Annotated in this window: 35 protein-coding genes (1 of these 35 running past the window's edge); 18 read left to right on the forward strand and 17 right to left on the reverse strand. The window is 42.7% G+C overall.

The window, feature by feature from the left end; genetic code table 11:
• The first annotated feature begins 345 nt into the window (after window positions 1-345).
• From NBH15_RS15975 to NBH15_RS16035, 13 genes are all read left to right on the forward strand, one after another.
• Window positions 346-669, forward strand: coding sequence for a hypothetical protein (locus NBH15_RS15975; protein WP_128133127.1), 324 nt, complete (start codon window positions 346-348; stop codon window positions 667-669).
• A 172-nt stretch (window positions 670-841) separates the two neighbouring features.
• Window positions 842-1,780: a FecR family protein gene (locus NBH15_RS15980; protein WP_250823039.1), complete on the forward strand. Its 939-nt coding sequence runs from the start codon at window positions 842-844 to the stop codon at window positions 1,778-1,780.
• A 223-nt stretch (window positions 1,781-2,003) separates the two neighbouring features.
• Window positions 2,004-5,498, forward strand: a complete 3,495-nt coding sequence (locus NBH15_RS15985) for a TonB-dependent receptor (RefSeq protein WP_250823040.1) — start codon at window positions 2,004-2,006, stop codon at window positions 5,496-5,498.
• A gap of 21 nt (window positions 5,499-5,519) precedes the next feature.
• A complete protein-coding gene (locus tag NBH15_RS15990) occupies window positions 5,520-7,427 on the forward strand; it encodes a RagB/SusD family nutrient uptake outer membrane protein (protein WP_128133130.1) in 1,908 nt (635 codons plus the stop codon).
• Window positions 7,428-7,506: 79 nt separating this feature from the next.
• The gene (locus tag NBH15_RS15995; RefSeq protein ID WP_250823041.1) at window positions 7,507-8,931 is read left to right on the forward strand and encodes an arylsulfatase; all 1,425 of its coding nucleotides are present in this window, start codon (window positions 7,507-7,509) and stop codon (window positions 8,929-8,931) included.
• A gap of 195 nt (window positions 8,932-9,126) precedes the next feature.
• Window positions 9,127-9,672, forward strand: a complete 546-nt coding sequence (locus NBH15_RS16000; RefSeq protein ID WP_128133132.1) for an RNA polymerase sigma factor — start codon at window positions 9,127-9,129, stop codon at window positions 9,670-9,672.
• Window positions 9,673-9,744: 72 nt separating this feature from the next.
• Window positions 9,745-10,812: a FecR family protein gene (locus tag NBH15_RS16005; RefSeq protein ID WP_250823042.1), complete on the forward strand. Its 1,068-nt coding sequence runs from the start codon at window positions 9,745-9,747 to the stop codon at window positions 10,810-10,812.
• A 184-nt stretch (window positions 10,813-10,996) separates the two neighbouring features.
• A complete protein-coding gene (locus tag NBH15_RS16010) occupies window positions 10,997-11,416 on the forward strand; it encodes an STN domain-containing protein (RefSeq protein WP_250823043.1) in 420 nt (139 codons plus the stop codon).
• A 133-nt stretch (window positions 11,417-11,549) separates the two neighbouring features.
• Window positions 11,550-14,411, forward strand: coding sequence for a SusC/RagA family TonB-linked outer membrane protein (locus tag NBH15_RS16015; RefSeq protein WP_250823044.1), 2,862 nt, complete (start codon window positions 11,550-11,552; stop codon window positions 14,409-14,411).
• An 11-nt stretch (window positions 14,412-14,422) separates the two neighbouring features.
• The gene (locus NBH15_RS16020) at window positions 14,423-16,360 is read left to right on the forward strand and encodes a RagB/SusD family nutrient uptake outer membrane protein (RefSeq protein ID WP_250823045.1); all 1,938 of its coding nucleotides are present in this window, start codon (window positions 14,423-14,425) and stop codon (window positions 16,358-16,360) included.
• 83 nt (window positions 16,361-16,443) lie between these two features.
• Window positions 16,444-18,042, forward strand: a complete 1,599-nt coding sequence (locus tag NBH15_RS16025; RefSeq protein WP_250823046.1) for a DUF4874 domain-containing protein — start codon at window positions 16,444-16,446, stop codon at window positions 18,040-18,042.
• Window positions 18,043-18,608: 566 nt separating this feature from the next.
• Window positions 18,609-19,793: a glycoside hydrolase family 76 protein gene (locus tag NBH15_RS16030; RefSeq protein ID WP_250823047.1), complete on the forward strand. Its 1,185-nt coding sequence runs from the start codon at window positions 18,609-18,611 to the stop codon at window positions 19,791-19,793.
• A gap of 17 nt (window positions 19,794-19,810) precedes the next feature.
• Window positions 19,811-21,280: a glycoside hydrolase family 125 protein gene (locus tag NBH15_RS16035; protein WP_128133137.1), complete on the forward strand. Its 1,470-nt coding sequence runs from the start codon at window positions 19,811-19,813 to the stop codon at window positions 21,278-21,280.
• A 1,252-nt stretch (window positions 21,281-22,532) separates the two neighbouring features.
• Here the strand turns inward: NBH15_RS16035 and NBH15_RS16040 are convergent.
• Both NBH15_RS16040 and NBH15_RS16045 read right to left on the reverse strand, forming a co-directional pair.
• The gene (locus NBH15_RS16040) at window positions 22,533-24,584 is read right to left on the reverse strand and encodes a RagB/SusD family nutrient uptake outer membrane protein (protein WP_250823048.1); all 2,052 of its coding nucleotides are present in this window, start codon (window positions 24,582-24,584) and stop codon (window positions 22,533-22,535) included.
• Between the two features lie 14 nt (window positions 24,585-24,598).
• The gene (locus NBH15_RS16045; RefSeq protein WP_250823049.1) at window positions 24,599-27,766 is read right to left on the reverse strand and encodes a SusC/RagA family TonB-linked outer membrane protein; all 3,168 of its coding nucleotides are present in this window, start codon (window positions 27,764-27,766) and stop codon (window positions 24,599-24,601) included.
• 588 nt (window positions 27,767-28,354) lie between these two features.
• Between NBH15_RS16045 and NBH15_RS16050 the strand changes: the two genes are divergently transcribed.
• Together NBH15_RS16050 and NBH15_RS16055 are read left to right on the forward strand one after the other, a co-directional pair.
• Complete coding sequence (locus NBH15_RS16050; RefSeq protein WP_250823050.1) at window positions 28,355-29,053, forward strand: SIR2 family NAD-dependent protein deacylase; 699 nt, start codon at window positions 28,355-28,357, stop codon at window positions 29,051-29,053.
• 60 nt (window positions 29,054-29,113) lie between these two features.
• Complete coding sequence (locus NBH15_RS16055; protein ID WP_250823051.1) at window positions 29,114-29,305, forward strand: hypothetical protein; 192 nt, start codon at window positions 29,114-29,116, stop codon at window positions 29,303-29,305.
• Window positions 29,306-29,394: 89 nt separating this feature from the next.
• On the opposite strand, the gene NBH15_RS16060 is transcribed toward NBH15_RS16055, so the two are convergent.
• From NBH15_RS16060 to NBH15_RS16115, 12 genes are all read right to left on the reverse strand, one after another.
• The gene (locus tag NBH15_RS16060; protein WP_250823052.1) at window positions 29,395-30,396 is read right to left on the reverse strand and encodes a metallophosphoesterase family protein; all 1,002 of its coding nucleotides are present in this window, start codon (window positions 30,394-30,396) and stop codon (window positions 29,395-29,397) included.
• 26 nt (window positions 30,397-30,422) lie between these two features.
• Complete coding sequence (locus NBH15_RS16065) at window positions 30,423-31,325, reverse strand: endonuclease/exonuclease/phosphatase family protein (protein ID WP_250823066.1); 903 nt, start codon at window positions 31,323-31,325, stop codon at window positions 30,423-30,425.
• Between the two features lie 112 nt (window positions 31,326-31,437).
• Window positions 31,438-33,234, reverse strand: a complete 1,797-nt coding sequence (locus tag NBH15_RS16070) for a RagB/SusD family nutrient uptake outer membrane protein (RefSeq protein ID WP_250823053.1) — start codon at window positions 33,232-33,234, stop codon at window positions 31,438-31,440.
• A 12-nt stretch (window positions 33,235-33,246) separates the two neighbouring features.
• The gene (locus tag NBH15_RS16075; protein ID WP_250823054.1) at window positions 33,247-36,411 is read right to left on the reverse strand and encodes a SusC/RagA family TonB-linked outer membrane protein; all 3,165 of its coding nucleotides are present in this window, start codon (window positions 36,409-36,411) and stop codon (window positions 33,247-33,249) included.
• Between the two features lie 495 nt (window positions 36,412-36,906).
• Complete coding sequence (locus tag NBH15_RS16080) at window positions 36,907-37,872, reverse strand: FecR family protein (RefSeq protein WP_186958500.1); 966 nt, start codon at window positions 37,870-37,872, stop codon at window positions 36,907-36,909.
• 48 nt (window positions 37,873-37,920) lie between these two features.
• Window positions 37,921-38,475, reverse strand: a complete 555-nt coding sequence (locus NBH15_RS16085) for an RNA polymerase sigma factor (protein WP_250823055.1) — start codon at window positions 38,473-38,475, stop codon at window positions 37,921-37,923.
• Window positions 38,476-38,630: 155 nt separating this feature from the next.
• Window positions 38,631-42,092: an SUMF1/EgtB/PvdO family nonheme iron enzyme gene (locus NBH15_RS16090; RefSeq protein ID WP_250823056.1), complete on the reverse strand. Its 3,462-nt coding sequence runs from the start codon at window positions 42,090-42,092 to the stop codon at window positions 38,631-38,633.
• A gap of 6 nt (window positions 42,093-42,098) precedes the next feature.
• A complete protein-coding gene (locus tag NBH15_RS16095) occupies window positions 42,099-44,984 on the reverse strand; it encodes a sugar phosphate isomerase/epimerase family protein (protein ID WP_250823057.1) in 2,886 nt (961 codons plus the stop codon).
• A 176-nt stretch (window positions 44,985-45,160) separates the two neighbouring features.
• Window positions 45,161-45,724, reverse strand: coding sequence for an RNA polymerase sigma-70 factor (locus NBH15_RS16100; RefSeq protein WP_250823058.1), 564 nt, complete (start codon window positions 45,722-45,724; stop codon window positions 45,161-45,163).
• A 368-nt stretch (window positions 45,725-46,092) separates the two neighbouring features.
• The gene (locus NBH15_RS16105) at window positions 46,093-47,715 is read right to left on the reverse strand and encodes a RagB/SusD family nutrient uptake outer membrane protein (protein WP_250823059.1); all 1,623 of its coding nucleotides are present in this window, start codon (window positions 47,713-47,715) and stop codon (window positions 46,093-46,095) included.
• Between the two features lie 12 nt (window positions 47,716-47,727).
• On the reverse strand, window positions 47,728-51,123 hold the full coding sequence (locus tag NBH15_RS16110) for a TonB-dependent receptor (RefSeq protein ID WP_128133988.1): 3,396 nt from the start codon (window positions 51,121-51,123) through the stop codon (window positions 47,728-47,730).
• A gap of 121 nt (window positions 51,124-51,244) precedes the next feature.
• The gene (locus tag NBH15_RS16115) at window positions 51,245-52,243 is read right to left on the reverse strand and encodes a FecR family protein (protein ID WP_250823060.1); all 999 of its coding nucleotides are present in this window, start codon (window positions 52,241-52,243) and stop codon (window positions 51,245-51,247) included.
• Between the two features lie 273 nt (window positions 52,244-52,516).
• On the opposite strand from NBH15_RS16115, the gene nhaC reads away from it, so the two are divergent.
• The gene (gene nhaC / locus NBH15_RS16120) at window positions 52,517-53,983 is read left to right on the forward strand and encodes a Na+/H+ antiporter NhaC (RefSeq protein WP_128133990.1); all 1,467 of its coding nucleotides are present in this window, start codon (window positions 52,517-52,519) and stop codon (window positions 53,981-53,983) included.
• Complete coding sequence (locus tag NBH15_RS16125; protein ID WP_244050357.1) at window positions 53,952-55,142, forward strand: dicarboxylate/amino acid:cation symporter; 1,191 nt, start codon at window positions 53,952-53,954, stop codon at window positions 55,140-55,142. The genes nhaC and NBH15_RS16125 overlap by 32 nt, the downstream gene beginning before the upstream one ends.
• Before the next feature lie 146 nt (window positions 55,143-55,288).
• On the opposite strand, the gene NBH15_RS16130 is transcribed toward NBH15_RS16125, so the two are convergent.
• Window positions 55,289-55,816 (reverse strand): 3'-5' exonuclease, encoded by a 528-nt coding sequence (locus NBH15_RS16130; protein ID WP_048315730.1) that lies wholly within the window; start codon window positions 55,814-55,816, stop codon window positions 55,289-55,291.
• A gap of 99 nt (window positions 55,817-55,915) precedes the next feature.
• Between NBH15_RS16130 and NBH15_RS16135 the strand changes: the two genes are divergently transcribed.
• Window positions 55,916-56,287, forward strand: a complete 372-nt coding sequence (locus tag NBH15_RS16135; protein ID WP_007655847.1) for a hypothetical protein — start codon at window positions 55,916-55,918, stop codon at window positions 56,285-56,287.
• A gap of 98 nt (window positions 56,288-56,385) precedes the next feature.
• Here the strand turns inward: NBH15_RS16135 and NBH15_RS16140 are convergent, their stop codons facing one another.
• On the reverse strand, window positions 56,386-57,060 hold the full coding sequence (locus NBH15_RS16140) for an SGNH/GDSL hydrolase family protein (RefSeq protein ID WP_250823061.1): 675 nt from the start codon (window positions 57,058-57,060) through the stop codon (window positions 56,386-56,388).
• Between the two features lie 57 nt (window positions 57,061-57,117).
• Window positions 57,118-57,671 carry the 3' portion of a nucleoside hydrolase gene (locus NBH15_RS16145; RefSeq protein ID WP_010801427.1) on the reverse strand. It continues 457 nt past the right edge of the window, so 554 of the gene's 1,011 nt are visible here — the last part of the coding sequence; its start codon lies beyond the right edge, outside the window; the stop codon is at window positions 57,118-57,120.

Consider the following 57,671-nt stretch of genomic DNA (forward strand, 5'->3'; position numbering starts at 1 on the left):
TATCTGACAACAAATGTAGACAGCGACCTGTTACACGAGGATCTGTCACTTCTGAAAAATAATTAGAGGTATTCATTTTGCAATGATAAACTTTTTAGAGGAATTTTGGTGCGGTCGCCCTGCAGAAGGTACTTCTTCTTGTAGAAAAATCCACACAAGTATGGAGAAATTCCCCACCTGACGGATTTACTTCTTTTTACCCCGGTTAATCAATAAAAAATTAACCTGCCCATTTAGAACATGTTACCTGAAAGAATAGTTCATATCATCTTTTTGGCACGGAAATTGAAGAATATGGGGCAATAGGTAAATTTAGGTTTTTAGTTTTAAGGCAAAAAAGAAAGTATGAAAAAGATTATTTTAATGACAGCGATTGCCATGTGCACCGCTTTTACGTCACAGCTTCAGGCACAAAACGCACCGGACAACAAAACACAGGTAGAAAAACAGGATAAGTTTTATGAAATAGACGTTACGAATATCCCCCAGATACTTCAGGAGGGTGTAAACAATGTCTATCAAGATTGTCTGATAAAATCCGTTTACGTGTCGAATAACAGCACTTATGTTAAATACAAAGTTATCCTGGTGACACGCGAAGGAAAAGAAATGAAAGTTTATTTCGATGACAAAGGAGCCGTAGTCAAGGAACATAGTTATTTCAAATAAGACATTGATTCCCAAGTTAAACACACATATATTTTGCATGCTTTCGCCGATCTGTGATCAGCGCAGATCTGAAAAGATGTAATTTTTTTTCTTTTTTCGTTAGGGTAATCCGGGAATGGGGTGTTATTAGTATGAAAGGACCCTGAACGGGAACCTGAATCAATACGAAAGAATGGAAAAAGAATTACTACATAAATATTTCAGAGGCGAAACTTCCCCCCAGGAAGAAAAACTGATCATGGATTGGGCGGAAGCTTCCGGTGACAATTACCGGGAGTATCTGGAAGAGCGCAAAATCTGGAATGCGCTATTAATACATTATACAAAGCCTACTGAGAACGCGACAGCATTCTCAGTTCAGAATAAATCATTTATTCTTTGGAAAGTAGCGAGCATCGCCGCTTCTGTCGCTCTACTGTTTGCTCTCTCCTGGATCTGGATTATCTCCGGCAATAAAGAAGCCGGGGGATTACAAGCCGTTATGGTTCCCGCCGGCCAGCGTGTAGAGTTGGTGCTTGAAGACGGCACACGGGTCTGGCTCAACTCCAAATCAAAACTAACCTATCCCACTTCATTCGGGAAAAAGAAGCGCGAAGTCATACTGGATGGTGAAGGCTATTTTGAGGTAACGAAAAATGAAAAGGCACCCTTTATCGTAAAAACACACAAGTATGATATCAAAGTATTAGGAACAACTTTCAATATCTCCGCCTATCAGAATAAACTGAGTGCATTCGAAACCTCCCTGCTGGAAGGTGCAGTCGAAGTTTTCTCATCCAACAATACTGAGCATGTTTCACTCACTCCCCATGAGAAAGTAACAGAAATAAACGGTACGTTGCGAAAAGATACGATCAATAATATGGAACATCTGCGCTGGAGAGAAGGATTGATCTGCCTGGATGACGAACCATTCGACAGTCTGATGAAAAAATTCTCTGTTTATTACGGCATCGACATCTTCATAAAAAATAACAGCGTATCGAAATACCGCTGCACCGGAAAGTTCAGGCAAACCGACGGTATAGAATATGCATTGAGAGTTCTTCAGAAAGACGTCTCATTCAAATATATAAGAGACGATGACTTGAATACAATTACAATCATATAAATATGTTACATCTTAAAATCAATACACCATGAACAGAGACCCATAAGAAAAAAAAGCAAAGCCGGAAGATGTCCCCACATCCCCCGGCCGAAAGCTAATCAGAGACAACATCGATTAATTATCTCATTATTAACATTTAAATCCACACAAAGTTATGATAAATTTTCTTTGTCAAACCCTTTTTGTACCTAAAAAGTATAAATCAAACCATTTGGGACGGATTATGAAATTATCAACATTCCTTCTGCTGAGTTGCGCATTCACTGGTATTGCAGGAAATGTAAGTTCTCAGAACGCCAGGGTAACTCTGAACGAGAATAACGTGGCAGTCAGTAAAATTTTAAATTCAATCGAATCACAGACCGATTATTTGTTCATTTACAACAAGAATAATGTAAATGTCAGCCGTACGGCTTCTGTTAAAGCGAAAGAAAAGACAGTTGACAAAGTATTGTCGGAACTCTTCAACGGCACAAACATTACCTACGAAATGGAAGGTAAGCACATTGTGCTTTCTATGAAAAAAAACACTTCCGAAATAAATTCGACCGCTCAATCCCAACAGACAGGAAAGACTGTAACCGGAGTTATCAAAGATAAAAGCGGACTGGAAGTTATTGGTGCCAACATTGTCGAAAAAGGGACTACCAACGGAACGATCACCGATGTGAACGGCCAATTTTCACTGACCGTACAACCCGGAGCTATCCTTCAGGTTTCTTTTATCGGTTACAATACGAAAGAAATTAAAGTAGGTAACGAATCGACCCTCAACGTAATCCTGGAAGAAGACAGCCAGGCATTGGACGAAGTGGTGGTGGTAGGTTACGGTGCCCAGAAAAAGGTAAACCTGACCGGCGCGATCACAACCGTTAAAATGGAAGACGTAGTGGGTAACCGCCCCGTCGGCAACACGGCACAGGCACTGGAAGGAGCAATCCCAGGTTTGCAGGTAAGCCGCAACAACGGTAAACCCGGTACGACTATCAATATGAACGTACGTGGTGCAACCAGTATCAACGACGATACAAACGGCGCACCGCTGGTATTGGTCGATAACGTTCCGATGGACATCGACTTGCTGGACCCGAATGATATCGAAAGCGTAACCACCCTGAAAGATGCTGCTGCTTCTGCTATCTACGGAGCCCGTGCTGCATTCGGTGTAATCCTGATTACCACCAAACAAGGAAAAAAAGATACGCCGATGCGTGTAAGTTATAATAATAACTTCTCCTTTTCCACCCCTGCTACCATGCCTAATAAAGTTGACCCGTACACGACCGTACAAACGTATGCCAATATGGGACTGAAACGTTACTACGGGGGACAGGACACCGAACAATGGTTGGGATACCTGAATGAATACAGGAACGGACAACACAAGGACGGTTATGTTTATGCAGACGGCGTACGTTACAACCTGGCTGAAACAGATGTGATTGACGATATGGTGGATAACTTCGGTTTCCAGCAACAGCACAATGTCTCTGTAACAGGCGGTAGCAGTAAAGCGACTTACCGCGTATCATTCGGTATGGTGGATGAAGACGGTATACTGGTTACAGACAAAGACTCATATAAACGTTATAACGCATCTGCTTTCGTTAGTATGGATGCAAACAAATGGCTGACATTGCAGGCTGATTTCCGTTATACGGACTCCAAGACATCGACAGCACAATCCGGTACTTCTGAACATGGAGAAAACGCTATCTGGTCGTTTGCCAGCAGCATGCCGAGTATGTGTCCGCTGGGATACGGCTATGCAACCGAAGATGACGACGAATTACTTCCTTACGGAACACCATCCAATCTGCTGAGACTGGCTTCTCCCAAGATCAACCGGGCAAACAACACCCGTATCCTGGGCCGTGTAATGGTTAAACCGCTTGAAGGACTGGATATCATCGGCGAATACAGCTTCAACCGTAACTGGGGATCAGAAAAGCAATTCAATGAAATCTATAAATACATCGCCCCGGTAACAGGAGAAAAGAAAGATACATATACAAATTCAAAGTACCAGATGAAACAGTTCTTTGAAACCACCAATGCTATCAACATCTTTGCGACTTATTCAAAAGATATCGACGATCATTCTTTCTCCGTAATGGGTGGTTACAACCAGGAAAACTGGTACTACGAATCACTGAAAGCGACCCGTGAAGACCCGATCAACCAGGGATTGCCTTCTATCTCGCAGTCAACCGGAACGATCACCTCAGAAGACAGCTTTAAAGAATATGCCCTCAGAAGTTTATTCTATCGTGTGAACTACTCTTACAAAGGCAGATACCTGGTGGAGGCAAACGGACGTTACGACGGTTCATCCCGCTTCCCGAAAAACGACCGCTTCGGTTTCTTCCCTTCTTTCTCTGCCGGATGGCGTATTTCGGAAGAATCTTTCATGGAAGATACAAAAGATTGGATGAACAATCTGAAACTAAGAGCATCATGGGGTAGCATCGGTAATCAGAATGTAGATTATTACGCTTACCTACCGACTATCGATGCTAAGAATGACTACAACTGGATCTTACCGGGAACAGACAAATATGTAACGACCTTAGGTGTTCCGGGACTGGTTAGTTCTTCATTTACCTGGGAAACAGTTAACACATTGGACATTGGCGTCGACCTGAATCTGCTCAACCGCCTGGGCATTGTTTTCGATTGGTACCAGCGTGATACGAAAGATATGCTTACCGCAGCCAAACCGCTGCCAGGCGTACTGGGAGCTTCAGCCCCAAAAGTGAATGCTGCCGATATGCGTAGTAAAGGTTGGGAATTGGCAATCACATGGAACGACAAGATCGGAAAATATATCCGTTACAACATCGGTTTGAACCTGTATGATTCCCGTTCAAAGATCACCAAATACAGCAATGACGACAACCTGTTGACTTATAAGGATGCCTCGGACAATAACATCGAAAAAATGTATTATCGCGAAGGCATGGAATTCGGTGAAATATGGGGTTATACAACCGACCGTTTCTATACGGAAAATGATTTCGTTGACGGAAAACTGAAAGACGACGTTCCCGTTTTCCTGGGACAGAACAGGGATAATGTAAAACCGGGCGACATTCTTTACAAAGACTTCGACGGCGATGGCAAAATCAGCGACGGTGACAACTCGGAAAATAACCCGGGCGACCTGCGCAAAATCGGAAACAGCACTCCTCGCTTCCAGTATGGTATCAATGCCGGTATCTCTTACAAAGACTTCGACCTGTCTTTATTCTTCACCGGAGTAGGCAAACGTGACTTATGGGTTGGAGACTTATGGGCACCCAACGGACAGTTCGTCACCTCCGTATTTGACTATCAGACAGATTACTGGACAGAAGAAAACACCAACGCATATTATCCGAGAGTATACGGAGAAGGCGGCAACAACAGTTACAACAGCAAACGCCAGACTAAATATCTGGAAGACGGTTCGTATGTCCGCTTAAAGAACCTGACCATAGGTTACAATCTGCCGGCAGATCTTTGCAATAAGCTATACCTTCAGAAGCTGAGAATATTCTTCAGCGGTGAAAACCTTTTCACATGGCATCACCTGCCGGAAGGATACTATCCCGATTCATACAGTATGACACCGGGCAGCAACAAAGTAAACGCCAATATCGAAGGCGACTCTAAAGCATCCGGCTGGTCCTACCCGTTGATGAGACAATTTTCTTTTGGTATTAATGTTACATTCTAAAGTAAAGGAGATTCACTATATATGAAAAAGTTATTAATAAGTTTCCTGGCAATAGGTACCACTCTTTTCCAGTCATGCCTGAACAACGACTACCTGGAAAGACTTCCGCTCGACAAGCAGACGGAAGAAACAGTATTCGTAAGCTACGACAATTTCAAGACATACTCCTGGAAGTTTTATACGTATCTGACTGCTTATGCCGGTCCGACAGCAATAAAAGGCGGTCCTAACGAAAAATATATCTTCGACAGCTATTCGGATAATGGTTTCTATGGAAATCCGGGAAGTGAGAACCAATGGGTATGGCCTGAAAAAGTAACTGTTCCCAGTACGGACGACGCTTACAGTAAACCTTACGAACGTATCCGTGCCATCAACATCATGCTGGACAATCTGGATAATTCCCAGATGAACGAAACGGAGAAAGCCCACTGGCGCAGTCTCGGTTATTTCTTCAAAGCAAACGAATATTACCGACTGATCGCTTACTACGGAAGTGCCATATGGGTAGAAAATGCCTTGAAAGATACAGATACGGAAGTATTATATGCCAAAAGGACTCCCCGTACGGAACTGGCAGCCAAAGTATTGGAAATGCTGGAATACGCTAAGGAAAATATAAATCCCGACGGTGACGGTGAAAACACAATCAACCGCGAAGTCGTTTGTGCCCTGATCTCCCGTTTCGGTTTGTTCGAAGGAACCTGGCAGAAATACCACAACATTTCTGACGGCATGACCTATTTACAGGCAAGTTACAAGGCTTCGACAGAGTTGATCAATGCTCATCCGACCGTACATAATCATTATGACGAACTGTTCAATTCTGAAGAATTACAGGGAATGACAGGTATATTGCTTTACAAGAATTTCCTGTCAGACGGAAAAGGACACAATATGACACGCTACGTGAGAACATCTTCCCATTATTCGGAAATCAGCTCGGACGGTGTCGCCGCTTATCTTTGCCAGGATGGTAAACCTATTTATACCAGCGAAATGTTCGGAGGAAACAAAGAAACCGGTGATGCAGATGTTTACACAGAATTCCGCAACAGGGATTATCGTTTATATTTCAATGTATGTCCTCCGTATAAGGTAAACAGCCCGACGGCAACGAATATGGATATGTCGAAAGTTACCAATACAGATGATCCCCGGGATAAAGAATTTATAGACCTGATGGCACAAATCTCGAACACAGGCGGTTCTACTAAAACGCTTCCGGCATTACAGTGGGCTGGCCAGATATTACGCGAAGTTCCCCATTTCCGTGAAAACTCTTATAATATGGGACAGGGATTCATGACTTCTTATGGCGGTTACTATGTATGGAAATATTATAATACGGTTACTCCGGTAAACTCCGCGGGTAGCGTGAACTCTACCGACTTCCCGTTGTTCCGCATGGGAGAGGTGATGGTTAACCATGCAGAAGTTGCCTGGGAGTTAGGACAGTTCAACCAGGGAATTGCAGATGCCACCATCAACGTTTTACGTAAACGTGCTCATGTGGCGGATATGAAAGTAAGCGAGATCAATGCTTCTTTCGATCCGAAAAGAGACCAGTCGGTCGATCCGGTTCTGTGGGAAATCCGTCGTGAACGCCGTGTCGAACTGATGTTCGAAGGATACCGTTACGATGACCTGCGCCGTTGGAAAAAGGCAGAATATATGAATAAACAGCAATTCGGCGTTTATCTGAAGAAATCAGACCTGGAAGACGAACGTCACATGGGTGATTCTGCCAATCCGTCAAACTTCAAACTGAAACTTGACCGCAATGGCGACGAAGGTCGTATCGTATTCTTCAGCAAACCTGTAGGATGGGTAGACCGCCATTATCTGTTCCCACTACCCAGCAATGAGTTGTTGCTGAACCAGAATATGGATCAGAATGAAGGTTATCCGCGTTCCAATGCTGAATAAACAATTCCATTATTAATTATAAAAGGCTGTTTTTGAAACCTTCGTTTTGAAACAGCCTTTTAAATTCCCACTTAATTCCATGAAAAGAAATATTTCACTTTACAGTATCTACCTGCTCACCGCCGGGAGCAGTGCAATATCCCTTTCAGCCAAAGAGAAAACAAATGTCGTATTCATCCTGGCTGATGACCTTGGTTACGGCGACCTGAGTTGTTACGGACAGGAAAAATTCCAGACACCTAATATAGACGAACTGGCACAGCGGGGCATACGTTTCACCCAATGTTATTCAGGAACGACCGTCAGCGCCCCTTCCCGTTGCAGCCTGGTAACCGGAATGCATACCGGAAACACCTGCATCCGCGGCAACTCCAGCGTAAACCCTGATTATGAAGTAGCCCTTCCTACCGGCACCAACACCATCTTCAAAATATTCAAAGAGGCCGGTTACAAAACCGGAGCTTTCGGGAAATGGGGACTGGGAGAAGTTGGCAGCACCGGTGATCCGAACAAGCAATTCGTCGATACGTTCTTCGGATACAACAGCCAGCTTCTTGCACACAACTATTATCCCGACCATATGTGGGATAACGATAAACGAATTGATTATCCTGAAAATGCAAACGGAGCCTATGGTACTTATTCCCAGGACGAGATCCACAAACATGCCCTGAAATTCATAGAGGATAATAAAGAAGAGCCTTTCTTCCTCTTCATCCCTTATGTCTTACCCCATGCCGAATTATTGGTACCGGAAGACAGTATTATACAGAAATTCAGAGGAATGTATCCGGAACAGCCTCATCACGGTACCGATTCAGGGCCTATGTTCCGCAAAGGTGGCTATTGTTCCCAGGTATACCCGCATGCCACATTCGCAGCAATGGTTTACCGCTACGATGTATATGTAGGGCAGATCGTTACCAAACTGAAGGAACTGGGGTTATATGATAATACACTCATCATCTTCACCAGCGATAACGGACCGCACCGTGAAGGAGGAGCCGACCCTGAATTCTTTAACAGCAATGGCATCTACCGCGGCATCAAACGGGATTTATATGAAGGAGGCATCCGTGTACCGATGATCGCTGCATGGCCCGGACAAATAGAAGAAGGAACGATCTCCCACCAGCCTTGTGCTTTCTGGGATATGATGCCTACTTTTGCCGAAGTCATCCATACTAAGAAAACTCCGGAATGCGACGGTATCAGTATCCTGCCTACATTAAAAGGAGAAAAAGGGCAGAAGCAACACGATTACTTCTACTTTGAATTCCACGAAATGAACGGACGCCAGGCCATCATCCGGGGAAACTGGAAACTGATCCTATTGGATATCCAGAAATCACCGAAATATGAGTTGTATAATATCGCTGCCGACCCTTCGGAAGTACACAACATGATCGACCGCAATCCTGAAAAGTTTGCCGAGTTGAAAACATTAATGGAGCAAGTCCATACAAAAGACACGAACTGGCCTTTGCTACCGGCTGAATTTTAACCGATAGCTAAAACCAAATACGACAAAAGAGGTTGATCAAAGATATCCCGCCTGATATTTTTGATCAACCTCTTTCTTTTGAAAACAATGAAATAATATTACCCTATCCACAAAAATATCATACATTTGCAGACGAGATACGAGAATATTTTTTAATTTTATCCATATAGTTTTATACAATTCAAACACCCATTAATGGAAAAATTGTCTGACGAAATACTATGGTCACTTTATCTGAAAGGGGACAAAGAAGCCCTTGAACAGATATACAGACGATACTATCCATTACTTTTGAATTACGGATGCAGACTTTCTGCCAATCAGGATCTGGTACAAGACTGTATTCAGAATTTGTTTATAAAACTAATGTCTAAATCACGAAACTTATCAGACACACCCTCTGTAAAAGGATATTTACTTAAAGCCTTCCGCAACAATCTGCTGGACAGTCTTGAAAAAGAAGAAAAACACAATGATTTCATCTTCATTGACGAAATACCGGAAGTATATCACACTACAACAGAAGAAGAATCTGCCCTTAAAGAAGATATAAGCAATCTGTCGTTGGCTTATCAGGAACTTTCTGCCAAACAAAAAGAAATATTATATCTTTTTTATATCAAAGGTATCTCTCACAAAGAAATTGCTGACATATTGAATATCAACTATCAATCTAGCAAAAACAGACTATCCCAGTCACTCGTACAATTACGTAAAATGTTTTTCCTGAATAAAAAATAACTTTTTTCGGTTTCTTACAAGTACCTTTTCCCTATTTCGCCGTATTTATAATAGAGAGACAACGAAAAAAGGATGAACAAAGCAGAAAAAAACATACGGAAAACTTCTTTCAAAAAGGCCGGACAGGCATTGATCGATCATATACAGGAAACCGAAAAGATTGACCTGCAAAGAATCGAACAATCTCTGGATGATCTGAAAAACAGCTATCAGATACAACACAAACGAAGAAAACTATGGCTTTACGCTGCTTCTGTTGCCGCATCGTTATTGATAGCAGCCTTATCAATCAACTTTCTATATTCGCCAAACTCCTACGACTGGGATATGCTGGCAACATCTTTACTGAACGATAGTATACCTCATCAAGATAAAGAGATCACCCTGATCACCCAAAACGACCGGATGAAACTCTCCAACGAAGCTTCTCTGGAATACAAAAAAAATGGTACACTACAGGTAAACAAAGAAGATGTTGCTAAAGAAAATCCTGTCCGTCACAAAGAAAAACTAAACCACATTATTGTCCCGAAAGGGAAAAGGGCCACCATAACCTTTTCAGACGGAACATCTATGTATATCAATTCCGGAAGTCATGTTATTTATCCTTCCGACTTTGATAAAGACAAAAGAGAAATTCTTGTAGAAGGAGAGGTTTACCTGGAGGTCGCTAAAGACCCTAAACGTCCTTTCTTTGTTAAGACGAAGGATTTCGATGTAAAAGTATTGGGAACAACGTTTAATGTGTCCGCCTACAAAGACGACGCTATAGCATCCGTCGTACTGGTAGAAGGTAAAGTGGAAGTGGATAACAACATTCAGAAAACCACGATCAGACCCAATGAGAAAATCGCTATTGCCCACGGAGAATCAACAGTTAGCATCGTGGACGTAAATGAATACATTTCATGGAAAGATTATATCATGCTGTTTGCAGAGCATCGCGCCGGAGATGTATTCACACGTTTATCACGCTATTATGGTGTTCATATCGAATGCGAACCATCCATAGCCTCATATCCGGTTTCAGGAAAACTGGATTTAAAGAGTGGCATAAATAACTCTTTAGATATTCTTACAGAGTTACTGGATATTAAATATAAAACCGAGCCGGACGGGAGTATCCGGATCTTTCAATAAATGATTGTTTAACCTAAAATATATTTGCTTATGAAATAAACACACGAAATGAAAAGGGAAATTCCACATCTCCCCCCTCAAGAGAGAAAAGTATATGATACTGAAAAAGCCAGACAATACCGTCATATTGCCTGGCTCAGGAAAGTATTAATCTAGTTCGTTACTAAAAAATACACACAAATGTATGAAAAAACAAAAGAGTATCAAATCTAAAAGATTTAATTATCTAAAAAGTATTTGTTTAAGTGGCTGTTTATTATGCACTGCAGCAGAAACAGCAGCAAATTTAACCGAAAATTATTCGGCACAAGTTTATTTAACTGTAAAAATGAACAACAAAACGGTACGGGATGTATTTTCCTATATCGAAAAGAACAGTGAATTCATTTTTATCTACCAGGGTACCAAAATCGATCTGGACAGAAAAGTATCCATAGACCTGAACGATCAACCGGTTCAGACAATTCTTCATGAAATCTTTGCCGGAACAAACGACACCTATTCTATAAAAGGTCGACAGATCATTGTCAAAAAATCACAGACAAAAGAAAACACCGGAGTACTAAGTACCAACCAGCAAAAAAAACCGTTACCGGTTTATTGACTGATGCTGATGGTAATCCGGTTATCGGTGCAACAGTTACTATCAAAGGTACCACCCACGGTGTTACGACTGATATATCGGATTTAATACGGAAGAAAAAACCTACAAAGGCGAAGCTAACATCAACATTCGCATGATGGAAGCCTCCGTAGGTCTGGAAGACGTGGTTGTAATCGGTTACGGCCAACAGAAAAAAGAGAGCGTAGTTTCTTCATTGAACACGATCGGACCGGCTGAGTTAAATGTAAAACAACGTAACCTGCGCAACACGTTGGCCGGACAAATTGCCGGTGTAATTGCCGTACAAAGAAGCGGTGAGCCGGGTAACGATGCAGCTGCATTCTATATTCGCGGACAGAGTTCATATGCCGGCGGTACCTCTGCTTTAGTATTAGTAGACGGTGTTCCCAGAAGCATGGACGATATCGACGTAGACGAAATCGAGAGTTTCACCGTTTTAAAGGATGCTGCCGCTACTGCCGTTTATGGTGCAGAAGGTGCGAATGGTGTTGTATTGATTACTTCCAAACGCGGTAAAGCCCAAAAGACATCTGTCAACTTCAGTGCACAATACAGTATTGTCAGTCCGACACGCATGCCTGAAACATTAAATTCTTATGATTATCTGTCATTATATAATGAAGCATTATGGAATGACCAGGGTAATCCGAACAAAGAGTATTTCAATCCTCAATTTACCGACGAAACACTTGAAAAATACAGAACCGGTATAGACAGGGATTTATATCCTTCTGTAAACTGGTATGATTTACTTCAGGATCATACACAAAGTCAGAGATATACGGTAAACTTCAGAGGAGGTTCCGAGAAAGTACGCTTTTTTGCTTCCGGAGCTTACTATTCAGAAGACGGTATCTTCGATTCTACTCCTAAAGAGGATTACAATGCCAATATCGGATTACAACGTTTCAACTTGCGTTCCAACGTGGATATGGACCTGACAAAAACGACTCAACTATCTATCGATATGAGTGGACAGTACTTGAAGAAAAATCAACCGGGATATACTTCGGATGAAATCTTCAATTATATCAGCCACTTCCCTGTACATGTTATTCCGATGTACTATTCCGACGATACTGCCTCGGACCATGGAGCTCCCGGATACGGTGTTGAATATCAGCCATACAACATGTTGAATAATAGCGGATACAGCAAAACATGGAGTGCTTTCTTACAAACAAAAGTCACATTAAAGCAAGATCTTAAATTCATCACAGAAGGATTATCAGTGAAAGGTTCTGTCAGTTTTGATGCCGACTTCTCTTCAACCATGAAGAGATCAAAAACCCCGCAAACGTTTTTTACATTAGGTCGAAATGAAGACGGGACACTCAATAAAAAAACGATCAAAGAAAGTTCTGCCTTGAGCAATCCTTACAAATCCTCGACTGATGGTACGAAAAAGATCTACATGGAAGCATCATTAGATTATCAGCGTTCTTTCAACAAGATGCATGATGTAACCGGTATGATATTGTATATGCAAAAAGAAACGCAATATCAAAACAAAGAGGGTTTACAACTTTTACCCTACCGCAAACAGAGCGTTGTTGCCCGTGCAACTTATGGATACAACGACCGGTACATGCTGGAAGCCAGTATGGGTATGACCGGTAGTGAAAACTTTGCACAAGGCCACAGATGGGGTATTTTCCCAGCCGTAGGTGCAGCCTGGTTCGTCAGCCATGAAAAGTTCATGAGAGGAGTAGAAGATTATATCAGTAAACTGAAGCTGAGAGCTTCTTATGGTATAACCGGTAATGATAACATTGGGGAAGATACACGTTTCCCTTATAGAGAAAGTATCAATACTGGTCTTGGCAGTTATAGCTTCGGATTAACGCCAGGAGCTAATGGCGGTACAGGTAACTCTCCGGGCAACGGTATTGCAGAAGGTAGTTTTGCCATGCCTAACCTGTCATGGGAAATTGAAAAAAAACTGAATCTAGGTCTCGACTTAGGATTATTCAGAGGACGTGTCGACTTCAGTGCCGATTATTTTTATAACCGCCGTAGCGATATCTTGTTGCAAAGACAAACTGTTTCAAACGTTTCCGGTCTCCGAGTAAAACCGTACCAGAATTTCGGTGTCGTTAGAAACCAGGGAGTTGATGCCAATCTTGTACTAAAACAGAAAGTAGGGAATGTAGATCTCTCCGCTCGAGGCAACTTGACTTATGCAAAAAATAAGATCCTTGAACGCGATGAGATTCCTCAGAAATACGATTATCAGACATATACAGGAAACTCCATCGACAAACCATTACTGTATATCGCAGAAGGTCTTTATACACCGGATGATTTTAATATCACAACAAACGAATACGGAGCCCAGACTTATAAGTTGAAAGACGGTATAGCTGTACCTGCCGCCAATGTAGCACCCGGTGATATCAAATACAAAGACTTGAACAACGATGGTGTCATCGACTCTTATGACCGTACTTACGATCACAAATTCTATCAGGCAACACCGGAAATCGTCTATGGATTCGGGATAAACGCAGAATGGAAAGGTTTCTTTGTCGGCGTCTTCTTCCAGGGAACAGCACATACGTCGGCCAATATGTTGGCAAACAATTATGCAATGATCCCATTCACGAAAGGTATCGACAACGGTTCGGCCCGTACAGAAATTACAGACCGCTGGCTGCCCGGTAACCCGAATAACCAGGATGTTACTTTCCCGCGTCTACATACCAATTCATTTAGCCATAATATGGAAAATAGTACCTGGTGGTATCGCAATGCTGGATTCCTTCGACTGAAGAACATCGAAATCGGTTATCAGTTCAATGACAAAATACTCAAGCAACTCCGTATGAAAAATTTGAGAGTTTATTTGCAAGGAAATAACGTTGCAGTCTGGGATCACATCAAATACTGGGATCCGGAATTAGGTAGTGCAAATTCAGGTGCCAAATATCCTATCTGCAGCACATATTCTCTTGGATTAGAAGTCACATTTTAAAAACAACAAATATGAAATTCTTAAATAAAATAACATCAATAGCTTCTGCATGCTTTTTAACTCTTGCCCTCACAGGATGTAGTGATTATCTGGATGTATCGGATGAAGTGGCAGAAAACCTGACTTTAGATGAAGTTTTTGATAACCCCAACTACATGCGTCGTTGGCATGGTAATCTGTTCAACTGTATTTCAGAATATTCCAGTATCGGTAGAAATAAAACCAACAATTATCCCGGAGCCGGAGCCTTTTCCGGAGTTTGGGTATCCATGTGTGGAGAAACAACCATCAGTGCTGCCGGTTGGGGTGAAATGATATCCGGTTTTACATCAGCCAATGCTCCATACCAACGTTGGACACCGTTATATCAGTATATTCGTGATGCTAAGATTTTCCTGGATAGAGTAAATCCTAAAGGAGGTATCAACGACCAATTTCAATTAACTGAAGCAGACGTAAAGAGAATGAAAGCAGAGGCTAAATACCTTATTGCTTACAGTTATTTTTCACTCTTTGAAATGTATGGCCCGGTTCCTATCCTGGATGAATTAGCCGATCCGGAAGACAAAGGCTTGGATTATGCCAGATCTTCCGTGGATGAAACTGTTGAATACATCGATAACTTATTGAAAGAAGTCATTGAATCCGGTGATCTGCCCGAAACGATTATCCAAAATCAGTCAGCTACCGGAAACGACCGGTACAATTTGAACGAGATTGTCCGTCCGACAATGACCGTTGCTAAAGCATTAAGAGCTAAACTTTGGGTATATGCAGCTTCTCCCCTATTCAATGGCGGTTACAAAGAGACACTGGATATTGCCAATACCGATGGTAAAAAAATATTTTCTTCCTACGATGCCAACAAATGGGTTACTGCTAAAAGCCGTCTGGAAGATCTATTGAATAATGCGGAACAAAACAAACACACCTTGTTTACCGTATATAATACAGATGGAACCATCAATCCGGATGAATCTGTTTATCAGTTATTCCAGAACTACAATGACGAAATATTGTGGGCTACCGGAGACAACCTTTGGAACGGTTCAACTATGGAACAGAACACCAACCCCAGAGACTGCTACACAGGGTGGGGATATCTTGGTGTTTCTCAGAATTTAGTGGATGCCTTCTTCGTTAAAGACGGGTTAACAATCGATGATCCGGGTAGCATGTATAAAGAAGATGGTTTTACCGATGTTGTCAACCCATGTAACGAAAACAAGCGGGTAGATACAAATGTATTCAATATGTATGCCAACCGCGAACCTCGTTTCTATGCAGGCGTAGGATATGAAGGCAAAAGCTGGCATATTCAGCCGGTGGGAAGACCCGATTACACAATCGGATTTGCCAAAGGGGAAGGTAGCGACAACTCGTCTGCCGATAACCCTCGTACCGGCTATCTGCCTACTAAATTCAAAAACCGTAAAATCCTGTTTACCGGAAACTATTTAAGAGCCTGGGCACGTCCTTCTATCCTTTTCCGTCTGGCAGATTTCTATCTGTACTATGCAGAAGTTTGTAACGAAGTCGATCCGAACGATCCCAATATCATTAAATATCTGGACTTGGTAAGACAACGTGCCGGCATTCCGGGTTATAAAGAACTTGCCGCTTCCGGTAAAAAGAATATTATTGGCAATCAGGAACTGCAACGGAAAATGATTCAGCGCGAACGTACTGTGGAACTGTTTATGGAAGGACAACACTACTTCGATATCCGGCGCTGGATGATTTGCGGAGAAGGCGAAGAGGCAGATCAAAGCGTTCTCTATTCGATGAATATGAACGGATACAAAGATCAACCGATCGGAGCCAACAATTCGTTCTTCAACCGCATTGTTCTTGAAAACCGTGCCTGGAGACGTGCCATGTACCTTTATCCGATTCCACAGGATGAAATACAAAAAAGTCGGCTTCTGGTTCAGAATCCTTTATGGTAAAAACTGATTAATTATAAAAACAGATAGGCCTTATACTAGTTATATTATTAGTATAGGGCTTATTCTCTCTTAAATCATATCTCATGAAACAAAAAAAATACCTTATTCTTATCCTGTCAGGGTTATTCTTTTCCATTACTAATAGTATACACGGAAATAATCCGGATAAAGGCAACGAAAAAGCAAAGACAATCACCTTCCGCGGCATCTATGCCGACGACCCTGCCGGACAGGAAGGTCTGTACAATCCGGAAAGAGGTTTACGGTTAGAAATAGCAGTCGATATTGCCGGTCGGAAAGATGTCTGGAATCCTAAACAATTCCCTGATATAACCAGTCATTTAGAATCAGAATCCGCTATGTATGCATCAGACAGTATCAGCTTGGTCCAAAGTTATTTTTATCTCACCGGATTTGCCGGGAAGGAACTGTCGGAGGATGCTTTTGCCACAATGGACACCTATTTCAACAAACTAAGGGAATCTGGTAAAAAGGCTGTGTTGCGGTTCGCTTATGAAACCGCCTTTATGGGAAGGGCAGGAACTGGTCCTACCCTGGAAGATGTGCTCCGCCATATGGAACAACTGAAACCATTCCTTGCACAAAACACAGATGTCATCCAAGTTGTTCAAGCCGGATTCATCGGCGCATGGGGCGAATGGCACAGTTCATTCCACGGACTGGAAAAAACGAACGACAGCAAACGTACCATCCTGGAAAAGATAGTCTGGATGACTCCGGAGAACAGAATGGTACAGGTAAGAGTTCCCGAATATAAAAACCTGATCAACAAGGAAGACCAATCATACAACCGAATCTCTTTCCACGATGATTTTATCGTAATAAAACCTCATCAATGGGACGGAGGCATGCACGAAGGGACTCCCTACTTCAACCAGATCGTTGAAGAAAGTCCTTATTTAGTTGTAGACGGAGAGCTCCCCTGGGGTACCTGGAGCATGAACGAAGACCCCGACAACCCGGAAGCCGGATGGGTTATCGACGGTAAAGCGACCGCCAGGCAACTTTTCCTGCAACATTACACCTCGCTCAGTGCTATCCATAATTACAAGGAGAAAGGAACTAAAGACAAATACTCAATGATGTACTGGAAAGAAACTCCACTGGAAGAATCATTCCTGTCGGAAAACCATATGCCTGTCTCCGGTAATTATTTTAAGAATCAGGACGGAAGTCCTGCCGTAAGAAATGTGTTCGATTATATCCGAGATCATCTGGGTTATCGACTGGAACTGCAACAACTCAAAATAAACGGCATCCCGACAGCCGGAAAAGAAATCTCACTGGACCTCTCCCTGATTAACAGAGGCTTTTCCACCTTATTCAATGAGCATCCCGTTTATTTTGTACTGATCGATGAACAGGACCGGATCACGGAATTTCTGACGGAGACGAACGTTCACGACTTCCAACCATACCAGCCCAAAGATCCGGAGTGTAAACCTTTGCTTCATGCCATCAAAGGACAATTTATTATTCCGGAACACCTGGAAACAGGAAAATACCGGCTAGGTCTATGGATCCCTGATGGCTCCGAACGGTTGAAATATAACAACCGCTATGCCATCCGTTGTGCCAACGGAGATACGGAATGGTGGAGTTCGCCCGACAACAAATATGGTATCAACATCTTAACGTCATTAGATATAATACGCCACTGATCTATTCCCCGGTCGGATTAGAAACTGCATTGAATTTATTATTTGATTTATTTATTATCAAATTTGAATGTTTGTTTATAGCAACTGGTTGTACCTGGCTCCCCTCTGGAGAGGGGGCAGGGGGTGTGTCATATCCCCGCCATACAACCACCATAATCAGAGTCACTTGACTATTACAGGTTCATTTGCCGTTTGCTTCAGCTGACGGTTTACAAGTTGTTTCTCTCTTTTGGCTTCAGCCACATTTCTCCTAGATAGAAAACTGTAAGAAATGGGACTAAAGTCCAATGGAATAGACCCTTTACTAATCCGTCAGCTGAAGCAGACGGCAAATAAACCTGTAACAAGGCTTGTTTTATTAACTGGCTTTAACACACCCCCTACCCCCTCTCAAGAGGGGAGCCAGTTACAACCAGTCACTAAACAGATAGTTCAATTATTTCTATATTGGAACCAAACAATAAATTCAAAACAATTTCTAGTTTTGTCTGCCTCTTTTATAATTCAATAACTAAAGAAAAATATTATATTTGCATCTTTTATTCTTAATTCAATTATTGTAGACCATGAATACTAAATCAATTCTTAATTGTTGCCTGCTCGTATTGTGTTTTTGTGCGTGCACCGGACAACATCTTCCCGGTGAAAACAGAAATGTAGCTATCGCTGATTCCTTATTAACCAACATTCTGACAAAGTATAACGTCGAAAAGTACGGTCTTCTTTCCGAGACCTATCCGGTAAACCCGGAAAATCAAGTCACTTACCTTGCCGAAGGGAGTGAACAGAAAAAGAACCAGGAAGTCTCTTTCCTATGGCCTTACTCCGGTATGCTGTCGGGATGTATCTCCCTCTATGACGTTACCGGAGAAAAGAAATACCTGGAAATACTGGAAAAACGTATTATCCCGGGACTGGATCTGTATTGGGATAATACACGTACTCCGCACTGTTATCAAAGCTATCCGAGATTCAATGGTGAAAGCGACCGCTTTTACGATGATAATGACTGGCTGACCATCGACTTCTGCGATTTGTATGCCCTCACCAAAGACCAACAATATCTCCTGAAAGCAAAAGAGTTGCACGAGTATATATACAGCGGATGGGACGATGCGCTGGGAGGCGGCATCTATTGGTGCGAACAGAAAAAGACTTCTAAAAACACCTGCTCCAATGCTCCGGCAACCGTTTTGTGCATGAAACTGTATAACCTGACGAAAGAACAAAAGTACCTCGACCAGGCCATAGAAACGTATAACTGGACAAAGAAGAACCTGTGCGACCCTGCCGATTCGGTATATTGGGATAACATCGGACTCGATCAAACAATCGGTAAAGCCAAATTCACCTACAACAGCGGACAAATGATCCAGGCAGGCGTACTCCTTTACCAGACGACCTCGGACAAAATCTATCTGGCAGACGCAAAGAACACTGCAAAAGGCGCTTACAAGCATTTTTTAGGGAAACGTACAGGGATTAACGGAAAAGATGCTTACTTTTACCCCACAAATCCATGGTTCAATGTCATTTTATTACGCGGTCTCCTTGCTTTGGCGGAGGTAGACAACGATTATACATATGTCAGAACAATGGTGGACAATGCCCATTACGCCTGGGAATATACCCGTGACGAGAACCGATTCCTGGGGAATGACTGGGCTGGGACCGATAACAAAAAGTTCAAGTGGCTGCTGGACAATGCCTGTATGATTGAGCTTTTTGCTGAAACAAGTAACATTCAATAAATAAAATATATAAACCCATGACTACACGTAGAAACTTTCTAAAATCCGGAGGTTTGTCTCTGGCAGGTCTGTTGGTCGGGCAAAAATCATTTGCTCATTTGGCAGAATCGGCTACACCGGGCGCACCTCTCGTTTCTAACACATTACAGTACACTTGCCAACGTCCGGCACCGGAGAAACGCCAGTTTACTTCTGCCGCCGTCGAAAAGGCAATCCAGACGACAAAAGCCAAACTGAAAGATCCGAAACTGGCCTGGATGTTTGAGAACTGTTTTCCAAACACACTCGACACAACCTGTGAGCATAAAATGGTAAACGGCAAGCCTGACACATTCGTCCTTACAGGTGATATCCACGCGATGTGGCTCCGTGACTCATCCGCACAGGTTTTTCCGCATATCATTTTTGCAAATGAAGACCCGAAAGTAAAGACAATGCTGGCAGGTGTTATCAACCGCCAGACCTGGTGTATCAACATCGACCCGTACGCCAACGGTTTCAACGAAGGCCCGACAGGCAGTGAATGGGAAAGCGATCGTACGGAAATGAAACCGGAACTTCACGAACGCAAATGGGAGATCGACTCGCTCTGTTACCCCATCCGCCTGGCTTACCACTTCTGGAAAAAGACCGGCGACACCTCTCCTTTCGATGCCGAATGGGAGAAAGCGATGAAATCGGTTTATAAAACATTTATCGAGCAGCAGCGCAAAGACAGCCTCGGCCCGTATCGCTTCTCCCGTAAGACAGACCGCCAGGGAGACACCTTGCTGAACGACGGTTACGGTAGTCCGGTAAACCCTGTCGGATTGATCGTTTCTTCTTTCCGCCCGTCTGATGATGCGACTTTGTTCGGTTTCCTGATCCCGTCGAATATGTTTGCCGTCACTTCACTCCGCCAGTTGGCAGAGATGATGCGCGACATCAAAAAAGATAACGACTTTGCCCGCCAGTGCGACTCATTGGCCGACGAAGTAGCTGCCGCCATCGAGAAATACGGTATTGTAGAACACCCCGAATTCGGAAAGGTATATGCCTTCGAAGCAGACGGTTTCTATAACCACGTTTTCATGGACGACGCCAATGTCCCCAGTTTGCTGGCTATGCCTTACCTGGGATGTGTCGATGTGAACGATCCGGTCTACCAGAATACCCGCAAACTGGTTCTGAGCCCGCTGAACCCCTACTTCTATAAAGGCAAGGCAGGCGAAGGTATCGGCGGTCCGCACATCGGTTTCGACTTTATCTGGCCGATGAGTATCATCATGCGATGCAACACGACTAACGATACCGAAGAAATACGCCACTGTGTAAAAATGCTCCGTGATACGGACGGCGACACCGGTTTCATGCACGAATCATTCCACAAAGACGATCCAAAGAAGTTCACCCGTTCCTGGTTCGCCTGGGTAAATACTCTATTCGGTGAAATGATCTACCGCCTGGTACAGGAAGGTAAAACGGATATATTGAATAATTTGGGATGATTGAGTCAATATAGAAATATTTAAGCTATCTATTTAAGTGACTGGTTGTAACTGGCTCCCCTCTCGAGAGGGGGTAGGGGGTGTGTTAAAGCCAGTCAATAAAACAAGCCTTGTTACAGGTTTATTTGCCGTCTGCTTCAGCTGACGGATTAGTAAAGGATCTATCTCATTGGACTTTAGTCCCATTTCTTACAGTTTTCTATCTAAGAGACATGTGGCTGAAGCCAAAAGAGAGAAACAACTTGTAAACCGTCAGCTGAAGCAGACGGCAAATGAACATGTAATAGTCTAGTGACTCTGATTAGGATGGTTGTATAGGCGGGAATATGACACACCCCCTTCCCCCTCTCGAGAGGGGAGCCAGTTACAACCAGTTGCTATAAACAAACACTCATTTTTGATAAGAAGTGAACCATCTATGAATATGACTAGTTGTACCTGTTTCTCCTCTTGAAAGACGATAAGAGGTGCATTAATACCAGTAAATAAAACAAAACCGATTGCAGACTCTCTTCAATAAAAGTTTTTCCGTTTTCTGTATTCATTCCTTCATCTATAGCATATAGAGTTTATAAATCAAAGAATACAAAATGAATACAATGAAGGATCCAATATAATTTGTAATTGAATTGATGTAAACATCTCTATTTCTCCCCTATCACTTCATCATGAACAACCATTGGATACCGGCAAATCCAAAGGTATATCTTATCTCTTTATTAGTGTATAGGTAGGGTGGGACTGATATACTTTTAGACCCAAAGTGCTGTATCCGTTCTTGTCCGTCATTCGTCAAACGCTTGTTCGATACCTGTCGGACGCTTATCTGATATCTGTCGAACAAGCATCCGACAGATGACAAACAAGAAATTGGACATGACTTTTCAACTAAAGAATAATAAGATAAATGCTTACAACACACGACTTACTCTTTTGTTGGTATACAGAAAGTTTCCCTTTATTCATTTATTACATGGAAAATTTGAATTATATAGATGCTACAGGATGATATCCTTCATTATATTCATCTACAAACCATTAATCATCAACACAGTAACTCCAATATGAATAAATGAAGAAAAAAAACAGAAAAACTTTAGATAGTTAAGATACTCAACACGTCAAAAGTCATAGGCAAGTCGAAATAAATAGAGATTCATCAAAAAGGGGAAGAATATTCTCCCGAACTCTCTTCCCCTACCCTGTTAACCATCAATTCAGTTAACTGTATGTACTCTTTAAATATTCAGTATTATTCCAGTGCTTTACCAGGCGCCATCGGCCAATACGGATTCTGATACATTACCGTGGTGTTTATATCTTCCGGATTGGTGACGGCAAGCTGCATATCCTGCAAACCGATCGGACTGAGGTAAAATGCCTTTCGCCAGGTCAGCCCATCGTAAAGCTGGTTGTTGATACTGGTTCTGCGTAGCGGACGCAAATATTTACTATCTTCTTTCCGCGAAACATTTGCCTCAGTCGTGCCGTCGGCAACTACTGCCGAAACTTCCACACCGTCTACAGTTTTTGTATATTTCAGGTAAGCGGCATCCCAGAAGTTCACGCCTTCAATGATATAAGGCTTCGTAAGCAACTGATCCCAAGCACGCCACCGGATCAGGTCGTCCCAACGCATGCCTTCGCCATTAAATTCGCAACGACGTTCGCGACGGATATTATAAAGTGTCGGATCCACCAACTGATCGCCGGAATAAACAGCCAAGTCATTTTCATTGCCCAGATTGGTTGCACTGATGGTTTTTGAGAAATCTTCGTCAACACCGGCACGACGGCGGATAGCTTTCCAATACCCTTGCGCTTTGCCGTCGAGCGAACCGTTTTTCTCATAGCATGCTTCCATATAGTTCAGATAGGCTTCCGTAGCCCTGAAAATAACACAACCGTTACTTCCCAACAATTCGTCATTCCTGTTCTGGTCGTAATCGTATGTGTAAGCTTTGCGCGGACGGTATCCGGTGATATCCCGGTTTTGTTCGGCATCTGAAATGATACGGAAATTTTCCATATGCACTACGACACCGGTATCGGCTATTGTAGGGTCTTTCGTATCACTGCGCTGTACGTCTTCTTCTCCCCAGACAAACAGTTGCAGGCGTTCGTCGCGGTCTTTTTTCTCCTGCGATACGGTTACATCTCCATGATAACCCGAACCGGCGGCATAAATGGGCAGCCCGTTCTTCATCAGGAAAGTATTAACCAGTGCACGGGTCATTCCGGTGCGGTCGCCTACCTGCAAACGGATAGGTACACAATGGGAAATGCTCAACCCCTTATTATACTGCTTCCATAGCAACACCTCGTTAATCCCTGACGCATCCGGCGTACTGAACATTTCGAAATAAGGATTCCAGCCGTATACTTGTCCGTAAACGGGGTTCATCACATGGGAATTATCCGTCAGCGTGGCCTGATCGGCTACTGCTGACGCAGCATCCATAGCCTGAGTAAGGAAAAAGTCTATTTCGCCGGGTATATCGAACGATTTACCGCTGTTATAGTCCATCTTAGCTCCCGGCCAGTTCGCATCGCCCGGTACACGGCCCGTACCCTGGTGGTATTTTTCGAAAGTAGCTTCAAAGAGGGCTACTCTCGATTTCAGCAGCAGCGCCGTTTGTTTATTGATACGCTGGTTCATCTGAAATCCATGATCTTTAAGACGGGAGATCGCTTCATCGAGGTCTTTCAGGATAAAACGGGCCACTTCATTGCGGGGTGCTCGTTTGCTGTGTTCGACAAGCACGTCGCTCTGGTCGGGCAGCACTTCTTCCACGATCGGGAAATCACCGTATTTCACAAGGGCTACGTAATAACTCAATGCACGGAAAAAATAGGCCTCCCCGATATAATGGCTAAGCAGATCGCTCGCCCCCTGGATCGTTCCGGCCTCTTCTTTAGGAAGTATCTCTTCAAACAGATAATTCCATACACGGACACGGGATAACAAGCCTTGTGTGGTCTTACCGGCCGACACCTGCCAGTTTCCGGCAAAATAATTAAGGTTGCCTTCGTCCGTCAGCAGGTTATCGGTATTGGCATCATTACGTTGCACGCCGGAATTCCAGGCCGTTTGATGAAACATCTTGGTTCCGTTGGAATTTTCGAGCTGGGAATCGTAATAGTTAAGCACGTAATTACCCACCTGATCCACTGTTGTGAAATAAGATTCCGGGGTTATCTGGCTGATCGGAGCACGTTCCAGAAAGTCGTTACAGGATGTCATCGCCAATCCGCCCATACCGATCAATGCGCCGACATATATATGTTTTAATTTTAGTCTCATATTCATTCAATGAATTAAAAGTTTACATTTAAACCGATTGAAATAGTTTTCTGCAAAGGATAGAGTTTACCGTCTCCCCAGTCGCTGCCCAGCAATTCAGGATCGAATACGCCGCTGATATCAGATAAAGTCAGCAAATTGTCACCGGAAACATAAATACGTACCGATTCCATTCCTGCTTTTTGCGTCCATATTCTCGGTAATGTATATCCGACCTGCATATTCTTCAAACGTATATAAGCTGCGTTTTGCAAATAGCGGGTCTGGGTACGCTGGTTCTTGTCGGTATTGAAATAGGGTTTCGGATAGTAAGCTCCGGTGTTGGCTCCTAACGGGTCGCCTTCCGGACGCCAGTAATCCATATGTTCGCTGAAAGCGCAGGATTGCCATTCGCCGCCTTGTGCTCCCCAGAAATACGGGCCACCCAGCATATAATCTCTTTTCATGATACCTTGCAGGAAAATAGAGAAGTCGAGTCCGTTCCAGGCTCCGTCCAATGTCAGACCGAAGTTATAGCGTGGCGTGTTATTTCCGATGATCTTCATGTCCCCATGATCGTCGAGCGTATTGGCTCCGCTGTCTACACCGTCTTTACCATCGGTATTGGCATACATGATATCGCCCGGTCCCCAGCTTGTTCCCCAGTTAGGCGTACCGCCGTTGGCAAGATGTTTGTCCATCTCTTCCTGACTTTGTGCGATCCCGACCGTCTGGTATCCCCAGATATCCCCCAGGATCTGTCCTTTATAATACGTACTCAGGGCCATTGTTTCATTCGGATACCTGAGTATCTTACGCAAGTTGTCGGATACTACTAGACGAACGCCATAGTTGAATTTCTGGATACGGTCTCTCCATGACATTTCCAGTTCCCATCCATATGATTTCATATCGCAGTTGTTGATCTGCGGAGCATTGGCACCCAAAACGGAAGGCAACAGAGGAGCCGGCCCGATCATATCATATGTATAACGGTTATAATAATCGAACGAACCGGTCAGGCGATTGTCGAACAATCCCCAATCGAAACCGACATTCCATGATTCGATCGTTTCCCAGGTCATCAGACTGCTGACGATGCCCGGAAGGCCGGCCACATTCTGTTGGGTACCGTTTATCAGCCAACTGGAAGAAGCCGTGCCAGTCGGCATGTTCTGATAGAACGGATACCAGGCATCGGTACTGTCCGTATTGTTATTACCGAGCTGTCCCCAGGATGCTCTTACCTTCAATGTTCCGACTACACTGTTCAGGGGTTCGAAGAATGCTTCGCGAGCTATATTCCAACCAGCCGAGAAGGAAGGGAAAAGGCCCCAGCGCTGATCGCCGATAAAACGGGAAGAACCATCGTAACGCAGATTGGCTTCCAGCATGTAACGGTCGGCATAATTGTAGTTAATACGTCCGAAGAAACCGGCAATGGCCCGTTCACGTGTCCAGGAACTAGCTTTCTTATTATCCTGTGTCAGGCCGAGCGACGGGACATCCGCAGAGATCAGATCCGTACCGAAGCCATTCAATCCGCTCGGACGGTAAAGTTCGGCATTGAAACCGGCCATTACTTTAAAGTTATGATTGCCCAGCGATTTGGTATAATCCGAATAAATATTGGTAGAGAAGTAGTCTTCATCCTCACGTGAATCCGATACTTCCGAGTAACCGGCTGCACCACCGTTCCAGGAAAGAAGATACGGTTCATTTTTGGCATCGTACGCATAAATAGGCAATACCGCCCAGCTCTGTTTACGGTAGTAAGAACGCATACTGCCTTCAGCAACGATACGCCAGTCTTTAACAGGTTCGAAAATAGCCTGCAACTGCTGTGTGTACCAGTTCTTCTGGCTGGTTTGCTTTCCTCCGTCTTCCAGCTGGACAATTTCCATATCCCGCTGATAATGCCCGTTCGGATCGACAACCGGACAGGTCGGCCAGCGGCGTGCAATATTATGGAAGAACAAGCCCGTCAGATAGGTCGGGCGATGATAATCTTCGCGCGTCCATTTGCCGGTGTAGTTTACAGTGACCCAGTCGGCCAGTTTTGCCGAAATCTTTGCATTCATTGTATAACGGTTGAACTTGTCATCACCATGCTTTAGCAAACCGGTCTGGTCAAGGAAACTGCCACTGAGCATATAGGTCAACTTATCAGTACCACCACTCAGGCTAAGATTATGTTCCGTAGAAGGCACCCAGTCACGATAGAACTCGGAAAACCAATCCGTGTTGGCAAAAGCGCCTCCATAGTTATTCCATTTACCATCAGATCCGGCAACAGTACCATAGTATTCAGGTTTGGTAGGGTCGGTGAACTTACCGTCCATATAATCCTTGATGTTTTTCATGGCGTCGTCATTGAATATCGGATTTCCTCCCCCATTCGTATTTGCCCTATTCCAATATTGGGCAAATGAATAAGAATCGACCATCTCCGGCACTTGGACAGCATCGGAGAAACGTACGTTGCCCGAGTAATTCACCCGGGTCTTACCGGATTTACCGCTTTTGGTCGTAATAAGGATCACACCGAATGAGGCACGTGCTCCATAGATGGAAGACGAAGCTGCATCCTTCAAGACACTGATATTTTCAATATCATTCGGATTCACGGTATTCATATCCCCTTCGATACCATCAACCAGTACCAACGGACTTCCGCTCGATCCCTGACCGATCGTACCTCCGCCACGGATATTAATATTCAGTGATCCATCCAGCATACCTCCGCTACTGCCTACCGACATATTCAAACCGGGGATAACACCTTGAAGTGCCTGCGATACGTTCTGAACCGGGCGAGATTCAAGGACCTTGGAATCTACCGTACTGACAGATCCTGTCAGATTCACTTTTTTCTGTGAGCCATACCCCACAACTACCACTTCATCCAGCTGTTTCGAGTCTTCTTTCAGCTGAATCCGGAGAGAAGATTGTCCGGTGTAAGTAATTTCCTGAGAGAGATAACCGACATACGAAACGACCAATATGCTACCCTCTTTCACCCCGGGTAAAGAAAAGTTGCCGTCCATATCGGTTACCGTACCGTTCGTAGTTCCTTTCACAACTACCGTTGCTCCTACTACAGGACCCATATCATCCTCTACAACACCTTTTACTGTCGAAGATTGCTGAGAAACCTGTACCACAATTTCCGGCTCTGCTACCGGATTTCCGTTAGCACTCATTACCGGAGAAAAAGCCAGTAAAATGCTGGTGATAATGCCTGCTTGTTTTGGGATTTTCAGGAGCGTAGCATTATTTGCATTCGATAAACATAACAGTTTTTTTATGAATTTAAATAATTAATTGTTCATTTATCAACATTTTAGATCTAAAAATATCATCACATCAAACTTGATATTATCACATCCTAACCAGTAATAAATTTTTATCAATCAATTTTACAAGAACAAAAAGCAACAGAGTTCTGCTGGAACTAGGATTTTTAAGGCATATATAGGGATGCACGAGTGAATAAGTTCAATAATATCTCCCCATTAAGGTCGTACTTTGATAATACATTTTGGTATTTATTAAATAAATTGCAAAAACCCAGGTTAAAATTTGTTTGTATTGTATTTGTTTATATATTTGCAACGTTTTATTCATCCTAGTTCCAGCAGAACTATGTAATTTATACAAATAATAACACCTCGCTTTACTCCTGAAAAAACAACCGATGCCACAAAAACACCGGGGATATTTGTTTCTAATTCATAACAATATCTCTTATTATTTACCTATCTTTGCTAAACTTAAAACACAATAGCCTTATGAAAAAGAAATTAGTCGTACTGACCGGCGCCGGCATGAGCGCCGAAAGTGGCATTTCGACCTTTCGTGACTCCGACGGTCTTTGGGAAAAATACCGGGTGGAAGATGTAGCAACCCCCGAAGGCTTTGCTGCCAACCCAGAACTGGTCCTCAACTTCTACAACCAGCGACGCAGGGAATTGCTCAACACCAAGCCCAACGCAGGACATATCGGACTGGCTGAATTGGAAAAGGACTTTGACGTTCATATCATTACACAAAATATCGATAACCTGCATGAACAGGCAGGAAGCAGCGATGTGATCCATTTGCACGGCGAACTGATGAAATCTTGTTCCGTCCGCGACCTGAATACGACTTACGACCTGTCACCCGAGAATCCGGATATCCATATCGGAGACAAAGACCCGCACGGTGTACAGCTTCGTCCGTTCATTGTCTGGTTCGGTGAAGCGGTTCCAATGATCGACCCGGCCATGCGTATGGTAGAATCATGCGACATTTTCGTCATCATCGGCACCTCCCTCAACGTCTATCCGGCTGCCGGATTACTGAATTACGTACGCCGCGGCCAACCGATCTATCTGATAGACCCGAAAGACGTAAACACCTACCGGAATGATATTCACTTTATCAGAGCCGGAGCTTCGGAGGGTGTTAAACAACTTAGTAAAATACTAAAGGAGACAACCATATAACTAAAGTTTGCTACCTTTGTATGGTACAAATATTTATCGAAAGGAGTTAATATGACAACAATGGAAATAGAAGCAAGAAAAGCACTCTTAATACGCGAAATAAAGGAATTTGTACACAGGTTGAAGGGAGAAACAACTTATACAATGCCTTCTTCTTTATTAAAAGAATTCATGTCGAAAGCAGAAAAAGAAGATTCGGAAGGTTTATGTATCACATCCGATGAATTGGATAAAGAAATGCAATCATGGTAATCAAAAGAAGTATATCCGAATAGCATTGGTATGGGATACGCGAAGGAATCCCGATACCTTACGCTATTTACTTTAAACATCCTCAATAATCAGAACCGTAAATCAAAATCTTTTATCCAGGGTACCAGTGGGAAAGGATACATGGTATCCGGTATTCCTATATCCGTGGGAGTCGGAGGGATAAATGAACTTTCACGTCCTTTCATCTTCAGGCTTTTCGAATCAAGTGTTACGATTGCATAAAGAGAATCTTTGTATGGAACGGTATATTTCAGAGACGGCTTTCGTTTGTTTATCTCATCGCTGAAACGTTCCGGACAGGCATACTTCTCTCCTACCCATTGGTTAGAAGCACTGTTGATCTGGATATAGGTAATGCCGTTGATCTCTTTGGTATAATTCGTATGATCGTGTCCGCTGAATGCTGCTATCACTTTCTTAAAACCGCATCGCTCATTTTCCGCCTCCAGGATTCCCCGCACCAGTTCCCTGTTCTGTACCGTATTCTCAAAACATTCATGAGAGAAAAGGATACACCGTTTATCCGTCGACGCCAGGTCCTTTTTCAACCATTCGACCTGCTCCGGGTCCAGATGTTCACGTTGGCTCGTATCGACATAGAAATTTCCATTCTTATAAGGGATATACTTCCCGTCGACAAACAGATTGTTCGGATCAAGCACAATGAAATGGAAATCCCCTTTATCAAAAGAATAGTAACGGCTCTTCATCCCGACAAATTCCATATACTCTTCCTTGGAACAAATATCCATATCATGATTACCTAAAACATGATATTTATCTCCCGGAAACTTATCCCACAAATCCCGGAAAGGAACATTAGCCTCTTTTGCAAAACAGAAGTCACCCAGTTCAATAATAAAATCGACCTTATTTTTAGCCGCAGCCTCCAAAAAGACCTGTAACCGATGTTCCCCGTCATGCATTATATCCGGATGAATATCCGATATGACACCAAACTTCAACCGCCCGGAGCCTGATGCTTCCGTTTCAAGACCACCCCCTTTAGCTTTTGCCGCTGCCGCAACCAGGGAGAGCATACAACATTCAAGAAAATTACGACGTTTCATATTATTTATTTTTATTGTAAAACAGTCTATTTCAACGAGAAAGTAGTTATCACAAAACCATGATCGGATGCATAAAAAAACTTCTCACCATAGAAATCGAGATAACCAGGCAGATCCGCATTATATGATCCCGATTCGATCGCTTTCAGTTTATTGCCTTTATAATAGATAAAGTCGATACGATCTTGACGATTCTTATCATCTCCTGTCCAATACCATGTCGGACCTAGTTCCTTGACAGGGTCAGGATGCAATTCGCGAAAGCTGTCTTTAAAACCGGCCTCTTCCATAATCTTCGATACGGTCCAGTTTACAACAGCCCCTCCATGATTATACATATTTTTGGTAGCCTCAGTCCAATCCAAATGGGAATGATCATTAAAATCTCCCCCTATGATAACAGGAATACTGTCCACCTCTGCCAATATAGGTTGCAGAACCGACAGAATCCGCTTGATTTCCTCATCCCGTGTTCCTTCATCATCCCAAGCCAGTATCTCTGCTTCTGTCTTTTCAGTCGGAACCAACCGCATATCAGGAAGATAATGCAACCAGGTGTCGAAAACACGTACCCGCTTACCATTTACATCTAATTCTACTCCACTAAAATTAAATGTAGCTATCGAATCAGGGAAAGTATATGTTTTCAAAATCGGATAACGGCTATAGATAGAGAGATTACTCGACAGCAAACGATGATAATATCCCAAATGATCTGCAACCTGATCTGAACAACCATAAGTTTCAACCATCAAAATCACATCAGCCTCGCTCTTCTTCAATATTCCCATAGTACCCTCACAACTCTTGCCAGGATAGGCTTCTGAATGTCCGCCATGCCAGACATTCCATGACAGGACTTTTAATTCTTCTACTGCCTCAGATTGTTGAGACTGAGGCGTACAAGCACATAACATGGCTAAAACCATCAATACTCCCAATATATTTCTTTCCATCATCATATATTTTATAAGAAAGGGAGAACAAAACCTCCCTTTCCTGCTTAGAATTTGATTTGTTCACACAAAATAAATTAAGTCGCTACCAACCTGGATTCTGCTTCAATAAAGGATTCAAGGTTAACTCTATCGTCGGTATAGGAGATAAATAATCTCTATCCAGTTTAAACCGGAAACCATTATCCATCGTTGCAAAATTTTTATACGGGTCAATATGGCCAGTCTCATCCACTTTCAAATTCTCCCATGCAGTGACAAAAGCCGGAGAAACATCGGGATAATTACGCCATTGTTCTTTCACCGCCCCTTTAGGTCTGTAACCGACAATCACTTCATCAGCTGCAGCCCACCTAAAGATATCATCAACTCTAAAACCTTCACACGCCAGCTCCACTTTACGTTCACGACGTATCTCATTCAATAACGGACTGATACTTTTAAACTGCCAGTTAGGGTCAACCGGAATATTATTCATATCCAACAGGCCATTATTCATACCAACTCTCCGCCTTAATGCATTGATTGTTTTATCAATATCCAACTGATTGATCACCCCTAATTCCGCCTTTGCCTCTGCATTTATTAACAATGCTTCCGCATATCGAAAATAAATTACCGCAATAGTAGCCATTCCTGTGTTAGTCTCTTCATAACTGGTATTAAAGCCTTTATATAATTGATAGCCTGTCGGACATGTATTCTCAGCTGCACCTTCAAAAACAGGAGTTCTAAAAAAGCTGTTGCTTTCAACATACTGAATATGAGCCCCATCATCGACTACAATTGTCTGATTAAGACGAGGGTCTCTATTCGCTACAACGTCTTTTAATGTTGCATCTCCTTTATATTGATCTGATAAAGCAATCGGTTTCCCATCGAGACACAAATAAGAATCTATCATACTCTTGGTTAAGCCACGACCACCACCATTATATCCTGCCCAGTGAGTGTATAGATTATCTTCTTTGGAGAATTTACGCCACAACATAATTTCCATATTTGTACTATAATCTCTTTGGTTAAATAAATTAGTATATCCTTTATTTGTCCCATCCTCCAAAGCAGTCTTTCCGTTACTCTCAGCTAAAGCCATTAGCGCATCCGACACATCAGCTGCTTTCTTAATAAACTTCTCGCCATTACTACCTTCTACTCTGAATGGAGTAGCCTTTATTGAATGATATTTTTCCCAAGTTCCTTCATACAAAGCAATTCTGGCCTGTAATAACATGGCTACTTCTTTCGTAATCCGCCCAGTATAATTAGCACGTTCCGGCAAGTATTCTATAGCCTTGTCCAAATCCACCATAATGGAATCAACGATTTGATTCCGAGGCAACCGGGTTCCATACAGAACCTCTGATGTATTATCCAAAGTTCCGCTTATCCAAGGAAGATCACCAAAACTGCGCAATTTACCAAAATAAAATATAGACCTAAAGAAGAGCGTTTCACCTACATATTCTTTTATCTGGTCCCAGGATTCATCCACTTTCTCATAATTGCTCATGAAATAATTAATATCCCTCAATGCAGCCCAGTCAGATACAGCCCAACCTCCACCTGAGGCCGGTAACGTATTTTCACCATTCATGCCGGTATGATAGTTATACTTGATTTGCGTATCACTACCATTATCAGCATCATCACCATACGGACCAATTGTACCCCAATCAGTATAAGGTTTCAACAAATCTTTCCGACTATAAAAATTATTCACATACAATTTCAAATCGTTGACCGTTTTCCAATAACTTGCATCACTCATATTAACAATAGGAGCACGTTCTAGAAAGTCATCATTGCACGAACAAAGCAATCCCATCAAAACGACTAAACATAAGCTGAATTTATATTTTCTCATTGTTTTATTATTCATAAGGTTATACAATTAAAAAGTAACATTCAAACCGACCGACCAGGTTCTTTGCAAAGGATATAACTTACCGTTGGTAGCCGAAAACTCCGGATCAATCGTATTGAACATACTTGAAAATGTTGCCAGATTATCTCCACTCACATAAACTCTTAATCTCTCAAAATTGATCTTACTAATCAAAGATTTCGGGAACGTATATCCAATCTGCATATTTTTAATGCGCATGTACGCTGCATTCTGCAAATATCGGGTTTGTGTTTGCGTATTCTTATTATTTTGAGAAGTCAGATAGAATTTAGGGAAATACCCGTCAGGGTTATCTTCCGTCCAACGATCCGAGTGAACTGTGAATACAGAACTCTGCCATTGATCGCCGACAATACCCCAGAAATAATTTGAATCAATCCAAGCATCGCGTTTTGCTATCCCCTGCAAGAAAAGAGAGAAATCAAATCCTTTATAATCTGCACTTAGGTTTAGCCCATAAGAAAAACGCGGGGTTGTATTCCCTATCACTTTTTTATCACCAGGATTTGCAAGTGTATTATCACCCCAATCAATCTTATCATCGCCATTTTGATCTACATAGCGAATATCACCCGGACTCCATTGAGCATATATTTTATCCTGTGAAGGAGCCGATGCTATTTCCTCATCAGATTTAAAAACACCATATGTTTCATATCCCCAAATATCTCCGACTTTGCGTCCTTCATACCAAGTTGTATTCAAACCTGTAGGATTGGGGTATGAAGTAATCTCACTCATATAATCGCTTAATACAAAACTTACACCATAATTAACCTCCCCTATGCGATCTCTCCATGAAACAGACAAATCAAATCCCTTTGTATTCATAGCGGAATTATTCATTTGCGGTGAATCAATTCCTATAATAGACGGTAATATTTCAGCAGGTCCTACAAAGTCTTTAGAAGAGCGCTTATACCAGTCAAAAGTCGCATTCAAACGATTATTCAAAAATGTCATATCCACTCCGAAGTCAATGGTTGAAGTTGTTACCCAGGTCAAATTGGGATTAACCAACCCCGGATAACTTACATAAGCTTGCCGCCCATCTGCAAAGATCCACTGGCTTCCACTTGGAGCAGTCGTTGACATAGAAGGATGGAACGGATAATAGCTATCAATAAATCCCTGATCCCCTAAAGACCCATAGGATACCCTGAGCTTGAATGTATTTACATATTCTTCTACAGGCTTCCAGAAATCTTCCTTAGACATTACCCATGCGGCAGAAGCCCCAGGATAAAATTTATATCTGACATCTTTTAAAAAACGGGAAGTACCATCATACCGACCATTCAATTCCAATAAATATTTCTCTTTATAATTATAATTGATCCTGCCAAAACCACCTCGAATAGCCAACTGATTTGCCTTATCTTCAATAGATGGTGATTTTCCATAAGTCAGAGACAAGGAAGGCAAATTATCAGAATACAAATCCGTATTCTTTACAGAAGTTTTCAAATCATCATAAAGTTCCTGAGTATAGCCAACCATCGCTTTAAAATAATGATCGCCCAACTGTTTTTCGTAGGAAGAGAACAAATTGATAATATGATGTTGATTCTTACTATTTACTCTTTTATAAGAGTTAGGAGTTGTTCCTGAATAAATAGTTGAAGCACCACTTGGGTTTGTCACATACAACGTTTTAACATGCTCGGTTTCTTCTACAAACAATCCATCAAACGTATAATTTGCAGTTATGTTCCATCCGGTCATTGGAGTTATAACAAACTCGCCTGTCAACACGGCTTGATCTGACGTCGATTTGTCACGTCCACCATCTTGATGTAAAGGTATTTCACTTGGATAAGAATATGCACCATCCGGATTCTTTAATGGTGCTGTCGGCCATTTTCTAGCAATCTGATGCATATAATCTTTCGAGCCGTTATAAGTATCAGGTGAATCCGTTGTCCACCTGGCATAGGATGATCTCATATTGAAACTAAGCCATTTTACCAGATCCACAGACAAATTAGTACGAACATTATAGCGTTTATAAGAATCATCTCCATAATTATACATACCATCTTTTTGGTTATAACCAAGTCCTACATAGTAATTTGTCTTATCCGTACCTCCGGAAACACCCACATTATGTTGCTGGCTAAAAGACATATTCTTGAAATAAATATCAAACCAATCATTATTTCCATTACCTGTCCATGTCTGCCATTCATCAATACCTGGAGTCGGATCGGGAATCGTTTCATCTTTTAATACTCCGGATTGATAATCTTTTATACGTTGGATATTTTCTTCTGAAAAAACAGGAGCAATATTTCCATTCCTGGCAGCTTCATTATAAATATTTGCAAAATCCAGCGAATTCATCATTTTAGGTAAATTGATAGGCTGTGCAAAACCGAAGTTATTATTATACGTAATTTTAGCTTTGCTACCCTTTTTCCCTTTTTTCGTATTAATGATAATTACACCATACGGAGCACTCGAACCATAAATAGCTGTAGAAGCTGCATCCTTCAATACCGAGATACTTTCCACATCCTGCATATTTATTGAATTGATATCACCGCCTTGTACTCCGTCAATTACAATCAAAGGAGATTGTGACTTTGATACCATTTTCCCATTTTCATCCAAACCAAAACCGGTATACCCGCGGATATTAATTGTTTGATCCGCTCCCGGTGCTCCACCTGAAGTAGATGAAATATTCAAATTTGCTACAGTACCCTGTAAAGCTTGTGTTATATTGGTTACAGGACGGTTTTCAAGAACTTCTCCTTTCAGTTGAGCCACTGCACCTGTTAAGTTTACTTTTTTCTGCGTACCATAACCAACAACAACTACCTCTTCCAGTTTTTGCATATCTTCAGTTAAGATAACATCCAGCCGGCTTTTTCCTTTTACTGAAAGTTCTTGGGTACTGTAACCTAGATAAGAAAAAACCAATATAGCGTGGTCATCCGGAACTTCAACCGAGTAATTGCCATCTATATCCGTTACTGTCCCAATTGATGTTCCCTTGAGGACAATAGAGACTCCCAACAAAAGCTCTCCACTATTGTCTTTCACACTCCCGGATACCACCTTTTTTTCTTCTTTTTCTATTGTAGGAGTATCAAATATGGTAATATGCCTGTCATTAATGGAAAAAGACAGGTTTGTATTCTTCAACGCCTGAGTAAGGATATCTTTTATATTCCCGTTCACTATATTTACTTTTGTTTTAATATGGCTGACATCGCTATCACGATAATTGAACAAATACTCACTCCGACTCTCTATTTCGTTAAACAAATCTTCCAACGCGACTTCTTTAGTTTGGATAGAGAGAGTCGTGGTTTGACTGTAAGAGTCAATAGCCTGCAACTGAAAAATACATATAAACAAGATGATCAATGTGATTTTCATAAGAAGCAATAATCTTTTAACCTCTTTTGTAAAAGAGATTTCGTTGATCCATATAATTTTCATATTTTTGTAAATGAATTAAGTTAACTAATTGTCAATCCCTGCTATTTCCAGTAGCTTGAATTGACCGGTTAATTTCTCGAAACTGAACCGGCTGCTCCCTCCAAGAATGGCCGGTTTTGTTTTTTCCAAATAGTATATATGCTTATCTCTTCTGTGTTTTCATGGCTCCTTTCTTTTTATTTGTTAATACTCATGTTAATTGATCACATAGCTCTCGCCCTGTTTCTTCCATCTGAACACAAGGTTCTTCTTCATCAGGTCGAGTATCTGATCGACTGTCAGGCTTTCATCGAAAGAACCTGTTACTTTCTGATCGCCCAATGCTTCATTCGACAGGATGATCTCCACTTCATACCGCTCTTTCAGCATATCCAGGAACTCCCGGAAAGGGACCGACCTGTATTTTATCAAATGGCTCTTCCAGGCCGTAACCAGGTCCGTAGAGACATTCGTCATGTCTATTTTATTATTGGACTTATTGAAGACCAGCTGTTGGTCAGGTTTCAAGACAATCTGCTGATCCGGTGTTTCAAAACGGATCGAACCTTCAACCAGAGTCGCCGTTGTTATGTCTTCTTTCTTATAGTTCTTTACATTAAAAACAGTTCCCAATACGGATATTTTTGAACCATTCAGGTCCACCACAAAGGCTTTCTCTTTATCTTTCGTCACTGTAAAGAAACCTTCCCCATCCAAAGAGACTTCGCGGACCTGTTCTCCGTACGAACTGGAATAAGACAACTTACTGTTTTTATTCAATGATATTTCTGTTCCATCCGGCAGTTCAAATGAAGAGATGGAATTTCCCGTGATATAAGAATAATATTGCAGAGGAGCGGTAGCCTGATGCCCACCCATCCAATAACCGGCAATGCCGATAATGACAGCAACTGCGGCAGCACCGGCATATTTTATCCATAATTGTCGAACCACTCTCTTTCGCTCTGTTTTCCGGATTCTTTCCAACAGCATATTATAGGCAGCTTCCGGATTACGGAGTTTCACGCCCGCAACCTCCGCATCCCAGTATTTCTTAATTTTCAGAAAAGAATCTTTATGGGCATCAGACGAAGAAAGCCACTCTGAAAAGACAAGAATGTCTTCACAGGATGCTTCGCCTGAAAGGTTCCTTAAGATGATTTGTTCTATTTCGTGATCCATACAATTTCCAGTACTTTTTATCTAAGTACCGAAAATTGAATTTTACCCTTAATCTATATTGAAAATTTTCGCGATTTTTTTCATCGCATAGGTAAGTTGCGCCTCCAGCGTTTTGACCGATATCCCCAAATGCTCCGCTGCATCTTTGTATTTCATGCCGTCTTCACGTACCAATTTAAAAGCCAGTTTTGACTTGGTCGGTAGCTGTTCGATCGCTTCATTTAAGGCATCAATCAATTCACGGGAGATATAATCGTCTTCGGGCGTCGTTTCGGTAAAGGCAAAAAGTTCAATTGGCACTTCATCCAGGTCAACAGTCAAAGTTTTGTTATCCCGCAAATACTTCAGAACCCGAAATTTGGCTATCCGGTAAATATAGGCGTCGAAATTAGTAATTTCCACTAATTGCTTTCTATTCTCCCAAAGAGCGAAGAAAACATCAGATACCAATTCTTCTGCTATTTGGCTGGATTTTACATACATAACAAGATACCTCATTATCCGGTCGGAATAAGAGAAGTATAAAGATTTGAACGCAGGCTCAGAGCTCTTCGTTGCCAGATCTTCAAGAATAGCTTGAATATTAGTATCTCCCTTTTTCAACTTAATTAAGTTATAGCCTTTTCACTTTTCAAAAGTATACAATTTTCCTTACATTTCTATCCTACTCTCAAAGCATAGGTGTTTTACAAACGAAATAAGGGACTTTCGTCGATGAAAGTCCCTTATTTCGTTTGTAAAAGATATATGTTTTATTTTCAATCCTCAATGACCAGGCGAAGCCCTACATTATTCACTTTCTGCCAGGGCAGATAAGCACGGCGGGCTGTTGCCGTTGCATCTTTCGGACGGTCTACCCAGGAACCACCACGGGCAACTACCTGTTTAGCTTCCAGGGTTTCCTGAGATTTGTCATTATAAGGATACGGAGCATAGATCGAACGGGTCCATTCCTGTAAGTTTCCGTGCATGTTGATCAGGCCGAACGGATTTGCCTTATAGGTATATTCTTCCGTCGGGATCATCAAACCGTCGTTGACTGTATCAACTTTCGGCATGTAATTATAATACGAGAACCAAGGATTATCCTTCTCCATCGGTTGGGGATCGATACCCGTAACGGCCATCTTTTCCAACTGTACATCGGCCAGGTTCTCATACGGTCCGAAGTTTGCGTCCATAGCACCATACCAGAAAGGCTGGTCACTACCACCACGGCAAGCCCATTCCCACTGGACTTCGGTAGGAAGCTGCACGTTCAGACCGGTCTTTTCTGAAAGCATCCGGCAATAATTCACCGCTTCCTCATAACTTACACGAATGACCGGTTGGTTCGGTTTATTTGCCGGATAACCGGGGGTCGTATGGTCTTTCCAGAACTGTGCGTAGATACGGCTGTCATGATCGGGAACCAGTGCATTATATTGCTCATTGGTCAGTTCCTTCTCAGACATCCAGAAGCCTTTCTTCACTTCTGCCTTGAATTCGGGAGCCTGATCCGGATAACCGTTATTCGTACCCATCACAAACTTACCTGCCGGGACACGGACAAAGGCGATCTTCACGCCATCGGCAACCTCTATTTCTTTGCGTAACGATTTTTCTTTCGACAACATCTTCTGAATATCGTCGGCAGACAAAGGCCAGCCTTTCATCTTTACCTCTTTATGCTTGACAGGAGCAACCTTTTCCGGCAATTCGGGTTTGATCTCTCCCTTGCTTTTCAGCAAACTTGCATAATCAGCCAGTTCCTTGCGCCAGTCGGCACCGGCACCGTTCGCATACTTATTGGTCAGTTCAAGGCGACGGCCGTACTGTTCGTATCCATTCAACGGATCAGCATCAAATTCGCCACGTCCCGGAGCGTTCATATCGATCCACATCGTGAGATGATCCCATTCGTTATCAGTCAGTTTCACATTGTAATGGCCACGTTCCAACATACGGACGATTTCGCTGGTAGAAGCATGATATTCGTAGGGAGTCATCACATACATATCCGCTTCCGGTCCCTGCCGGTTTACGTACGGATGGAAGGCCAGGTAACTCTTCTGGAAATAACGCGTACCGCTCCAGTCGGTTATACCGACCGAGGTCGTATCTTTAAAGTTCGGCCGGCCGGCTTTGCTTCCATCATGGCAAGCCACACAGGCACGGTCGAGAATCGGTTGTATCTCATATTTAAAGGTATAAGAACGGACACCACCATCGGCAATCTTCAATTCATGCGGCTTACGGGTAGATGCAGCAACCCTTTTCGGAACCGGAATGGTGTTCTGGTCTTCATGGCAGCCCACACAGGATACCACTTCGCCCGGCATACCGGTCAGCCAGCTACGCATCCACTGCACGGCACGTCCGTCCGCATCGAGCGGTTGGAGGGAGACAGGCGTATTGGCCGGAATTTTAAAGATAGCAGAACCATCCTCTTCTACCGGAACGGTTCCCAGCAGACGCTTGATATCCCATCCGGCCTGGATACCGTGATTATAATGGTCGGACAGCGTTCTGCGATAAGCATATTCATACGCATAGACACGGAATGACTTGATCTGTCCGCGGGGAACGCCTCTCAGTCCTTCCCCCTCATAAATATCCTGGATAAAGACAGTCGCTTCCTTTTCATTCGGTTTGATACGATCCGGGATTGCCGGAGGAACCGGAGTACTTTTCACCGGAACGGAATAGATCATACCGGCATCGTCGGCATTGGCAACTAATGTCAGGTTATCATAAATATCCACCAGATAGATTCCCCAACGGCTGTACGGAGACAGTTTGGCCGTTACCAGGAAAGTCTCGTCGGTCAGCGGATACGGTTTGATGAATTGCGGCCACACACCGTTTACCAGTTCATCTTTTACCTCCGGAATAATCGGACGGCCACGAAACGGCAATTCCTGTATCATACCTTTCTCTTCCTTACGGCTCTTTGCCGGATCGAAAATCATCAGACGGCCGGAACGGGCTACCCCGTGGTGACCGGAGATAACACCGACAAAACGGTTCGTCCGCTTCGGCAGCGGCTGCACGTCGAAGATACTGTTCGGGAACATGGAACCGCTACCATATAACGATTTCTGTTCGGTTCCGTCCGGATTCATATGCATCACGATACGGGAGAAATAGTGAGTCAAATCCGTATATTCCCAACGGACATACATCACCTTACCGTTTGCCATCACCACCGGATGCCAGTTCGCATCCTGGTCGAATGTCAGACGGCGCAGGTCACCGTTACTGGGATCATATAAAACCATATTACCTACCGCATCACTACCGTTTACACAAGGTACGCCCTGATAACCGATATTGGAAATCGCCAGCATACGTCCGTCGGGCAGATAAGTCGCATCAAAGAACTCCAGGTCAGGCTCCGGAATGTTGGTTACCTGTTTGGCATTGCCGCCTTCCAGATTGATTTCGTGCACCTGCCATCTGCGTGTCGTATCCAATGCTGTAAACATCAAGCGTTTCCCATCCCAGTTCAACACCAGGTCGGTCACGGAGGAACCCTCTACAGCCGGTTTATAAACAGTTTTTTCCTGAAGGTTTCCGCTTTTCAGGCCGGACAATTCCACCAGTTCCGCTTTAAAATTCTTACGGCTGGCAGAGCTAAGATTCGACCAGTTGTTCGGCTGGATACCCAGGCTTCCGGCACCGACAAAGTTGGCCCGTTCTCCAAGATTGAATTTAACAGTCAACATCTTATCGACATTCACATCCGGGCTCATCAGCATCAACTCGCGTTTCAGAGCCAACGCCTTATTAGCCTTGTCGAGTGCTTGTTGATCTCCAGTATAGATTCCGGCAAAACCTCCGGCCAGCAGAGACTTCAATTCATTGAAACGTTTTTCAGCCAGATTTGCATCAAAACCCGAACTCTTTTTCATGATACCCAAAGCCTCCTGAATAGCTTCCGGTTTCATCCATTCCAGTTCGGCCTGTATTTCCAGTACGGAAATCAAACGACCGGCCAGACTCTTATAAGCCTGCATCTGTTCGGACGGTGTAGCCAACGATGCAACCTTGTTCAATTCAGACTGATACCAAGAGTTATTCTTCAACTCTTTCAGCATAGCATCCAGGCCTTTCTTCGTCCTGTTCAGCTGTTCGGACGTAACTTCTTCTTTTGTCTCACAACTCGGTTGTGCAGATAACACGCTTCCCCCCAACAGGTAGAAAGCCATACATCCTGTAATCAATAATTTCTTCCACATAGGTGATTATTTTTTAGTAACAAGTTTGTCTAATTCTTTTCCGTCCAGATACTCTTCATCCTGCGAATTATACAGGCCATCCATTATATAACGGGCATCCGGGAATGCAGATAATATCTTACGTATAGTTTCTGTCTGCCCGGATTTATAAACCGGAGCATTCGTATTCCATAATTGATTGTGAATATCTTTTTGGGGGACGGAAATAAGAAGATCCTTTATATCCATCTGTTTCAACCGGGAAAGATTACCGTCCAGGTTCGCTTCATCGTTCAACAACAAAGATAAAGCCGGAGCCAGGGTAAAGTTCGGACGGTTCACCTCATTCACCAGTTTCTGCAACCCCTCTATGGTATCCGGGGTACGGGAAACAGCTTGTCGCAATACCAACCGGATATTCTTTTCCGCAGCATAATCAGACAGAACCTGGAACGATTCTTTCAAAGAAGCATAGAACTGTTCCATCGTATAATTATTTTCAATGGTCCGCTGGGTAGAAATCAATAATTCATCGGCACCCAATATTTCCATCTTATCAATAACACGCTTCATGATATCCATGCTCTTCTGATAGAAAGGAGGATCATTATTTACGATCCTCAAATCAGGATACAGATTCAATCCGGAAGTCAAATCTACCGTTATTTTCAATTTCTGGCGTCCCAACCAACCGGATTCATGCTTCAACGTTTCTTTTTCCTTATTATTCAGATAACGCCAGTCAATCACCACACGGTCATAATGTTCGAAGAAAGTCGGACGCGACAAAATCTCTTCCTTTACATCCGAGATATTGCGTAAAACAAGCGAACGCCCCGTAACATTCGGTACCGGGGTACTTTCCGGCATAACGGTTATATCCGCTTCATCATTCAACCGGACACGGAAAACGCGCACATTACCGCCGGCAATCGTATTGGAGGTATTTTTACCGAAGGAGGTATTCACAGCCACTTTAGGCGTATATCCAACGGCTTTCATTTCCGAACAGTCTGTCGGTAATTCTTTGATAAAAACAATCTTTCCGGTCTTTGTCCGGATGGAAAACTCCTTCGGTGTCCAATGTTCGTTGGATATCAGAACAGTATATTCGCCATTGCCTCTGGAACAGGTTACAAGGCTCAGTTCCGGGTTGGTTTCGAACAGTTGTACGGAAGAGAAAATATCTCCCATCAATGCTTTCACATGATTTAATATCGGGTAAGGTTTATCCAGCGGCATTTCTTCCTTCACCTTGACAGGAAGTTCACATTGCGGTTGTTCGGTAACACCGTAAGGTGATGCGATAACAGTAATCTTTCCTTTTCCGGCATTCAACTCGATAGCGGCCGGCAGTTCGTTAGATTTTTGCAGAATTGTCGCAAATGCCGGATAAATCAGTTCTGACAAGGTATAAGGAACACGCTCGTTTAACGACTGTCCTTTGTAAATCACCGGACCTGAGCACACGGTCGTTTTGTTTCCGGCACGGACACCGGCAATTCCGTCCGGCATGTTTTTCAGTGAACCGGCAGTGATAATCAGATGTCCTCCTTCATTCACATAAGTTTCCAGTTTATCGTTGATTTCTTTTCCCGGACGAAGCTCATCGGCAATGACCAGTACCGGATACTGTTGCAAAACCCATTGCGGCGCATCACTCATCAGGCAATCGGCAATATCGCCATAAGGATTAGGAGCTATAAACCCTCTTTCATCTTTATAATAGGAAGCATCCTGATAGCCGGGATATAAAATATCGAGCATCCCGTCCGTCAGATAATCCGGCAACTCATACGGCAGATTTCCCCACACTTTATAAGCCTGCCTGGAATATAGATGACGCGGGAAAGACCAGCCGGAAAAGAAATCGGTCATCAAAGCAACCGGTGTATACATCACACCCGGATCACCGTATTTATCTACCCATTTAACCGCACTTTGCTGTATCTTACCGATAGGACTCAGCTTCTTGTCGTCTATCCGCATGGACCCTTCGAAACCGACAGCCACACAATCGTACATCAAATGAGTATAGATCAACCGTTTCAGCAATCCGAGTGAGGTCCCTTTCAACGGGCCTCCACTGTTATAGTCATCATCTATGCCGGTAGCATTCGAATCGTATGTCTTATATCCCCAACGGTTCCATACGGAAGCATTACCAAACCAGTTAACGCCATATTGCTTACCGGCTCCGCGGATAAAGGAATAATAAATCTGCGAGTTAGGCAATCCCTGGGCCGTTTCCGCCCCTATCAATGTATAAACTCCTTCTTTCAGGAAATAATGTCCAAAGTTCAGGGAGACAAGAGTAGCCATTTTATTCCCCAGCTGATCGCCCATTTCCTGGAAATGACGCTGGAAGTTAAAGTATTGTTGTTTACGGTCTGCACCCAACGGATACATTCGCGGAGCAAAGCTACCGACATACCGGCCATCCTGTTCACCGTTATCCATGCCCAGCCAACAGTCGCCCAGTTCTTTCTCAAAAAGATCGAGTACGCCATTGGGAATAACGAACTGCGTCCAATATCCGCCAGGCCCCGAACCCGGAATATATCCCCAAAGGTCAAACAGATACAGGTTTCTTTTCTTTATCTCGGCAACGACTTCTTTCAGATTATCCTGAAAAACCAGCGGATAGGAAACCCACAAGATATCCCCGAGCTTATCCTTATCCACCCACTGATCGAGTTTTTGTTTATAATCTCCGGAAAGGTCACGAAGTGCTATAAATTGAATTTTGTCATGAAAGAAAGAAGCATCCGGCGATTTCACATGATGACGTTGATAATCGGGATGGCGGGACGGGGTCATCTGATAGGGATACAGTTTAATACTGTTCTGTGCAAACGATCGGTCAGGACCTAGTAATCCTAACAAAATAATAAGCGTAAGAATCTTTTTCATAAGTATTTATATTGTTGTCGCGTTAACAAGCCTACAACCGATAAGCCGACCACTTCTTATCGCAACAAAGATGCATTTATATTTTGACATAATATTACTATTCGTTCATAAAAAAGCTAATAATCTATTAAATAGATTACATTTATAGGCTAATGCTGATAATTTCGCAAAACGAACTAATCCAGAGAAGCCGGCAGATATTCTTTCAAAACCTGGCGAAGTTGTGCCAGTGCTTTCTTCTGATACAATTTCACCGCGTTTACAGAGACTCCCATTTCTTCCGAAATCTCCGCGTAAGTCAGATTTTTATACCGACTGAGTTCAAAGACCTTTTTATATTGAGGGGGTAAATCTTTCACCGCTTTATTTACCCGTTCTATCAGTTCCTTGGAAAGAACATAATCGAGCGGGGATTCATCCAGTGAAAATAATGTATTCTTTTCTGCAATATTATCATCGATTTCAATATACTCAGGTTGATTTCGTCTGAGATACGACAAACATGCATTATGAACAGCTCGGACCAGATAAGCCCGGATAGAAGTTGTAATGACCAACGTTTCCCTGTTCTCCCATAACCAACGGAAAACATCTCCTACAATCTCTTCGATTATGTGTTTTTCCGTGATGTAAGAACGTGCTTCATAGCAAAGAAAAACATAGTACTTTTTGAATAGGCATTCAAAAATTTTATGGTTTCCTTGTTGCAACTCCACTAATTCATCACGAGTATCCATCATAACACAATAAAGACATTGCTATAATTCCCCGTATCACTTTAAAGATCAACATAATACACACCACATAAAGTTTTAGTAAAAACCATGTGTGACTAGAAAAAACGGTCATTTTTTCTAGTCATTTTTCATGTTGACCAGACAAAATCAATTCGGACACCTAAAAGTACTAAAAATCTGTGAGATACCATCTATTTGGCAGCATAAAAATCAAAAGATTTTCTTGAAAAATAGTGACTAAAAAAAACGGTCGTTTTTTTTAGTCACCATAGTACATATGTAAAGCGATTAATTTTCAATAGCAATACCCAATTTATGGAATAAAAGAAATTTATTCATCCGGCATTGTCTATCACTGTTAACGAATTGGTTTATTTATAATTCGGATCCTGAACCAAAACGCCACCGGCTTTATCAATTTCACTTTGTGGTAATGGGAAATAATAGAATGCCGGCTTAAAGACCTTTACATAAGTTGGCAAAGCAGGGTCTGACGCACCATTCACAAGTTTGTCCATTAACTTCCATCGTTTCAGCTGAAAATAGCGATGACCTTCAAATACAAATTCCACACGCCATTCGTTACGAATACGTTCACGCATCTGATCTTTTGTCAGACCAGCAGGCAACTCCGGTTGACCGGAACGAACGCGGATCTGATTAACCGCATCATACACTTTCTGCGTCGGCCCGTTTGCTTCGTTTTCTGCTTCAGCAATCATCATCAAAACTTCGGCATAACGTAGAATGATAACATCGGCATCGGAAATCGTCGAATAACTCGGCATTTCTTTGGTCGGCTGAATCAACTTCATCATACCAAATCCGGTTTGCATCTGATTGGTAACTGTCACCGAACCTCCTTCTTGTCCATCCATCGAGAAATCAGCTTCGCCACTATGGCAAACCGTTTCATACAAACGGCGATCGCGATTTTGGAACAATTTAGCCCTTTCTGCTTTATTGGCATCTCCCAATTCTCCAGTAGCCAGTAAAGATTCATTGACCGGGACAGTCAACGGAGATTCACCCCATTTCTGACCATCTGTACACTCGAATGCATCTACCAAATCACGAGTCACACCGCAAGTAGTCCATGCTGCATAATACAAGTCCATACTATGGGTTGTATTAGGAGCCAAGTAACGAACGGAGAACATAATCTCAGGAGAAGCCAGTTGCATGGAAGATATAAAGTTATCACGCATCCGATCTGCCAAATCATACCCCTTGATTGATTCCAGCAAAGACACAATTTCCCCCATTTTAGAAGGATCTGCATTTCCTTTATCATCGTAGGCTTCGGCCAACATCAAACGAGCCTTAAATGCTTTCAAAGCACCCGGAGAGAAATATCCGGACATTTGAGCATCAGAATAAGGTTTGTCCGGCAAAGCGGCGATGGCATCATCGAAATCTTTCATTATCTGAGCATAAATATCAGCACGTGAAGCTTTTGGCTGATACATGTTATCCATTGTCAAAGACTCTGTAACCAAAGGCACTTCCCGATAACACTGGTACAACCAAGAATAAAAATAGCCTCTCAATGCTTTCGCTTGCGCAAGCATAAAAGATCTCTCGTCAGCAGACATATCAGTTCCTTGATAAGCATCCAGGTTTTCCATTAACAAATGGACACGAGCAATGCCTCGATAGCAATGATTATACATATAAGTGACATACCCGGAAGTATTCGGATCCAAATCACCTAAAGCAATCGTCTTAGTCTTACCGTAGGTATCCTCATCATGCTGGCAAATGGAGTTGTCAGTCAGGTTATCAAAACAAGCCACGATCTGCGACATAACTCCCGGCCATTCATATACCATAGAAAAACTACCAGCCAATGCAGATTGGAAATCACTCTTTTTCTGCCAGAAAATAGACTGTGAAGGTGATGTAGGAGGATCTTTCTGTAAAAAATCACTACAAGAAGTCGTAGAACCCACCAACAAAGCTGAAGCCAATATAATATTTACTATTTTTTTCATTGCATTCTACTTTTAAAATTCAACATTCAATCCAAATGAACAAATTCTATTCTGCGGATAAACAGCAGCACGTCCATCTCCTTCACGTTCTGGATCCAAACCATAAAATTTTGTAAATGTCAATAAGTTATCTCCTGAGAAATAAACCCGGACTCTCGACATCTTTACTTTATCCGTAACTGATTTAGGCAAAGTATAACCGAACGTCAAATTCTTCAAACGGAAATAAGAAGCATTCTGTAGCATATAAGTGTTTGATCTGGTATTCTTATTTCCGCCCAAATTATCAAAATACAGACGCGGATGCTTAGCATTATACGGATTTTCTTCCGTCCACATGCCTTCTACATATTCACGTGTCGGAGCAGAACCTTGGCGGAATGGATAAATTCCCCACTCATTTGTATACCATTTCTTACCCGAAACACCTTGTCCTTGCAAAGACAAGTCAAAACCTTTCCAGCTAGCACCAGCATTTACAGAATATTCAAATCCGGGGAAACGTCCGGAAATAGGCACACGGTCATTGTTGTCAATCACACCATCATTATTCTGGTCCTTATATTTCAGGTCACCTGGCAACGTATTATCATTAAACTGTTTCGGTGAATTTTTCACTTCATCTTCCGTCGCAAAAATACCGATACACTCCAACATATAATATTCATTATAAGGAAGTCCTTCTCTTCTCAAATTATAACCGCTGATTTCTTCCGCACCAAACTTAGTCAATTTGTTTCTTGAACGGTCAAAATAAACACCGGCATTATATTGCAAACCTTTGAAGACACCATCCGTAATCATGTTGTTATAATTGAAAGCAATTTCAAAGCCCTTGTTTTCCACTTCCCCATTATTGACAGTCGGAGCATCCAAACCTAAAATACCTGATACTTGGGAAGAGCGCAAAATGTCTGAAGTCACTTTCTTATACCAGTCAAATGTCACATTCAATCCATTGAAAACCTGCAAATCAACGCCAACGTCGGTAATTGTAGTCGTTTCCCATTTGATATCACGGTTTGCATACGCTTTCTGCTGATAACCCACTGTTTCTGTTTTCTTATCAAACGGATAGTTAGAAACACCGGCAATCATTGCCTGATAAGGATACAAACCAATGTTTTGGTTACCCAACTGTCCCCAAGAAGCACGAATCTTGGCATTATTCAACCAATTCAGATTCAAATCTTTTATAAAATCTTCTTCGGTAATACGCCAACCGGCAGAGAATGACGGGAAGATACCCCAGCGATTTTCTGAAGAGATACGAGACGTACCGTCATAACGCATATTTGCTTCAAACAAATAACGTTCTTTAAAATTATAGTTCAGACGGGCATAAACAGACTGAATAGCCCATTCTTCCAACGTACCCGAATTCGACCAATTTGCATTAGAACCAGCATTGATTACCGGTAAATCGAACGCATACTCTTTCCGAAATGCCCGTACCGTTTCATACTTTTCAGACTCTTGGCTATAACCTACCATAATATTAAAGTTATGATACTGGTTCGGAGTTGTAAAATCATACTTCAAATAGGTATACAAATTCGTATAAAAACGACGCTGGTCTTCTACCGTCAAACCGTTTGCTCCTCTATCCAGATAACCGGTTTGTTCACCTGTATGATAATCATAAACAGGGACATCAGATCCTCCCCATTCCTTCCATTTGTTAGATTGTAAGCGAACAGCACCTTTCGTGTACCAAGTCAACCCTTTAGCCAAATTGATATCCAACCACAATTGAGCATTCACATCGAAATCCTGATAATTCTTATTCGTACCCGTGCCAATGATAGCCGGCATATTTTTATTGTGAGATTCGTGCGAATAAGCAGAACCTGTCCAACGGGTCATCCCTGAACCATCGTCAGGCAACCACGGCATGTAAGTCGGGGCCTGTGACAAGGTTGACAACAACACGTCACTTTGTCCCTGACGAGGTTCATCACGATCACCATACATCAAATTGGTATACGTTCCAATCTTGATAAAATCCGTAATTTGTGAAGTCAAATCGACCGTTGCATTATACTTTTGATAATCGAAGCCTTTCAACGTACCCGGCTGGTCTACGAAATTCAAAGCCACATTATATGTAGTCTTTCCTGCATTGCCAGCGATCGACAAATTATGGTTTTGAACAACAGCCGGATCAAACATATAATCCAACCAATCAAAATTAGGATATTGTGCGCTACCACCTCCATTCCGGTAAGCATTGATCTGTTCCTGGGTATAACGTTCTCCGGCACCGGAATTCTTCTTGGCTAGATTATACAATTCCATATATTCGGCAGAATTAGTCACCAAATCATACATACGGGTCGGATTATAAATAGCTACATTGCCATGATAAGCAATATGCGCTTTGCCATCCCCTTCTGCCCCTTGTTTCGTTGTGACAAGGATCACACCATTGGCAGCACGCGCACCATAGATAGCAGCAGAAGCAGCATCCTTCAATACCGAAACACTCTCAATCATGCTCGGATCCAGGTTAGAAATACTGCCCGGAACACCATTTACCAATACCAGCGGATCGGAACCGGCATTCGAGAAAGTACCCTGGCCACGCACACGGAAAGTGGTTGCTTCAGCACCCGGTGCCCCCAACCCCTGGTTAACACGCAAACCCGGAACTTGTCCTTGTAACATGGTTGCCGCATTCGTAACCGGACGTTTCGTCATTTCTTCACCGGTTACAGCCGTTACCGCACCTGTCAGATTCAATTTCTTCTGCGTACCGAAACCTACTACAACGACTTCATCCAAAGCCTGTGAATCTTCTTTCAAGATAACAGAGATAACCGACTTATTTCCAACCGGAATAGTTTGTTCTATATAACCTATATAGGAGATCTTCAATGTAGCTCCGTCAGGAACATCCAATGTAAAGTTTCCGTCCACATCTGTAACCGTACCGATTGTCGTTCCATCCACAACTACGTTTGCCCCGATAACAGGTTCATTGTTTGCATCCAAAACACGACCAGTGATCCGTTTAGTCTGTTGCATCACTGACTCCGGTCCAACTTTTCCGGCACGAGTAATCACAATATGACGATCGTTGATTTCATACCGCACATTCCGTCCGTTAAACAACACAGCCAATACTTCATTGATCGATTTGTTGTTCAGGAAAACAGATACTTTTTCATCCAGATTCAGGTCTTTCACATCCAGACTGAATGAAAATTCACTTTGGCTCTTGATGGATTCAATAGCCTCGCGGATCGTTGCATTTTTAAGATTTAAGGAAAGCATATGTTCAGTCGCATACGTGCTTGCACTTAATGTAAGCGTTCCGGCAACAAGAAATACACCGGCAAGATTGGCCAGACGTCCTGCTCTTGTAGCCAATAAGTCCTGAACAGATTTTCTAAATGTTTTTTTCATACTTCACTTGTTTAAGATTTAACTTTTAATTACTTAAGAAATGGGGTATCTACGGTTATTACCCCTTTTGTTAGATTTACTTTTACTTCATTCACATTCATTTTAAAGATTAGACTTAATGTTATTTATAAATTCTAATAAGTTCCGGCTTTACCTCATATTTGAATTTATTTCCAGAGGATAATATTTCCAAAACTTTTTCGACGGTTACGTTCTCTTGAAAATCCGAATAGTAAACTATTCTCTTCAAAGATTCTTTCTCTATCCGGACAGGTATATCATATAGGCGCTGCAGTTCTTTAGCTATTTCTTCCAACGGCACTTTATCAAATGTCATCGCTCCGTTCCGCCAATTCTCTATATGGCTGGCATCCACCGAATCGACTTGCATTGCCAGGTCTGCTTTCCTTAATGTGAACCGTTGGTTCGGTTCCAGTACGACCGGGGCGGCATCGGCCAGAAAATCTCCGACCCTTACCGCTCCTTCCTTGAGGGTTACTTTCACCTCTGAGTCTTCTTCATAGGATTTTAGATTAAATTTTGTACCAAGCACCTTAACTGACAAATTACCGGTATTCACAACAAAAGGTAATTCTTCATTCTTGCTTACTTCAAAATATCCTTCCCCCGATAATGCCACATTTCTTGATTCCTTCGCAAAATTCGAATCATATTTAACTTTACTTCCGGCATTTAACCAAACAACAGAGCCATCCGGGAATGTAACTTTAGATTTTGCCCCAGCAGGAACCTCTACTACATATTCTTTATATTCCTCAACCGCTTCCACTGCCGTTTTCTCCGATTGCCATAAAAAGAATAGAGAAGAAATACCGCAGAGCAAAAAGACAATCGCCACAGCAGAAACTCTGAATGCATACTTATAGAAGTTTGTCCGGTTAGATGATTTATTTTCCTTTTTAAATTTGCTAATAGCTTTTTCTACATTAAAATCATCCGCATTAGATACAATACCGCCTGCTTTCCAGACAGCAACCGTATCATGGAAATAAGTTCTGTTCTCCGGAGCTTCTTTGATCCATTGCCGTAAAGCGGCATGACCTTCAGCATCTAAAGTGCCATTCAGGAATGATTGTATGTAATTGTCTATTTGATCCATTTATTCCAATTAAAAGTATATGAGTTCCTCACTCATTTAATAAAGGCGCAGAAAAAAGGAAGGAGGGTATATGAAGCACTACTTTTTTTATAAGAAAAACGAATATCCCGCAAAAACTCGTTTAAAACGAAAAAATGCTTAACTGCATTCGGGATTTTGTCAATTTTATTTATTTGGATGATCTGTCATTGGGATAATGAAATCCAGGATATCAATATATACATTATTTTCCGTATTTTTGCAGGCAAATAATTCATAAGCATATATATAATAATGGATCATACTCCCAAAAGGATACCCTCCCCCTTACTTTCACTGGTTCCCATACTCGTTTTGGTAGCCCTCCTGTTTGTTACAATTCATACTTTTGGCAGTGATGCGCTTAGTGGAGGAAGTCAGGTGGTGTTGCTTACGGCAACAGCGGTTTGCTGCCTGATTGCCATGGGATACAGCAAAGTTCGCTGGAAAGCGATCGAACTGGCGATGGTCAATAATATCTCCGGTGTGGCTACCGCGCTGATTATTCTGTTGATCATCGGTGCTTTATCCGGCAGCTGGATGATTAGCGGAGTCGTCCCGACACTGATCTACTACGGGATGCAGATCATTCATCCCAGTTTCTTTCTGGCATCAACCTGTATCATTTGTGCGATCGTATCCGTTATGACCGGCAGTTCCTGGACAACAATCGCAACCATCGGGATCGCCCTGCTGGGAATCGGGCAGGCACAGGGATTTGAAGACGGATGGATTGCAGGGGCGATTATCTCCGGTGCCTATTTCGGGGACAAGATATCTCCGCTCTCGGATACGACGGTCCTCGCCTCTTCGGTAACGGATACCCCTTTGTTCAAGCATATCAAATATATGATGATCACGACAGTGCCGTCCATGATCATTACACTGACAATCTTTACCGTAGCCGGTTTCGCGCATGAAGCGACTGCGACCGACCAGATCGCCATGTATTCTGCCTCGCTGAGAGAGACTTTCCATATTTCATTATGGCTGCTGATCGTACCCGTCATAACAGGGATTCTGATCGCCAAACGTATACCGTCCATCATCACCCTGTTCATTTCTGCTACATTGGCCGGCATATTCGCCTTATTTTTCCAACCCCACCTGTTACAGGAAATATCCGGCCTGCCGGTTCAGGATATGCAATCACAGTTCAAAGGGTTGATCATGACTTTCTACGGCAGTACCCAGGTCCAGACGGGGAATCCGGATTTGAATGACCTGGTTTCCACACGCGGCATGAGCGGTATGATGAATACGATCTGGCTGATTATCTGCGCCATGTGTTTTGGTGGCGCCATGACGGCCAGCGGAATGTTGGGAAGCATTACTTCCGTATTTATCCGTTTTATGAAACGGACTGTCGGACTGGTTGCTTCAACGGTTGCCTCCGGCCTGTTTCTTAATATCTGCACTGCCGACCAATATATCTCCATCATCCTGACCGGTAACATGTTCAAGGATATTTACCAGAAAAAAGGATATGAGAGCCGTTTGTTAAGCCGCACGACGGAAGATGCGGTGACTGTCACCTCTGTTCTTATCCCCTGGAATACTTGTGGTATGACACAGGCAACCATCCTGGGTGTCGCCACATTCACATATTTACCTTATTGTTTCTTTAATCTAATCAGCCCGTTAATGAGCATCACAGTTGCTGCCATCGGGTTTAAAATCAAACGGATAAATGAAAAAGCTGAAAGTATCGCTACTGACTAAAGTAGTCATTGCCATTGCTGCCGGTGTATTATTCGGCCAGTTTCTACCGAATGGTATCGCACGTATCTTTGTGACCTTCAATTCGTTGTTCGGCAACTTCCTGTCGTTCTCCATCCCCCTTATCATCCTGGGGCTGGTAACGCCCGCCATCGGCGATTTAGGGAAAGGTGCCGGAAAACTACTGGCCATTACGGCTTTGATAGCTTACGGCTCGACTATATTTTCAGGCTTCTTTACCTTTTTCAGCAGCTCGGCGATCTTTCCTCATATCCTGCCGGCCAATGCGGAGTTGACAGCCATGGATAACCCGGAAGATTTCATGCTGACGCCCTACTTTACGGTAGCCATGCCGCCTCTGATGGATGTAATGACAGCCCTGCTCCTATCATTCACAATCGGTCTGGGACTGTCCTATATCAGCGGTAATACACTACGGGAGGCATTTAATGACTTCCAGAAAATTATCACCATATTGATCGAAGCGGTAATCATCCCGTTGCTTCCCCTGCATATTTTCGGTATTTTCCTGAATATGACAGTCAGCGGCCAGGTAATGAGTATCATAACGATGTTCCTGAAAGTGATCATTGTGATATTCGTGCTCCACGTGTTGCTTTTGCTCATCCAGTTTACGGTAGCCGGAAGTATCAGCGGCAGGAATCCGTTCCGGCTGTTAAAGAATATGCTGCCGGCTTATGCCACCGCATTAGGGACTCAATCGTCAGCCGCCACTATTCCCGTGACACTTGCCCAGACGGTAAAGAACGGTGTCCGCGAGGCAATCGCTATTTTTGTCGTACCTCTCTGCGCGACCATCCATCTTTCCGGAAGTACGATGAAGATCACGGCCTGCGCCATGGCGATCATGTACATGGCCGGAGAACCGGTCACACTCGCCGGAATGGCAGGATTCATCATGATGCTGGGTATAACGATGGTAGCCGCACCGGGAGTTCCGGGAGGAGCGATCATGGCAGCATTGGGATTGCTGCAAAGTATGCTCGGTTTCAATGAGACATTGCAGGCACTGATGATCGCACTTTACATAGCAATGGATAGTTTCGGAACAGCCTGCAATGTAACCGGAGACGGTGCCATTGCGATTGTAGTAGATAAGATTGCCGGAAAACAACAGACTTCGCCCGACATAACCGAATAGTTTTTCAGGAGACATCACATTATTCATTGAAAGTCTTCCCAATGAAAAATAAAAAAGAGGTACGTCTATTTTGATTTAGACGTACCTCTAAATTCATTTACACCTACCTCTAAATCGAATTAGACCTAGGTGTATCCGAAAAACCTTTATAATAATTCCTGTAAAGTATTTACACCTTTTTCCCGCATCATTGTAATAGCGATATGTGCACAGGCATAGGCATCCGCCATTGCATGATGGTGATTCCTCAGGTCATATCCACAATAGGCAGCCACAGTATGTAGCTGATGGTTCACCAGAAAAGGATACATTTTTCGTGACAGTCGGCAGGTACAATAGAACTGATATTTGGGATAGGCCAGTTCGTAGGCCATATGTGCAGCTTTCAGGCATCCTTCATCAAATGGGCTGTTATGGGCAACCAGTGGCAAATCGGCAACCTTCGGCGCAATTTTCGCCCAGACTTCTTCAAAGTCAGGTGCCTCATTCGTATCTTCCGGTGTCAGTCCGTGAACAGCCGTTGTCCACTGAGTATAATAGTTAGGATACGGGCGGATCAGGCTATACACCTGATCGATCACATGATTATCTTCCATAATGACAATCCCGACACTGCATACACTACTGCGTTTCCCATTGGCGGTCTCAAAATCTATTGCGGCAAAGCGTTCCATATAAGTTTATTAGTTATTATGGCAAAGATAAAGATAAAAACATACGAAAAGACATTGTAGCCCGTTATTAATCATAGTAACACTTTAAAAGCTCACCGTATGAAAAAGAAAACCATGATTTTATTATTCTCTCTGCCAGGCCTGTTTCTTATTTTATGTGCGTTAACTTTTAGACCCATTAGTAACCCTCAAATGGATGAATGTTCTTTACTGCAAGGAAAACTGGCAAAAGTCAAGAGTGACCCTAAAACGAAAGACATTTATTTACGTCTGGAAGACGTAGATAGGCATTTATACATCAACAGGGGTTTAGAAAAAGGTCTGACCGAAGATTGCCTGAAGAAACTGATCGGAGAAAATGTGTCACTTTATGTGGTCAATCATTGGACTTTGTTGGATCCCCAAAGCAAAACAGGGCATGTATCGCAGGTTGAACATGCCGAAGAGATATTATATACGGAGTTTGACTAAACAGATAAATGAGGATGTGCCAAAATAGTCACATCCTCCATCTTTCATTTTAGTAGTTATGGATAAAAAAAACTGTTTTTTTGATCAAAGAATCAACGCTAGTACCGTTTTAACACTGGCAGAAGTATATTTTCCATGACCTTATATCCTTCCTCATTAGGATGTACCCCATCTCCGGAATACTTTTCAGGTAATCCATTCCGTTCGTCTGCCATTTTAGAGTGATAATCTACATAGGTAATTCTATTACGGTCTGCATATGCTTTAAGCATTTTATTCAGCTCGATAATTTTTTCCGCCGGCTCCAGTCCCTTATGCCAACTAAAGTCATAAGCTGGCAAAACAGAACACAGAATCACATCTATCTTATGAAGTTTCGCCAATTCAATCATAGAGACAATATTTCCCTTGATATTCTCCAAAGAGATATAACCGTTATTCTCCGCAATGTCGTTAGCTCCGGCAAGGATTACTACCGCTTTAGGTTTAAGATCGATCACATCTTTACGGAAGCGAACTAACATTTGAGATGTGACCTGTCCGCTGATTCCTCTAGCTATAAACTCATTCTTCTTAAAGAACAACGAATCGGCATACCACCAACCTTCGGTAATCGAATTTCCTATAAACACGACTTTCGAAGGTGTTTTTACAGTCTTGTTCTGTTCTGCATACCGTTCGAAATTGGCCCAGTCGACTGCCTGTTGGCCAAATAATGAAGTTGTGGCCAATACACAAATACTTAGTATCAACCATTTTTTTACGTTTTTCATACTACTATTTTTATTAAGTTACGTTATTACTAAATTCAATCCTTGATGTGTTAACAATTAAAGTTTAGCTTTTTTTATTAATAAATGATCCATCATAATATTATAATAATTATCATCATCGCATAACCGATATATCACGAAATGTTTTCCATCGGCGGCATCTGTAAATGTATTACGTCCCGTTTCAGTATCTATGGCTATATTTACACGTTTGAAACCTAACCGGTTGATTTTTCCGCAAGCATATCCGGCACACCATACCCCAAAAGGATCCCAAGCATGACGACCGTTTTGAGTCCCGAACGCGACCAATGAACGAGTTACAATATCCCTCTTATCTATATCCACAGCCTGTAATTGACCACCGCACCTGAGCATTCCCCCCACTTCATTTGTAAAAAATAGTATCGGATAAGGCCAGGTCTTACTCACATAATCAATAGCCAATCGGGCTTCCTTAGTAAAGAAAAAATTATTACAACGCCCTTCGGGATAAGTTCCACCGACGATATACAACTGTCCGCATTTTTGTTTTACTAACTCAAGCCCCGACAAATCAGAATATTCATCCGGTTGGCTTTTCAACAGGGCTTCTATATTTGTCGTATACC

It is taken from the genome of Parabacteroides caeci (genome assembly GCF_023656795.1).
GTDB classification, from domain to species: Bacteria; Bacteroidota; Bacteroidia; order Bacteroidales; family Tannerellaceae; genus Parabacteroides; species Parabacteroides segnis.

What these genes read in the sequence shown, in the direction of transcription:
- NBH15_RS16020 (WP_250823045.1), top strand. Translation starts at nt 14,423, where the DNA reads ATGAAATTCTTAAATAAAATAACATCAATAGCTTCTGCATGCTTTTTA.
- NBH15_RS16010 (WP_250823043.1), top strand. Translation starts at nt 10,997, where the DNA reads ATGAAAAAACAAAAGAGTATCAAATCTAAAAGATTTAATTATCTAAAA.
- NBH15_RS16130 (WP_048315730.1), bottom strand. Translation starts at nt 55,816, where the DNA reads ATGGAACGCTTTGCCGCAATAGATTTTGAGACCGCCAATGGGAAACGC.
- NBH15_RS16115 (WP_250823060.1), bottom strand. Translation starts at nt 52,243, where the DNA reads ATGGATCAAATAGACAATTACATACAATCATTCCTGAATGGCACTTTA.
- NBH15_RS16080 (WP_186958500.1), bottom strand. Translation starts at nt 37,872, where the DNA reads ATGGATCACGAAATAGAACAAATCATCTTAAGGAACCTTTCAGGCGAA.
- NBH15_RS16140 (WP_250823061.1), bottom strand. Translation starts at nt 57,060, where the DNA reads ATGAAAAACGTAAAAAAATGGTTGATACTAAGTATTTGTGTATTGGCC.
- NBH15_RS16065 (WP_250823066.1), bottom strand. Translation starts at nt 31,325, where the DNA reads ATGGTTTTAGCCATGTTATGTGCTTGTACGCCTCAGTCTCAACAATCT.
- NBH15_RS16110 (WP_128133988.1), bottom strand. Translation starts at nt 51,123, where the DNA reads ATGAAAAAAACATTTAGAAAATCTGTTCAGGACTTATTGGCTACAAGA.
- NBH15_RS15975 (WP_128133127.1), top strand. Translation starts at nt 346, where the DNA reads ATGAAAAAGATTATTTTAATGACAGCGATTGCCATGTGCACCGCTTTT.
- NBH15_RS16070 (WP_250823053.1), bottom strand. Translation starts at nt 33,234, where the DNA reads ATGAATAATAAAACAATGAGAAAATATAAATTCAGCTTATGTTTAGTC.
- NBH15_RS16105 (WP_250823059.1), bottom strand. Translation starts at nt 47,715, where the DNA reads ATGAAAAAAATAGTAAATATTATATTGGCTTCAGCTTTGTTGGTGGGT.
- NBH15_RS16005 (WP_250823042.1), top strand. Translation starts at nt 9,745, where the DNA reads ATGAACAAAGCAGAAAAAAACATACGGAAAACTTCTTTCAAAAAGGCC.
- NBH15_RS16015 (WP_250823044.1), top strand. Translation starts at nt 11,550, where the DNA reads ATGATGGAAGCCTCCGTAGGTCTGGAAGACGTGGTTGTAATCGGTTAC.
- NBH15_RS15980 (WP_250823039.1), top strand. Translation starts at nt 842, where the DNA reads ATGGAAAAAGAATTACTACATAAATATTTCAGAGGCGAAACTTCCCCC.
- nhaC (WP_128133990.1), top strand. Translation starts at nt 52,517, where the DNA reads ATGGATCATACTCCCAAAAGGATACCCTCCCCCTTACTTTCACTGGTT.
- NBH15_RS16135 (WP_007655847.1), top strand. Translation starts at nt 55,916, where the DNA reads ATGAAAAAGAAAACCATGATTTTATTATTCTCTCTGCCAGGCCTGTTT.
- NBH15_RS15990 (WP_128133130.1), top strand. Translation starts at nt 5,520, where the DNA reads ATGAAAAAGTTATTAATAAGTTTCCTGGCAATAGGTACCACTCTTTTC.
- NBH15_RS16100 (WP_250823058.1), bottom strand. Translation starts at nt 45,724, where the DNA reads ATGATGGATACTCGTGATGAATTAGTGGAGTTGCAACAAGGAAACCAT.
- NBH15_RS16090 (WP_250823056.1), bottom strand. Translation starts at nt 42,092, where the DNA reads ATGTGGAAGAAATTATTGATTACAGGATGTATGGCTTTCTACCTGTTG.
- NBH15_RS16025 (WP_250823046.1), top strand. Translation starts at nt 16,444, where the DNA reads ATGAAACAAAAAAAATACCTTATTCTTATCCTGTCAGGGTTATTCTTT.
- NBH15_RS16035 (WP_128133137.1), top strand. Translation starts at nt 19,811, where the DNA reads ATGACTACACGTAGAAACTTTCTAAAATCCGGAGGTTTGTCTCTGGCA.
- NBH15_RS15985 (WP_250823040.1), top strand. Translation starts at nt 2,004, where the DNA reads ATGAAATTATCAACATTCCTTCTGCTGAGTTGCGCATTCACTGGTATT.
- NBH15_RS16030 (WP_250823047.1), top strand. Translation starts at nt 18,609, where the DNA reads ATGAATACTAAATCAATTCTTAATTGTTGCCTGCTCGTATTGTGTTTT.
- NBH15_RS16050 (WP_250823050.1), top strand. Translation starts at nt 28,355, where the DNA reads ATGAAAAAGAAATTAGTCGTACTGACCGGCGCCGGCATGAGCGCCGAA.
- NBH15_RS15995 (WP_250823041.1), top strand. Translation starts at nt 7,507, where the DNA reads ATGAAAAGAAATATTTCACTTTACAGTATCTACCTGCTCACCGCCGGG.
- NBH15_RS16125 (WP_244050357.1), top strand. Translation starts at nt 53,952, where the DNA reads ATGAAAAAGCTGAAAGTATCGCTACTGACTAAAGTAGTCATTGCCATT.
- NBH15_RS16060 (WP_250823052.1), bottom strand. Translation starts at nt 30,396, where the DNA reads ATGAAACGTCGTAATTTTCTTGAATGTTGTATGCTCTCCCTGGTTGCG.
- NBH15_RS16000 (WP_128133132.1), top strand. Translation starts at nt 9,127, where the DNA reads ATGGAAAAATTGTCTGACGAAATACTATGGTCACTTTATCTGAAAGGG.
- NBH15_RS16055 (WP_250823051.1), top strand. Translation starts at nt 29,114, where the DNA reads ATGGAAATAGAAGCAAGAAAAGCACTCTTAATACGCGAAATAAAGGAA.
- NBH15_RS16095 (WP_250823057.1), bottom strand. Translation starts at nt 44,984, where the DNA reads ATGAAAAAGATTCTTACGCTTATTATTTTGTTAGGATTACTAGGTCCT.
- NBH15_RS16040 (WP_250823048.1), bottom strand. Translation starts at nt 24,584, where the DNA reads ATGAGACTAAAATTAAAACATATATATGTCGGCGCATTGATCGGTATG.
- NBH15_RS16045 (WP_250823049.1), bottom strand. Translation starts at nt 27,766, where the DNA reads ATGAGTGCTAACGGAAATCCGGTAGCAGAGCCGGAAATTGTGGTACAG.